We start from the raw sequence: 54,113 nt of genomic DNA on the forward strand, positions 1-54,113 counted from the left end.
TTTGTCCGCGCGGTTCGCACGCGGTCTGCGCGCCGTGTTCGAGCCTTTGCTGCGCCAGGAAGTGCGCTGCTGGGCCGAGCCTCTCGTGGTCCAGCGCTTCACCGACTACCGCGCCGAACGCAGCGATGCGCTGACCGCGTGGCTGCCGCTGATCATGACGCCGGGGATGGCGCAGGCGCTGTGCATCATGGACGGCAAGTTCGTGCTCGAGATGCTCGACATGTTCTTCGGCGGCACCGGCGCCGCGCCGCACACGCTGCCGACCGAGTTCTCGCCCGCCGCCGAGGCAATGGTCGCGCGGATCGGCCAGATGATCGCCGCGCCGCTGAAGACCGCGTGGGAGCCGATGGCGCGGTTCGACTTCCTGCCGACGCGCGTCGAGGTGAACCCGGCGATGATCGCCGATCTCGACGGCGAGGACGCGATGATCGTCACGCGCTTCGGCATCGCCGCGGGCACCGCGAAGCCGGTGTTCCTCGATCTCGTCTATCCCGTGTCCGCGCTCAAACCGCATGCGCCGTCGCTGACCGCCAAGGTCGTCGGCAAGTCGGCCGAGCCCGATCCGGCCTGGCGCACCGAACTGACGCGTGCCGCGATGAACGTGCGCTTCCCGATCCGCTCGGTGCTCGCCGAGCCGGTCGTCAAGCTGACGATGCTGATGGACCTGAAACCCGGCGACGTGATCCCGATCACCATCTCGGGCGACGTGCCGGTGATGGTCGGCAACAACCGGCTCGGCTGCGGCACGGTCGGCACATCGAACGGCTTCGCCGCCATCCAGCTAACCTCGATTACCAGTTTCGACGAAGGATTTGCAGCATGAACGACATGACCGGAGGCTTCCCAGTCGACGCCGCCGTGGCCGCCAATTTCCGGCTGCTCCAGGATGTCGACGTCAAGCTGACCGTCGAGATTGGCTCGACCAGCCTGACGCTGCGCGAACTGCTCGCGCTCGGCGAATCCAGCGTGATCGAGCTCGATCGCCAGGCTAACGAACTGCTCGACGTATTCGTCAACGGCACGCTGATCGGACGCGGCGAAGTGGTGACGGTCGGCGAACGCTTTGGCGTGCGGATGACCGAGCTCGTCAGCCCCGACAAGCGCGGCTGATTCCGATGCTCTGGACCTATATCCTCAAGCTCGTGATCCTGCTGCCACTCGTGTGCGGCCTGATGTTCGGGTGCCTGTATCTGTGGCGCAAGTTCGAGAGTCGGATCCCGGGCAAGCCCTCGACGCGGCTGATCGGCGTCAAGGAAACGATGATGATCTCGCCAGGCCTGCGTCTCGCGGTGATCGATTTCGAGGGCCGCCGGCTGCTCGTCTCGGTCGGCCGCGGCGGCGTGCACCTGATCGACAAGGTCGACGCATGAGCGCGGTCGCTCGTCCGACGGTGACGCGGAAAGGCTCGGGCCCTGCCCTGTTCGCCGCATCCTCCGCCCAGCCGTTTTCCCGCGTACGCGGGAATCCAGGAGCCACGAACGGTGCGCTGCTTGGTCCTGGATCCCCGCGTTCGCGGGGAAACGGGTGGGTTTGGGTCCTGCTCGCGGTAGTGCTCGCGCTGTTCCTCGCGATGCCGGCGTTCGCGCAAGGTGTCCCCGCCCCGACCAACCCCGCCGTCGGCGACGCCGTCGATCGTGCGCTCGGCCAGCTCGGCGGACAGGCCGCAGGCAACACCGGCCAGAGCGGGTCGCTATCGCTGTCGCTGCAAGTCCTCATCATCATGGGGCTGCTCACGATCCTGCCGGGCATCCTGCTGATGATGACCAGCTTCACGCGGATCATCATCGTGCTCGCGATCCTGCGCCAGGCGCTCGGGCTGCAACAGACGCCGCCGAACCAGGTGCTGCTCGGACTGTCGCTGTTCCTCAGCTTCTTCATCATGGCGCCGACGATCAGCCAGATCAACACGACCGCGATCCAGCCCTATGCCGCCGGGCAACTCGCCGGCACGCAGATGATCACGACCGCCGGCGTCCCCCTGCACGCGTTCATGGTCAAGCAGACGCGGATCAAGGACGTCACGATGTTCGCGCAGATCGCGAAATCCGGGCCGTACGCGACGCCGACCGACATCCCGTTCTCGGTACTGCTCCCCGCGTTCGTCACGTCGGAACTGAAGACCGCGTTCCAGATCGGCTTCCTGATCTTCCTGCCGTTCATCGTGATCGATCTCGTCGTCGCCACCGTCTTGATGTCCCTCGGCATGGCGATGCTCAGCCCGACGATCATCTCGATGCCATTCAAGCTGCTGCTGTTCGTGCTGGTCGACGGCTGGGCGCTGACGATGGGCAGCCTCGCCAACTCGTTCGCGACCTGAGACCATGGACGCGCAATATTTCCTGACGGTCGCCAATCAGACGATGTGGGTGCTAGCGCTCGCCAGTGCGCCGATCCTGATCCCGGCGCTGCTGGCTGGGCTGATCCTCGGGATGATCCAGGCGGCGACCTCGATCAACGAGCAGACGCTGTCGTTCGTGCCGAAACTGGTGGTGGTGGCGGTGTCGATCCTGATCTTCGGGAGCCTGATTTTAGGGCTGCTCAGCGATTTCACGATCGGGATTTTCGAGCGCATTCCGGATCTGGTAAAATGAGCGCACTTTCTGCTCCCCTTCCGCTAGCGGGAGGGGTCGGGGGAGGGGCGTGCCCCACCGACCGGACGCCAGTACGTACGTCGCGCCCTCCCCTGACCCCTCCCGCAGGCGGGAGGGGGATTTAGTCGTGTTGGGCTTCGGCCTCTCGATCGAGCCGCAGCTGTGGGCGCTCGTGTTCGTGATGATCCGCATTGGTGCGACGTTCATCGCCGCGCCGGTGTTCGGGTCCGTGTCGGTGCCGCTGACCGTGCGCGTCACCTTGTCGGGCGCGATAGGGTTCCTCGTCCTCGCGGCGCACCCGATCGTCCCGCCGCAGAACATCTTCGCGGTCACCACGATCCTTTCCGCGGCCGCCGAAGCGCTCGTCGGCCTCGCGCTCGGCTTCGTCCTCCAGATCGCGTTCGCCGCGCCGATGATCGCGGCCGAAGTGATCGGCGGCGCGATGGGGCTCGGTTTCGCATCCTCGATCGACCCTCAGAACGGCAAGTCCAGCCCTGCGCTCGGCCAGTTCTTCTCGATCATGCTGATGCTGCTGTTCCTGTCGGTCGACGGCCACCTGATCCTGATCGACCTGCTGGTGAAGAGCTATGACGTGCTCCCCCCCGGTGCCGCCTGGATCGGCGTCGAGCGGTTAAAGGCGATCGCGTTCTTCGGCGGCTATGCGTTCCTCGCCGGGCTGCTGCTCGCGTTGCCGGTCGGGTTCCTGCTGCTCTGCCTCAACATCGTCGTCGGCATGCTGAGTCGCGCTGCGCCCTCGCTCAACCTGTTCGCGGTCGGCCTCCCCGCCAGCCTCGCGGTCGGCGTCGTCACGCTCGCGATCGCGTTCCCCACGATGGGCGACTACATGCTCGTGATCGTCCGCGAAGGCCTCGCCGCCACCGAAAACCTGGTGCTCGGCTGATGTCCGAGGATGCCCATGTCTGAGGATTCGGGCGAAAAGACCGAAGCACCAACCGCAAAGCGCAAGAAGGATGCGGTCGAAAAAGGCGACATCCTCAAATCGCGCGATTTCGCCACCGCGCTGAGCATGCTCGCCGGTGTCGCGTGGCTTATCTACGCGGGGCCGACGTTGATCACCGCGTGCAAGGCGATCATGAGCTCGAGCTTCCAGTTCACGCATGCGGACGTCGAGGACTTCTCTCCGTGGCGGCCGCTGATGGAAGCCGGCGGCAAGCTCGCGCCCTCGCTCATCACGCTGTTCATCGTCAGCATCGGCGCCGCGATCCTGAGCCAGGCGGGGCTCGGTTCGCTCGGCTTCAACGGCGGTCTGCTCGCGCCGAAATACAGCCGCGTCGATCCGGCCGCCGGCCTCAAGCGCATCTTCGGTGCGAACGGCTGGATCGAGCTTGGCAAGTCGCTGCTGAAGGTCATCCTGCTCGGCACGATCGGCGGCTGGATGCTGTGGAACGCGGCGCATTCGACGATGGGCCTCGCCTCGTCTGCGGATCTCAACCAGGCGCTGTCGACGCTCGGCGGGATCTTCAAGGGGATCCTGATCGCGATGGCCTTCGGGCTGTGCGCGATCGCCGGGATCGACCTGCCGATCCAGATCATCCGCCGGCTGGGCAAGATGCGGATGTCGAAACAGGAGATCAAGGACGAGCACAAGTCGACCGAGGGCAATGGCGAGGCGAAGGGCCAGATGCGGGCGAAGATGCGCGCGATGGCGAGCGGGGGCCTGCGCAAATCGGTCGCGGAGGCGCATGTCGTGCTGACCAACCCGACGCATTTCGCCGTCGCGCTGCGCTACGATCGCGGCAAGGATCAGGTGCCGGTGGTGGTCGCCAAGGGGCGCGGCGCCACCGCGCTCGCGATCCGCGAACTTGCCGCAGAAGGCCGGGTACCCGTCCTCGAATATCCGATGCTGGCGCGTGCGATCTATTACACCAGCAAGGAGAACCAGGAGGTCCGCGACGACCTGTACATGGCGATCGCGACGGTGCTCGCTTTCGTATTCGGGCTGAACGCGGCGGCGGGCGGTACGGCCGGCGGGGTCCAGCCGTTCGTCACCGTACCGAAGGACGCCCGCTTCGACGAAAACGGCATGAAACAGACCTAAACATCGCCGCCAAACGGTCGTTCTTACAGACGAGCGCGCACGTGCAGGAATTTCGCCATGGTAACATCGACCACCAGCACGACGGGGACACCCACCCCAACGTCCACCGCGTCCGCGGCACAGACCGCGATCAACACCGCGACGCAAGCGCTCCTGACGGGGCTCAGCGCAGGGTCGGGCGTCGACACCGGGACGCTGGTCACATCGCTGGTCGAAGCGCAGTTTGCCGCCCGCTCGGCAACGCTGAAATCCAAATCCGACACGCTCACCGCGCAGATTTCGGGCGTCGCGTCGCTCAAGAGCACGATGACCGGCTTCTCCACCGCACTCGCCAATCTGGTGAAGGGCGGCAGCTTGCAGACCCAACCGACGAGCTCGAACGCCGCAATCCTGTCCGCCACCGCACAGTCGGGCGCGAAACTGTCGGGACTGTCGGCCAGCGTCACCGTCACGCGCCTCGCCACCGGCCAGGTCGCGCGGACGACGAACCCCGTCGCCGCCGCCAATCGCACCGCATCGCTCGGCACCGGCGCGCTGACGCTCAACGTCGGCGGGGGCGCAAACGTCGCGATCAATATCGGCGACGGCAGCATCGACGCGATCGCGGCGGGGATCAACGCGTCGAAGAGCGGCGTCACCGCCTCGGTCGTCACCGATGCGCAGGGCGGCGCGTATCTGTCGGTCAAGGGCGCAACCGGCAGCGCCAACGCGTTCACGCTGAAGGGCGCCACCGGCAATGCGCTCGACATCGGTGGCGGCACCGCGACCAAGACCAGCCTCGTGTCGACTGCACAGAACGCCAAGCTCACCGTCGACGGGATCGACGTCGAACGGCCGAGCAACACCGTCAGCGATCTGGTTTCCGGCGTAACGTTGCAGTTGAGCGGCGTGTCGACCGTCCCCGTCTCGCTGACCAGCACGGCGCCGACCGATGCGCTGACGCAGGCGGTCAACGACGTCGTCACGACCTATAACGAGGTCCTGAAGACGATCACCGAACAGACCGATCCGATCACCGGCAATCTCCGCGCCGACCCTGCCGCCAAGTCGTTGTTGAGCTCGCTGAAGGCGTTGACCTCGAAGCCACTGGTCGGCGGCGCGACCGCCGGTCTTCCGCGGACGTTGGCGGAACTCGGCGTCGCGACCAACACGGACGGTACGCTGCGCGTCGACTCGACGCTGCTCGCGAAGCAGCTCGCGGCCTATCCCGACACCATCGAATCTATGTTCGCGCCATCGGGTACCAACGCGCTCGGCCTCTCGGCGACGCTGACCGCGCTGACGACCAGCGCCACCAGCACGCTGACCGGGCTCGGCGCCTCGACCGTGCGCTATACGGCGGCGCAGTCCGATGTGACCAAACAGCAGGACAAGGTGACCGACCAGTCGGCGCAGCTGACGACCCGGCTGACGCAGCAATATGCCAGCATGAACTCGCGCGTGTCGGCATATAAGTCGACGCAGACGTTTCTTACCGGCCAGATCGCCCAGTGGAACAAGAGCTCGTGACCTACGCCTCCACCCTCACGCGCGACCCGTTCGCGACCTATCGCCAGATCGACGCGGTCGGCCACACTGCGACGGCGGACGGCCCGGCGCTGGTGCAGCTGCTGTACAAGGAGCTCGTCGCAGCACTCCGCGCCGCCGCCTGGGCCTGCGAAAAGCGCAAGTTCGCGGTCAAGAGCGAGCGCATCACGCGTGCCACCGCGATTCTGTTCGCGCTGGAGGCCGGCCTCGATTTCGAAAAAGGCGGCCAGATTTCTGAGACGCTGGCGCGGCTGTATGGCGGCGCGCGGAAGACCGTCATCAACGCCTCGCTCGGCCATGACCCCAAGCCGTTCCGCGATTCTGCGGACATGCTCGACGAGATCGCCCAAGCCTGGCGGACTGCCAGCGCCGCCTGAGCTTCCAATGCTCCCCCGCCAGGGGGAGGTGGCTGGCGCTTGCCAGTCGGAGGGGGCGGACACGGAACAGCAGTTGTCGCCCCCTCCCCCTCCGTCGCCGTTGGCGCCACCTCCCCCTGGCGGGGGAGGATCGAGGTTAGAAGTCCTACCTCTTGAACCAGTGGCGGGCGGAGAAATACCCGATGACGCCCACCGCGATCACGAGGCAGGCCGCGGCGATCGCATCGAACGCCCATGGCTCTTCGGCATAGGGCAGCCCCTTCACGTTCATGCCGTACAGGCCTGTGAGGAACGTCAGCGGCAGGAACACCATCGCCGCGATAGAAATGATCAACGAGCGGTTGTCGATCTGCTCCGCGCGCAGATCGGTCAGCGTCTCGTGGACCAGTGCGGCACGCTCACGGATCGATTCAAGCTCCTCTGCCATCCGCGCCGCGCGGTCCGCCGCCGCCGCGAGATGCAGACGGTCGTCGTCGGCGAGCCAGTCGCCAGGCAACGCCGCCAGTTTCTCCAGCGCCGCACGCTGCGGGCTGAGGAAGCGTTTATAGCCGATCGCCGCCACGCGGACCTTGCTGACGGTGCGGCGCAGTTCGAACACGCGGTTGGCGTCGAGCTGTTCCTCGCAATCGTCGAGCTCGTCGCCGAGCGTCGCGACGTCGGGATCGAGGTCGGCGGTGATCGCGGTCGCAAACGCGGCGATCAGATCGCCCGGATCACGGATTTCGCCGCGCTCGACCATCTTTTCGACCTCGCCGACCGCGATCAGCGGTTTGCGCGTGACCGAGAAGACTCGGCCCTTCACCGCCCAGATCCGCACCGAGGCGAGCATGTCGGAGGTATCGAGTTCCTCGTGCGACCGCCCGCGCAAATTGAGGAACGCGCCCTCGCCGACCGCTTCGCACCGCGGCCGCGTCTCGGTCGCAGTCAGTGCGTCGACGACGTAATCGAGCAGCTTGGCCTCGTCGCGTAGCCATGTCTGGGCATGCTCGGCGGTGGTCGACAGATGGACCCATACGAGGTCGGCGGTACAGTCGAGCGCCTCCTTCACGCCAACGCGCGTCGCTTCGCCGTTGGTGATGCGGAAGCCGAAACCGCTCATCGCGCCATCTCGATCGTGACGGTGAGGCCCGTGCCCGGATCCACCGGCATCGCCGCGCAATACCGCGCGGCGTCGGCACGTGCACGGTCGAGGATCGCCGCGGGCACGTCGGGGCCGTGATAGACCCGGTCGGCGCTGGCGAGCGCCCGCGCCTGGCGCAACGTCAAATCCTCGGGATCGTCAGACAGCAGGACGAGGGTAATCGCCACGTCACGCACCGCAGCGGGCGCGTCCGTCGGCACCAGCCATGCAGCGACGTCGTGCGTCGGTGACAACGGATCGAGCATCCCGCCCGCCGCCATCGCGGTCGCTAATGCCCGGCGGCGCTCGCCCATATCAGGCCAGCGCTTCCGCAACGCGCCACGCGCCGCCTGCAACGCGAGCGCAAGTTTGCCGAGATCGGCGGGCACGATCGCCTCCAACCGCTGACGCAACGCCGCCGCCAGCCCGGCCGACACACCGCTGGTGCCGATCGCGATCAGCACCGGTGCGCGGTCGACGATCGCCGGCAACGTGAAATCGCACAGCGCCGACCGGTCGACCGCATTGACCAGGATCCCGCGCGCCTTCAGCCGCGCGACTGCCGCCAGCGCCTCGTCCTCGTCGTCGATCGCGACGATCGCTAGAGACGCCGCCGCATCCTCGTCGACCACATCGGCCCCAGCCCTATCGAGCAACCGCCGCTTCGCATCCGCCGCCTCGCCCTCGCCCAGCAGGATCACCGGGCGCCCCGCTAGCCTCACGAACAGCGGCAGGCTCTGTAGCGGAGCGGGCGATGTCACCGCTTGAGCCATTCCGGCACGCGCTCGGCGGCCAGGATCGTTTCCGGATGAATGCGATCCGCGACCACTGCGAACCGGTCGCCGTCGACCAGCACCTCGGGCACCAGCGCGCGGCTGTTATAGGTCGACGCCATCGTCGCGCCGTATGCGCCCGCGGTCCGGAAAATCCCGAGATCGCCCGACTTCACCGCGTCGATATCGCGCCCCATCGCGAAGGTGTCGCCGGTCTCGCATACCGGCCCGGCGATGTTCGCCATCATCCGCTCGCCGCTCGGCTCGACCGCGACGAAATCGTGATACGCGTCATACATCGCGACGCGCGCGAGGTCGTTCATCGCCGCGTCGACGATCACGTACGGATTGACCACGCCGGGCTTCACCCAGATCACTTCGGTCAGCAGCACGCCGGCATTGCCCGCAATCACGCGCCCTGGCTCGAACATCAGTTCGACGTCCCATTCGGCGGTCGCGCGAGCAACCATCGCGCCGTAGTCGGCCGGGCTCGGCAGCACGTCATCGGGCTTGTAGGGCACGCCGAGACCGCCGCCGAGATCGACGCGGCTGATCGTATGCCCCGCGGCGCGCAGTTCCGCGACCAGCTCGCCGATGCGCGCATAGGCGGCCTCCAACGGTGCGAGATCGGCGAGTTGGCTGCCGATGTGGATCGCCACGCCGCGCAGATCGAGCCCGTCATGCTTCGACAGCCGATCGAACATCGCCACCGCCTGATCGATCGCGACGCCGAACTTGTTCTCCTTGCGCCCGGTCGAGATTTTCGCGTGCGTGCCGGCATCGACGTCGGGGTTCACCCGCAACACCGCCGGCGCGCGTTCGCCGCGAGCATGCGCCAGCGCGGCGAGGACTTCGCCCTCCTCTTCCAGCTCGAGATTGAACTGGCCAATGCCCGCATCCAGCGCCTGCGCCAGTTCGCGGCGCGTCTTGCCAACGCCCGAGAACACGATGTCCGACGCCGGGATCCCCGCCGCCAGCGCGCGCTGCATCTCGCCCGCGGAAACGACATCGGCACCATAACCCTCGTCGGCCAGCACCCGGAGCACCGCGACGTTGGGGTTCGCCTTGATCGCATAGGCCAGATGCACGCGCCCCGCAGGCTTCAGCGCATCGCGAAATACCTGCGCATGGCGGCGAAAGGTGGCGGTCGAATAGACGTAGACGGGCGTGCCGACGGCCTCGGCGATCGCCGGCAGGGCGACGTCTTCGGCGTGCATGACACCGTCACGATAAGCGAAATGGTCCATGGATCAGGTCTTCAATTTGGTGGCGGCAGGTCGAACTCGTCGCTGCGGCGCTCGTCGGATTGGGTAAGCAGCTCGTCGCTGCGCTGCGGACGTTGCTGCGTGGTCGGCGCGAGCAGCTGCGCGGCGGTCGGCGGGGTCTTCGCACCGTAAGGCGCGACCGGAAGCGTCTTGCCCTCCGCCGGCACCAGGCCGTCCGCCGCACCGCAGCCCGTAAGGGCCAGCACCAGTCCCGCCAATCCCAGAAGCCGTTTCATGCAATATCTCCCCGCGCAGCCCGGATCGCCGCGCGCACATTGTCCGGCGCGGTGCCCCCGAAGCTGGTCCGGCTGGCGACCGACGCATCGACCGAGAGCACGCCGTACACGCGTTCGTCGATCCGCGCATCGATTGCCTTCAGGTCGTCGATCGGCAGCGCATCGAGCGCCACCCTGCGCTCCTCCGCCAGCTTCACCGCGCGCCCCGTCACATGATGCGCCTCGCGGAACGGGAGCCCCGCCTCGCGCACCAGCCAGTCGGCGAGATCGGTTGCGGTCGCAAAGCCGCTCTCGGCCAGCCCGCGCATCCGGTCGGTGCGGAACGTCGCGCTCTCGACCATGCCCGTCATCGCCGCGATCGACAGCGCGAGCAGGTCGTGCGCCTCGAACACCGGTGGCTTGTCGTCCTGCATGTCCTTCGAATAGGCGAGCGGCAGGCCCTTCATCGTCACCATCAGCGCGGTCATGCAACCGAGGATGCGCCCGGCATGCCCGCGCACCAGTTCGGCCGCATCAGGGTTGCGCTTCTGCGGCATGATCGAACTGCCCGTCGACCATTGATCGCTCAGCGCGACGAACCCGAACGGCTGCGACGCCCACAACACGAACTCCTCGGCGAGCCGCGACAGATGCAGCGAGGTCTGCGTCGCCGCGGTCAGATACTCGATCGCGAAATCGCGGTCGCTGACGCCGTCGAGCGAGTTGGTCATCGGCCCGTCGAAGCCAAGCGCCTCGGCGGTCATCGCGCGGTCGATCGGAAACCCCGTGCCCGCCAGCGCAGCCGAGCCCAGCGGCGAGCGGTTCATTCTTGCGCGGGCATCGGCGAACCGCCCGACGTCACGCGAGATCATCGCATGATATGCCATCAGGTGATGCCCGAGCGTCACCGGCTGCGCGGACTGCAGATGCGTGAAGCCCGGCATAACGCTCGCCGCATGCTCTTCCGCGCGGGTCAGCAACGCGGCCTGAAATCCGGCCAGCGCCGCCAGCGCCTGGTCGATCGCGTCGCGCACCCAGAGGCGGAAGTCGGTCGCGACCTGATCGTTGCGCGAGCGCGCGGTATGGAGGCGACCCGCAACCGGCCCGATCGCATCGGCTAGCCGCGCCTCGGTCTGCATATGAATGTCTTCGAGGACCAGATCCTCCTCGACGCCGTGTTCGGCATAGTGCGCCGCCACCGTGTCGAGCCCCGCCGAGATCGTCGCCGCGTCCTGCGCCGAGACGATACCCTGCTTGCCGAGCATCGCGACATGCGCCTTGGAGCCGGCAATATCCTGCTGCCAGAGCCGCTTGTCGAAGGGAATGGAGGCGTTTATCTCGCGCATGATCGCGGCTGGCCCCTCGGCGAACCGCCCACCCCACATCGAATTGGAACCGTCCATGGTCTTGCGTCCTGTGTTCACTTCGCGCCCAATCGTCTGTCTGGTGGGAATGGGCCTGCTGGTCGCCGGCTGCGATAGGAAATCGCCCGCGCCGGAGCAAGCGAACGTCGTCGCCGCGAACACCGTCTCCGCTGACGAGGTTACGTCCGCCCCCGCGCCCGACGAAGCCACCGGTCCTGCCACCAGCACCGAAAAGCTCGACCGCAGCCACAAGGGCGAGACCGGACCGACGGTTGCCTTCACTGCCCCCGACGGCAAATCGGTCACGCTTGCCGCGTTCAAGGGCAAGCCGCTGCTCCTCAACATGTGGGCGACCTGGTGCGCGCCGTGCGTCGCCGAGATGCCGACGCTCGATGCCGCCGCCAAGTCGCTCGCGGGCAAGGTCCAGGTGATCGCGGTCAGCCAGGACTTGCAGGGCGCGGAGAAGGTGACGCCGTTCTTCGCCGCGAAGAAGTTTTCGACGCTGAAGCCCTATCTCGACCCGAAGCTCGGTCTCAGCCTCGCCTATCAGGCGAACCTGCCGACCACGATCCTCTACGATTCGGCGGGCAAGGAAGTGTGGCGGATGACCGGCGGCTATGAATGGAACACGCCCGAGGCAGCCAAGCTGATCGCCGAGGCGTCGTAGTACCTGAAAGAGTTGGGATTTGTGCCGACCCGCCTTGGTGACGAGCCAAAGGTTGATGGCGAGCCGGCACGTGCATCCTAACGCATGATTGAGCGAAAAACGTGCAAGTCGGATAGAGAATGGTTCAAATGCGATGAGCCGAGCCTTGTCGCGGGTGTCCTTTCGAAGTGCCGCCATCGGTCGCGAATGCGCAGGTGGTTGCTTGCCCGACCGTTAACCCTTTAGGGGCATGCTCGGTCTGTTATGCCGCCAGCCCGGTGAAGGGGGGATGAGATGGAAGAACCCCGCATCGATCGTCTGTCGAACCGGCACCGCGACGTGCTGCGCGGCGTGGCTGCGTTGCGCAAGACCAAGCAGATCGCCGCGGAACTCGGTATCGCGCCAGGCACCGTCGACGGCTACATCGCCGACGCGGTCCGGATTCTCGGCGCGACCGATCGCGGCGATGCGGCCCGCATGCTGGCACGGCACGAACGTATCGACCCGCTGTCGGACCCAAGGCCGCCAGCCCCCGGACAATCCGGGGGGCAATCTTCATGGGTGGCAGCTCCCGCGGCATCGATGCCACAGATCGCTCAGCCGGTCGTCGAACCGGAAGCATTCCACGATGCCGGTGCGGACCGGGTGAGCAAAGATTCCGGTACGCACCGGGTGGCCCCCGATACCGGTGCACCCCAAAGGCCATCGTTCGCGGGACTGCTTCCGATCAGGCGTACAGGACAACGCAGCAACGACCTTCCGGTCGCGACCCGCTTGCTCTGGATACCGGCTATCGCAGTGATCCTCGCGGTGGGCTTCGGTATGCTCGCGAGCGGTCTCAACGTGCTCGCCGAGCTGATCGAACGGCTAGGGCACGTGTCCGGCTAACCGATCGAGAAGGCCGCCATCGGCGGATACTTGCATGGACACTCAGCTGACGCAGACCGCCACCGATATCGGCACCCTGCTGAACCGGCTCGAAGCCCAGTTGACCGAGGCCTTTGCGATCTGCTCGCACCTCGCGGTTGCCACGACGACGTTCGGCGGCAGCGCCGGCGTCACGCCGCGGATCGCCCAACCCGTCGTCCAGGAACTTGGCGGCGCCATGGCGGCGATCGCTCAGGCACAGGGTCATGTGATCGCCGCGCATCGCAGCGCCGAACGGATCGGCAAGTTCGTCGGTTTCGGCGATGGCCTGCCCAAACCGGATCAGGCATTCTTCACCGGTGCGGACATCAGCCATCTCTCGATCGTCGCCGCGGCGGCCTGACCTCGAACTCGGTCGCGCCCCGTGATCCACGTCCTGGTCTATTACGCGATTGCGCTGGCGACATGCTGGTTCGCGTTTCGCCATGGTGGGTTCCCCGAACGGATCGTTGCGGCGGCGTTCCTGCTCGCCGCGATCCTGTCGAGTCTGCTGGCGTTCACCGCGCGGCCCGCATTCCGGTCGGTCGATACCGCATTGTTGTCGATCGACCTGGCGCTGCTGGCCGGATTGGTCGCGGTGGCGCTGTTCGCGAACCGGTTCTGGCCGATCTGGGTCAGCGCGCTGCACCTGCTCGCGATCGCGGTGCACGGCGTCCGCGCGTACGACCCGGACCTTGTGCCCTGGATGTACGCCGCGGCGATCAGCAAGATCGCCTATCCGATGTTGGCTCTGTTGGTGGTCGGCACCGAACGCCACCGCCGGCGACGAGGGTCGCACGGCTGCGATCCGGACTGGTCCAGCGGGTCAAGATCGCCCTGACTGCCGAATCTACACCGACACCGACTTCAAAATATGGATCGACGCCGATGAGCGACCCCCTTCGTTTGCGTTACCCAGCGCACCACCCCTTGCCCGACACCTCACTGCAGGAGGGTACGCCACCGCGGATGCCGCTTGGTGCCGCTCCCCCTGGTGATGGGGCCGGATCGGGTATCGAGCCGCCATCGCCGACCGAACTCGACCGCGCCCGCGCCCTGCTTCATCAGCAACGCGCCCGATCGGCAGCATTCGCGTCGGCTCGGGCGCTGTTCCAGGATCCCGCATGGGATATATTGCTTGGGCTGTTCGTCGCGTACGAAGAGGGCACACCGCTGACGATCGACGCGGTGCAGGCCGCCACCGGGCTGTCCGAAGTGACGATCCGACGCTGGCTGCTGACACTCGAGCATCGCGGGTTGATCACGTGCTGGCCGCACACCGCCGCATGGCCGCAACGTTCGCTCGGCCTGACCGACGAAGCCCTGACGATGATGTTGCAATTCCTGCAGGAAATTTAGGAAGCGCTGGATGCCCCGTGAGGATTCGAACCTCAATAGGCGGTATCAGAAACCGCAGTCTTACCATTAGACGACGGGGCATCAGCGAGGGCGCGATCTAGGCGGGCAGTTTCGCGCTGTCAACGCCAAGATGATGCCGATCCGCCAGTTCGCTTGCGTAATCGCGCCGCCGCGCTACATTCGTTGCCAAGCACCGGGCGGGTATTTTCCCGCAGCGGCAGATATAGATAGCGAGTTTTGCGGCGATGGGGGATGTTTCCACCCGAATGCCGTTCCGGCAGGGCTCTCCTGCCCGTCCGGCGGCGACCCGGCCCGGTCGAGGGCGGTGGGCCGATGCGCAGGCGTTTGCCGCGCTGGATCTCGGCACCAACAATTGCAGACTATTGATCGCGCGACCGCAGGCTGGCGGCTTCGCGGTAATCGATGCGTTCTCGCGAATCGTCCGGCTCGGCGAGGGCCTGGCGTCGACCGGCAAGCTGAGCGATGCAGCGATCGAGCGGACTATCGCCGCCTTGCGCGTGTGTTCGGAGAAGCTTCAGCGCCGCAACGTCACGCTCGCGCGGTCGGTGGCGACGGAGGCGTGTCGGCAGGCGTCGAACGGCCCCGCGTTTATCGCACGCGCACTGGCCGAGACGGGCATCCACCTCGACATCATTTCCGCCGAGGAAGAGGCGCGGCTGGCGGTGCTCGGCTGCCACGCGCTGATCGAGCCGGGGGAAGACCCCGCGCTCGTGTTCGATATCGGCGGCGGATCGACCGAGCTCGTGCTGGTGGACACTTCGACGCCGATCCCGACCGTGCTCGACTGGCATTCGGCGCCATGGGGCGTGGTGTCGCTGACCGAACATGCCGGCGGTGGCGAGGGCGAGGACGGTCGCCGCGCTGCTTATGCGCGGATGCGTCAGGTGGTCGCCGACAGCTTCGCGGGGTTTGCCAGCCGCCTGCCCCGGCATATCGAACGGCCGCGGCTGCTTGGCACCAGCGGCACGGTGACGACGCTCGGCAGCGTGCATCTCGGGCTCAGCCATTACGACCGCTCGGTGGTCGACGGGCTGATCGTGCCGGCCTCCGCGATGCGGAAAATCAGCGCCGACCTTTCCCATATGTCGATCACGGAGCGCGCCAAGCTGCCGTGTATCGGCAACGAGCGCGCCGACCTGGTGGTCGCGGGCTGTGCCATTCTGGAGACGATCATGGATTTGTGGCCCGCCGAACGGCTCGGCATCGCCGACCGCGGCATTCGCGAGGGTATTTTGCGCGGACTGATGGGTTCGCCCAAACCCGGCAAAGCAACGGGCGTCGCGGCATGAGCCGGGGCGGTTCCGGCGGGCACGTCCGCGTCCTGACCGCGCGGAAACGGACCGCGCAGTCGACGCGCTGGCTCGAGCGGCAGCTGAACGATCCGTATGTGAAGCGCGCCAAGGCCGACGGGTATCGCAGCCGTGCCGCGTACAAGCTGATCGAGCTGGACGAGCGGTTCGAGCTGATCCGCGGATCGAAGCGCGTGGTCGATCTCGGCCTCGCGCCGGGCGGCTGGGCGCAGGTGATCCGACGGCGGATCCCCAAGGCGACGGTCGTGGGCATCGATTTGCTCCCGGTCGATCCGATCGAAGGCGTGACGATCTTCGAGATGGATTTCCTCGACGACGCAGCCCCCGGCAAGCTGATCGAGGCGCTGGGTGGTGCACCGGATCTGGTCCTGTCGGATATGGCCGCGAACACGGTCGGGCATCCGCAGACCGATGCGTTGCGGACGATGGCGCTGGTGGAGACGGCGCTGCACTTTGCGTGCGAAGTGCTCGAGCCGGGTGGCACGTTCGTGTCGAAGGTGTTCGCGGGCGGCGCCGATTCGGAGCTGGTCGCGGAGATGAAGCGCAACTTCAAGACGGTGAAGCATGCCAAGCCGCCGGCGAGCCGCAAGGGGTCGGTCGAGTGGTTCGTGGTGGCGCAGGGGTTTAAGGGCCGAGACCCGAAATAGCGCAGCTATTTTCGGACAAGTCGAAAGCCCGGCCAGCGTTGCGCAGCAACGACTGACGACGCGGCTTTGCCGTGGCGCTCTACCTTAGGGTGATACCGAACGCGACGTTAGTAAGCATGTTTCCCCGCGAAGGCGGGGATCCAGACTGGGCTCCCGCCTTCGCGGGAGACCAAGGAGGCAGGCGCCCGGACTGATCGCCCTTGTGCCCTGACCACTCCCAAGGTGAAGCCGCAGCCCCCTCCCCTCTCTTCTTCAGATAGGGGGCCTTAACCAAACACAGAAAAAGCCCGCGGACTTGGGTCCACGGGCTCTCTCTTTTTCGCGCGCCGCGGCAAAGCCGCGTCGTCGGTCGGGCGATGCCCGCCGGCCGGGGATTCGGCCTAGACGGAGATTAGCAAGTGCTAATCCCCTGCCTCATCCCTCGTAATCCGCACCCAGGTTCTGGTTCCGCGGCGGCGCAGCGGCGGTAAGCCGCAGAGCCTCGGCCGAAGCGGCCAGGCTGCCGACGGCATCGACCTCGTCGTCATCATCGACGCGAACCTTCTGCAGGCCCTGGATGACCTGTTCCTTGAGATGCGCCGGCTTGACGTTCTCGTCGGCGATCTCGCGCAGCGCGACGACCGGGTTCTTGTCGCGGTCGCGGTCGAGCGTCAGTTCGGCGCCGCCCGAGATCTGGCGCGCACGCTGGGCCGCGAACAACACCAGGTCGAACCGGTTGGGGATCTTGTCGACACAATCCTCGACGGTAACGCGCGCCATGCGGCTTCCTTCGTAACAACGATAGAATGAGAATGCGTCGCCTACGGGGGGTAGCCCGCAAAGTCAAGAATTGCGCGGATCAGCGTCCCTGGGTTGCCACCCGAGCCCCCCATGTCCATCACGCACGCCATGGACGATCCCACCGAACAGCCGACATTCGCCGTCGACGGCAACCAGATGACGCTGCTCGATACGGGTCCTCGCCGTCTCGACGCGGTGCTTGCGCTGATCGACGGCGCCGAGCGGACCTTGCGGGTCCTGTATTATATCTACGCCGACGACGAGTCCGGCAAACGCGTCAACGCTGCGCTCATTGCCGCCGCCAAGCGCGGTGTGGACGTCGCGCTGATCGTCGACGGCTTCGGCAGCGACGATGCGCCGCATGCCTTCTTCGAACCGCTCGAAGCCGCCAACATCTCCGTATGCCGCTTCTCCGCAAGGTTCGGTCGCCGCTATCTCCTGCGCAACCATCAGAAGCTCGCGCTCGCCGACGAAGCGCGGATCATCATCGGCGGCTTCAATATCGAGGACGATTATTTCGGCACCGCCGCCGAGCAGGCCTGGCGCGATCTCGGCCTGTTGGTGGAGGGACCGGCAGCGGGGCGGCTGGCCGGCTATTTCGACGCGCTGAAGGACTGGATCCACGAGCCCAAGAACAAGCTGCGGCGCCTGAACGCCGCACTGTCGCACTGGAGCGAAATCAAGGGCGCGACCCGGTGGCTGATCGGCGGCCCGACGCGGAAGCTCTCGCCTTGGGCACGTGCGGTGCGCGACGACATGCGCCGCGGGCGGCGGATCGACATCATCGCCGGCTATTTCACGCCTAGCCCCGCGCTCCTTCGTCGGCTCGACAAGGCGGGACGGCGGCAGGCGGACGTGCGGATCGTCACGGCGAGTAAATCGGACAACAACGCGACGATCGCCGCCGCGCGGTTCACCTATGCGGGGTTGTTGCGGAAGGGCGTGCGGTTGTTCGAATACCAGCCGACCAAGCTGCACACGAAGCTCTACGTGATCGACGACGCGGTCCATATCGGTTCGGCGAACTTCGACATGCGCAGCCTGTTCATCAATCTCGAGCTGATGCTGCGGATCGAGGATGCGGCGTTCGCGGCGCATGTTCGCGGCTATATCGACGGCGAGGTCGCGAAGTCGACCGAGGTGACCAAGGCGCTGTACCAGGCGAACACCGGCTGGTTGCAGCGGATCAAGCAGCTCGGCGCGTATTTCGTGGTCGCGGTGGTGGATCCGAGTTTGTCGCGCGGGCTGAACTTCGGCATCGACGAATAGGGCGCCTGATCGACCTGCTCAAACGCCGACGGCCTGATCCATCGTCACGCCCGCCCACAACCCGTCACCCCAGCGAAAGCTGGGGAATCCCCGTTGAAGCGGGCATGGGCTCGAACCGAGAGACCCCAGCTTTCGCTGGGGTGACGAAGCCTGGGGGGTGAGGTGTCGGGGTCGGAGTTAGCAGTGGACCCTGGGTGCGTTCGCGACGTACTCGGCGCCGACGGCAAAGCCGCCGTCGGACGGGTTCGGCTAATTCCAGCCGACCCGCCGGCCGGGCCTGACGCTGCGCTCCGCTATCGCTTTGCGCACCGGCGCGGACGTCGCCGCGCCTGCGTCAGTCCTTCCACGCCCAATACAGCTGCGCCGGGGGCACATTCCACCACTCCATATCGTGGTCGATCGACGTAAAATGCGGGGTCAGGAAGTCCTTCACCTTGGGCGAGAACTGATAGACCAGGAATGCGCCGCCGGTGCGCAGAACCGAGTGCGTCGCGGTCGCGATCGCCGGGCCGACACCGGGGGGCAGCGTCGAGAACGGCAGCCCGGACAGCACGTAATCCGCCTTCTCGAAGCCGTGATCCGCGACGATCGTCTCGACCTCGTCCGCCGACCCTAGCACTGCGAAGAAGCGCGGGTCGGTGATCGTGTGGCGCAGATACTGGATGAACTCGGGGTTCGTATCGATCACCACTAGCTTGGCATCCGGCGCCATCCGGTCGAGGATCGGGCGGCAGAAAGTACCGACCCCGGGGCCATATTCGACGAACAGCTTGCAGTTCGCCCAATCGACCGGACCGAGCATTTTCCGAATCAGCTTGTCCGACGACGGCACGATCGATCCGACCATGACCGGATGTTTCAGGAAACCGGAAAAGAACATCTGCCACGGGGACGGCACGCCGGCAGGGCGGCTGCGTGCACGCCGGGTGGCGGTGGTCGAACTGGGCATCGTGTTCCTTACGATCAGGGGTCCCGCACGGTGGCGGAGCTTTGCCCCTCCCGTCGCACGAATTCCGAACGCGTTTCAAGGGCCGCGGGTTGCATGCGGCGACGAACCGAAGTGGAAGTCGTGCGGCGACAAGTGGTTCCGGCGATCGGCCAACGCCGTTGCCAAGCCCGCGGCATCGCTTAAGCACGGGCTATGCACGATGATCGAACAGGAGAGGTGGCGGTCATTTTCGTGTCGTTTCGTAACGGCGCGGACATGAACGGTTATGCCACGGCCGCCGTGGCGATGGATGCGCTTGCCGCCGCACAACCCGGCTATCGCGGGGTCGATAGCGCGCGCGAGACGGACGGCATGGGAATCACCGTCAGCTACTGGGCGGACGACGCCGCCGCGATCGCGTGGCGCGACCATCCCGAGCATGCGGCGATTCGCGATCATGGTCGGGCGCTCTGGTACGACCGCTATTCGGTGACGGTTGCGCGGGTAGAGCGCGCGTATCAGTGGGCGCGACCAGGATGGGCCCGATGAATAGCCCAGTGATCAGCGGGGCGCCCGAAGGCCCGAAGATCGACCGCCGCTTCGCGCTGATGTTTCTCGTGATGCTGACGATCGCGGCGGGCAACACCGCGCTGCAATCGGTACTGCCAGCGCTGGGGCGATCACTCGGGGTCGCCGACAGCGCCGTGGCGGCGGCGTTCTCGGTCTCGGCGCTGCTGTGGGTGATCGCCGCGCCGTTCTGGGCGAATCGGTCGGACAAGCACGGCCGGCGCGCGATGATCCTGCTCGGCGTCGGCGGGTTCAGCGTCTCGCTGACCTTGTGCGGCGTGTTCCTGCTGGCCGGAATCAACGCCTGGATCGGCGGCACGACCCCGTTCCTGTGCTTCATCGGCGGACGGCTGATCTACGGGACGTTCGGTGCGGCTGCCCCGCCGGCGGTACAGGCGCTCGTCGCCGGCGAGACAACGCGCGAGGAACGGACCAAGGCGCTGACATTGCTCGCCTCCGCGTTCGGGCTCGGTACGATATTGGGGCCGGCGATCGCACCATATCTGATCCTCGGCTCGATCGGCGGAGTCGAGATCGGGCTGGCCGGTCCTGCCTTCCTGTTCGCGGTGTTCGGCGTCGCGGTGTGGATCACGGTGCGACGGATGCTGCCCGACGACAAGATCGTCGCGCCACACGAGACGCACGGCGCGAGTTCGGCCTATCCCTCGATCGGCGGCGCCCCGACCGGCGCGTCGGTCGCCGCCGCCACCGGATCGCATGTCGAGCATGTCGGCTACACCGACCCCCGCATCCGCGCGTGGATGATAGCCGGACTGGTGATGGGGCACGCGCAGGCGATGACGGGGCAGGCGATCGGTTTCCTCGTAATCGACCGCCTCCACCTCGCCCCTGCCCTCGCGCTGGAGCCGACCGGCATCGTCCTGATGATGGGCGCCGGCGCCGCACTGCTCGCACAATGGGGCATCATCCCGCGTCTCAACATGACCCCGCGGCAACTCGTGCTGACCGGGCTCGTGCTGGCGGCGGCGGGCACCGCGCTGACCGGTATCGCGACATCGCTCTACACGATCGCCACCGCCTATGCGCTGGCGAGCCTCGGCTTCGGCTTCACGCGCCCCGGCTTCACCGCAGGCTCGTCGCTCGCCGTCGGCGCCAACGCGCAAGGCTCGGTCGCGGGCAAGGTGACGTCGATTAACGGCGCCAGCTTCGTGCTGGGCCCGTCGATCGGCGTCGGATTATACGAGGCGCAACATTCGCTGCCCTATCTGGTCGCGGGCGCGGCATGCGTCGTGATGATCGCCTATGCCTGGGTGTCGCTGAAGGATGCCAGGGACAGTTAGAACGGATCGGCCCGAAACGTATTTGGGCGCACGCGTCATCGTTATGCGTGCGCCCTCCACTCGCTCAGGCAGCGCTCGTGTCCCGGTCTGCCGCCTCGCAACAGGCCGCTATTTCGCGAAAACCATGATGCAGTACAAAAGCACCGGCACGCCGATCAGCAGGATCATCAACAACAAGTTCATTTGGATAAGTCGGTTCAGCCATTTCGGCCGCTGCACGGAATGCTCGTCCGCATCTGCTTCCGAATAGTCTTCGACGATATCCATGTCGAACTTGTTGGAAAAGAAATGCCTTGGCCGCATTCGCAAGAAGGGGCGCGGCGAAGGAGCGTGATCGTCTACATCCTGGCGCACCGACGGATGGTCGCCGGATTTCGAGGCCGAGTCTGACATTATGTGGTTTCCGTTTTACTCGAGATCATGGGCATGCAGAGCACGGCCCAAAGGTCAGATCGAATAAAGCCCGAACTCGAACGGCCTATAGCCGCGAGCTCGGGCTAACCACGTGCGGCGAGTTGCCCGGAATGATCGCGGAAACGCTTATGTGTCGCAGGAGCGTACATGGAAGTTACATCGGAGCCGTATGACGTAATGTCAACGTATAGCGGCGCAGACACGGATCGCCGATGGGTAGCCCCCCTCCGCCGGGAGGGGGGGCGCTAGTCATTCCGCACGTTTCGCGGGAAAGGCGAAACCGATTGGCTGGATCGCAGTGGCGTCCTGCTTCAGGCGGGCAGCCATCTGTTCGTATTCGCGTTCGGTCTCCGGCGTGACGCTGGCGCGCGATTCCTTCAACGCGCCCTCGAAGTCGGCCATCGTCACGTCGGTCGAGTCGATCGAACGGCGCAACGCCACCAGGCCGGCGCGGCGGACGACGTCCTCCAAATCCGCACCCGAGAAACGGTCGGTACGGTCCGCGAGACGGTCGAGATCGACATCCGACGCCAGCGGCATCTTCTGCGTCTGGATGCCGAGGATGCGGCGACGCCCGGCCTTGTCGGGGACGCCGACATAGACGAGTTCGTCGAACCGGCCGGGACGCAGCAACGCGGGGTCGATCAGGTTGGGGCGGTTAGTCGCGCCGATCACGACGACCGACTGCAACTCTTCCAGCCCGTCCATCTCGGCGAGGATCGTGTTGACGACGCGCTCGGTCACCTGCGGCTCGCCCGCGCCGCTGCCACGTGCCGGCACCAGCGAATCGAGTTCGTCGATGAAGATCACGCAGGGTGCGACCTGACGGGCGCGCTGGAACAGGCGGGCGATCTGCTGTTCGCTTTCGCCGTACCATTTGCTGAGCAGATCGGACGATTTGGTGGCGATGAAGTTCGCCTCCGCCTCGCGCGCGACCGCCTTCGCCAGCAGCGTCTTGCCGGTGCCTGGCGGGCCGTAGAGCAGGAAGCCCTTGGCCGGGCGGATACCGAGACGGCGGAACGCGTCGGGGTTCTTCAACGGGAGTTCGACGCCCTCCTTCAACCGCATCTGCGCGTCGTCGAGACCGCCCACATCCGCCCAGCGCACGGTCGGCGCCTGCACCATCACTTCGCGCATCGCCGACGGCTGGACGCGCTTAAGTGCTCCCAGGAAATCCTCGCGCGTGACCGACAATTCGTCGAGCACTTCGGGCGGGATCGTCCGCTCCTCGAGATTGAGCTTGGGCATGATCCGACGCACCGCCTCGATCGCCGCCTCGCGGGTCAGCGCGGCCAGATCGGCGCCGACGAAGCCGTAAGTGGTGCGCGACAGTTCATCGAGATCGACGCGGTCACCGAGCGGCATGCCGCGCGTGTGAATGCCGAGTATCTCGCGACGGCCGCGCTCGTCGGGCACGCCGACGACGATCTCACGGTCGAACCGGCCCGGGCGACGGAGCGCTTCGTCGATCGCCTCGGGACGATTGGTAGCCGCGATCACGACGAGGTTTGCGCGCGACTCGAGACCGTCCATCAACGTCAGCAACTGCGCGACAAGACGCTTTTCCGCCTCGCCAGACACCTGGCCACGCTTGGGCGCGATCGAATCGATCTCGTCGATGAACACGATCGAGGGGGCTGCCTTGGCTGCTTCCTCGAACACCTCGCGCAACCGCGATTCGGACTCGCCGTACGCCGAGCCCATGATCTCGGGGCCGTTGATCAGGAAGAACTGCGCGTCGGATTCATTGGCGACGGCGCGCGCGAGACGCGTTTTGCCAGTACCGGGAGGGCCGTGCAGCAACACGCCCTTGGGGGGATCGACACCCAGGCGCTGGAACAGCTCAGGGTAGCGCAGAGGCAGCTCGACCATCTCGCGCAACTGGTCGATCGTCTGCGCCATGCCGCCGATGTCGTCATAGGTAACGTCGGCGCGACGTGCGGCCTGCGGCTCCTCATATTCGGAGCGCAGTTCGATCTCGGTATTCTCGTCGATGTGCACCACGCCCTTGGGGCTGGCGGCGATCACGGCGAGACGGATCTCCTGGAGCGCGTACGCCGGCGCGTTCATGAACTGCTGGACGTTGGGCGGCATGTTGCCGACCCGCTGATGCCCTGCGGTCGCGACGATATCGCCTTGGCAGATCGGCCGGCCGAGGAAGGTGCGCTTTAGCGCGTTGGTCGAGCCCTGAAGGCGGAGGTTCTGCTGCGCCGGCGCGAACACGACACGCGTCGCTGGCTTCGACTCGGCCTTGCGCACCTCGACGAAATCGCCCGAGCCGACGCCGGCGTTCGCACGCTGGAGGCCGTCGATACGGAGGATGTCGAGCCCTTCGTCCTCGGGATACGGCCCAACCGCCCGCGCGGGCGTGTTCTGCTTGCCGAGGATCTCGATCACGTCGCCTTCGCCGATGCCGAGCGTCGCCATCAGTGCACGCGGCAGATGCGCGAGGCCGCGGCCACTATCCTCGGGACGCGCATTGGCGACCTGGATTTTCCGCGTTGGGATTTCGCTGTCGGGCATGTCGACTCCATTCGAACTCGTAGCGCCTGAGATAGGGCGCCGGTTCCGATGGTTCGAGGCCTTGAAATCGCCTTCCCGGATGGAAAACGCACAAAAAAAGGGCCGGCCAATAAAGGCCAGCCCATGAAAGTTTTTAGGAGAGGATGCCTGAAAGGCGAGGTCTTTTTGCGGCGAGACGGTTCATGTTGCAAGTGCGAAGGGATCAGCTACGATTGCGCTAACTGCAATCGTATGGCTGAATGCGTCCTGCGGTCTTTGTCACACGCGTCGAGTCGAAAGAGGAATCATGCGCAGGCTGCCGCCACTGGGGGCTATCGAGGCGTTCGTGCAGGTCGCGCGGCTGGGGTCGATCAAGGCCGCGGCCGAGGATCTGGCGCTGTCCGCCCCCGCGCTCAGCCGGCGCGTGCAGAGCCTGGAGCGATTCATCGCCAAGCCGCTGTTCGCGCGCAGGCATCAGGCGATGGTGCTGAATGCGGATGGCGAGCGGTTGCTCGCACAGATCGCGCCGGTGCTCGACTCGTTGTCGGACGCGGTCGAATCGCTGACCAGCACGACCGAGGTGCTGCGACTACGGCTCGGCATCCTGCCGCTCTACGCGTCGCAGAAGCTGTTCCCGCGGCTCGGCGAGTTGCGCACGACGCATCCCGAACTGCATCTCGACATCGATACCGCGGCGCATCTGGTCTCGCGGCTCGGCGACGGGCTCGACGCGGTGATCGCCCTGTCGCGCGAGATCGATCCGGCGTTCTACGCGCGGCGGCTCGATCGTAATTCGGTGTATGTGATCGGCGCGCGCAGCCTGCTCGACCGCGCCGATCCGGTTACGCGCCCCGAACAGCTCGCGACACTGACCGCGCTGGTCCACCGCGACATGCCGGATACGTTCACCGCATGGCGGCATTCGGCGGGGCTCGACGATATCGAGCCGTTGGCGATCGATCATTTCGATTCGGGCGCGCTGATGCTGGAGGCCGCCGCGCAGGGCTTGGGCGTGGCGTTCATGCACGCAAGCCATTTCCAGGATGCGAACGATCCGCGGCTGGTGCGGCTGTTCGATATCGAGGTGGAGAGCCCGTACAGCTACTGGTTCGTCTGCCGCCCGCGGGCCTTGCAGAGCAAGCCGGTGAAGCTGTTCCACGACTGGCTGATCAAGACTGTAGCGGAAGTGTGACCGCTACTCCCCTCCCGCTTGCGGGAGGGGTCGGGGGAGGGGCGTGCCTCACTGACCGGACGCCAGTACGTACGTCACGCTCTTCCCTAGCCCTCCCGCAAGCGGGAGGGGAATTCAGCTCACGTAGCGCGCGCTTGGTGCTCCCAAAATAACCGTCACCCCCAGCGAAAGCTGGGGTATCCCGTTGCAAAGTGCCGAGGCTCGAACCGGGATATCCCAGCTTCCGCTGGGATGACGGGTGGGGTGGGCTTCGGCTGTCTCCGGCGCAGCTCCGCCGCGCCGGTGCAGCCTTCAGTTTGCGCGTGCCTTCACGATCTTGCCAGGCGTCTTCGGCGGCTCGCCCTTCGGCAGCGCGTCGATCAGGTCCATGCCGTCGGTGACTTCACCCCAGACGGTGTACTGCTTGTCGAGGAAGCGTGCGTCGTCGAACACGATGAAGAATTGCGAGTTCGCCGTGTCGGGCTGGTTGGTGCGCGCCATCGAGCACACGCCGCGGACGTGCGGCTCGGCCGAGAATTCCGCCTTGAGGTTGGGCTTGCTCGACCCGCCGGTGCCGTCGCCGCGACCACCGTCACCGCCCTGCGCCATGAAGCCCGGGATCACGCGGTGGAACGGCACGCCGTCGTAAAAGCCTTCGTTCGCCAGCTCGGCGATCCGCTCGACATGCTTGGGTGCGAGATCGGGGCGGAACTTGATCGTGACGTCGCCGCCCTCGAGGGTCAGCGTGAGCGTTTCTGGGGTGTCGGCCATTCATGTTCTCCTGAATTGATGCGCGGCAGATAGGGAGCCGCACTCCGACTGGCAAATGCGCACGCGTCGCGTTAGGGCCCAACCGACCATCTTTTAAGGGAGGCAGCCATGAGCGAACTCGAGCTTCCCGAGCCCGAAACCGATATCGCGCCCGAGACTCAACTCGATCGCGACGACCATTTGCGCCCCGAATTCGTCCGGGCGGTGCTCGATGCGGTAGAGAACGGCAACGATGAGGCGGCGCGCGCCCTGGTCGAGCCGCTGCACCCGGCCGACATCGCCGATCTTTTCGAGCTGACCCCGCAGGAGGATCGCGCGGCGCTAGCGCGGGCGGTGACCGATCTGCTCGGCGGCGACGTGTTCGCCGAGATGAACGATTATGTCCGCGAGGATCTGATCGACGCGCTCGAGCCGCACCAGGTCGCCGATCTCGCGTCCGAACTCGATACCGACGATGCGGTCGCGATCATCGAGGACATGGACGAGGACGAGCAGCGCGCGGTGCTGCGTGCGCTGGATCCGGACGATCGCGCCGCGATCGAGGAGGCGCTGAGCTACGCCGAGGAGTCCGCCGGCCGCCTGATGCAGCGCGAGCTGATCGCCGTCCCCGAGCATTGGACCGTCGGCGACGCGATCGATTATCTGCGCGGCCACGAGGAACTGACGACCGATTTCTGGGAAATTTTCGTCGTCGATCCCGCGCACAAGCCGATCGGCACGTGCCAGCTGTCGTGGATGCTGCGCACCCCGCGCGGGATCGCGATCGCCGACGTGATGAAGCGCGAGCAGACGCTGATCCCGGTCGACATGGATCAGGAGGAGGTCGCGCTGCGCTTCCAGAAATACGCGCTGATCTCGGCGGCGGTGGTCGATCATGGCGGCCGGCTGGTCGGGATGATCACGGTCGACGACATCGTCCACATCATCTCCGAAGAGGCGGGCGAGGATACGCTGCGGCTCGCCGGTGCAGGCGATGGCGACATCAACGAGCCGATCCGGCTGACCGTGCGGACGCGGTTCACGTGGTTGGTGGTCAATCTCGGCACCGCGATGGTCGCATCGTCCGTCGTCGGGCTGTTCCAGGGGACGATCGCGAGCTTTGCACTGCTCGCGGTGCTGATGCCGATCGTCTCGGGGATGGGTGGCAACGCGGGCACGCAGACGCTGGCGGTGGTCGTCCGCGCGCTGGCGACCAACCAGCTGACGAGCTCGAACACCGCGCGGATGATCGGGCGCGAGTTCCGGATCGCGGCGGCGAACGGCGTGATGCTGGGGGCGCTGATCGGCTGCGGGACGTATGTGATCTTCCACAACGTCAATCTGTCGATCGTGATCGCCGCGGCGATGCTGACCAACAATCTGACCGCGGGCTTAAGCGGCGTGCTCGTGCCGGTGACGCTCGACAAGTTCCGGATCGATCCGGCGGTGTCGTCGGCGGTGTTCGTGACAACGATGACCGACACGATGGGGTTCTTCTCGTTCCTCGGGCTCGCGTCATTATGGGGCCTGCACGGTTGATCGGCCGGTTTTAAGGCCCATTTCCAACGCCATGCCGCTCCACCTCACCAAAGTCGCGTTCGGCGCGGAAAGCGTCGACCATCTCGCCGAGCGGCTCCGCCTGCGCGGCGAGGAAGAGCCGGTGTTTTTGACCACGCGGTATCTGCCGAAACGCCACGAGGAGGTGGCAGGGCAAGGTTCGATGTTCTGGATCCTCAAACACCAGCTGATCGCTCGCTCGCCGATCCTCGGCTTTGGTGAGGCGGAAGGCGGCCGCGTCGCGATCCACATCGATCCCAAACTGGTGCTGGTCCAGGCCCGCCCCAAGCGCGCGCACCAGGGGTGGCGGTATCTGGAGGACGCGGATGCGCCGCTCGATCTCGGCGGCGACGCGACCGGACTCGACGTGATGCCGCCGGCGTTGATGACGAAGCTGGCGGAGTTGGCGCTGATCTGAGGGTCAGCGGTCGCCCCCCGTCATCCCAGCGAAAGCTGGGATCTCCCCGTTCGGCGAGCGTTGCGCGCCCCGTGAAATACCCCAGCTTTCGCTGGAGCGACGGACGTCAGGCAGAGTACGGGTTCATCCTCTTATCCGATTTGGAGAGCATAGCCCCCTTTACGGAGCAGACATCCCAGCCTTCCCACACACGACCGGCCCGCCAGCCGCGGCATCCACCCGGCATTTCGCGTTCCCGGTGACCGTAACCGTCCCCAGCCCGCTGTTCGTCACCTGCGCCGTAAAGCGCGCCGCCGCCTTCGTCTCGCCGACGCCGTCGAGGTGGACGGTCAGGTCGTTGACCACCAGCGCCGACGCGTCGATCGCGCCCGGTCCGCTCGTCACCAGTCTCGCCCGGGCGGCCCTGCCCGCGAGCGTCATTTGGCCGGTGCCGATCACCGTCGCGTTCAACTGGTCGGTATCCGCCGCCGCCAGCGCCAGGCTCCCGTTCCCGCTGACCGTTACGTCGACGCGCATCCCCCGCATCTTCGCGATCGTCAGCCGCCCGCCGGCCTCGACGCTGGCCGAGGTCAGCCCGGGCGTCGAGAGCGTGATCACGATCGGACCCGAGCCCCCCTTGCGCGGCTGTTCGCCCCAGCCGCCGGTGCCTTTGCGTACCGACAACGTGGTGCCATCGACGCGGACCGCCACGCTTTCGGTCGTGCGGGAATCGCCCGTGATCGTCGCGCGCGGCGAGCCGATCGTGACGCGCACCTCGAACGGCCCCTCGACACGGACCCGATCGAAGCTGCCGACCGAGACCGTCCGGCTCGCCCCGGATTCTTGGGCGGATCCTTGCGCGAACGCCGGCGAGGACAGGAGCAGCAACGGCGCGAGCAGGTATCTCATGGGCCTACCGTCGCCGCTTCACCGCCCCCGCGCAAGTCGGACGACGCGACTCAGCGCCCGCAGCGCACGCTCCCCGAGCCCATCTTCGAAATCGTGCAGCGCGATTTCGGCCCGAGATCGACGTCGCCCGAGCCCATCATGTCGACCTTGGCCGGACCGTCGACGACCGCGCGGACGCTGCCCGATCCGGCGATCTCGACCTTGGCCGACTTCGCCTGGAGCCTCGATGCTTCGACATTGCCCGAACCCGCGATCTCGACGCTCAGATCGCGTGCGGATCCGCTCGCGCGTGCGGTGCCCGAGCCCGCGATCGAGAATTTCGCCGATTCCACCTGCACCGCGGCGATCGTCAGATTGCCCGACCCTGCGATGCCGCCCTCGAAGCCGCTACCCTCGACGCGGTCCACCGCCATGTTGCCGGAGCCCGAGACGTTCGCCTCGGTCAGCCGCGGCAGCGTGACGTACACCTTGACGTTCGCCCCCTTGCTCCAGCCGAAGCCCGTCCCGTTCTTGCGGCCGATGTCGAGCGTCGCGCCGTCGCGTTCGATCCGGAGCCGGTCGAGCTGCTCGCTCGGCCCCTCGGCGCGGACCGAGAAGCCGGTACCGACGCGGACGTCGACATCGTCCGAACCGCGCAGGTCGATCTGGTCGAAACCGGTGACCTGGAACGTGCGGGTCGTGCCCGCCCCCGACGCGGCGACCCCGGATCCCTCGCTGTCGCCGTTCCAGCTGAACGAGCAGGCGGCGAGAGGTATGATCAGCCCGAGCGCAAGAAAGTTCATCGCATCCTCCTGTGTATTGTTCAAGCAATACACCTGATCGCAGAGGCTGCAAAGCGAAATTACACGGGCGGCGGATGTGGGCCCCCTAGAATCCTCCCCCGCCAGGGGGAGGTGTCGCCGAAGGTGACGGAGGGGGAGGACACGGAACCGAGGATTTCCTTACCTCCCCCTCCGTCTGGCAAGGGCCAGCCACCTCCCCCTGGCGGGGGAGGATTCGAGCCCTCAGCGGCGCTTGCACGGATAGGCGTCGCGCAGCGCATCGCGGACGACGAAGGACGGCGCGCCGGTGCCCGTCTTCTTGGCTCGTGCGCGCAGATACTTCCGCACCGTCGCCGCGACCTCGATGTTCGAGGCGCGCGCCGGCAGCGGGCAGATGTCGCCCGATGCCGACAGCGCGTCGAATTCGCCGAGGATATAGCCGGTACAAAAATTGGCGGTCGGATCGCCGTCCTTGCCCTGGCAATATTCCAGCAGCTGTTGGGTCGTGAGCGAACTCACCACCACCGGCCGACTGGCAGGTCGATCGGCAGGGCGATCGGCGGCGGCGAGTGCAAGCATCAGCAAAATCATGGCGGTCCCTTGGCGCCGGGCATTCTAGCTAGCGGCGGCAGCGCTGACATAGGGCAGCAGGCGCACGCGGGGGAAGACGTCGTCGAGCGATTTGGTGTCGGGCAGGATATAGACGACCCCGCCCTTCTTCTGGAACAGCGGCGTGAGCTTGCCGGTATAGAATTTGGTGCCGACGTTGATGCAGCCGAAACTGATCCGGTTGTCGTCGGGCGTCGGCGATTGCAGCCGCTCGACTCGGTGCTCGCTCTTGTGCGTGGTGATCACCGCATGCAGCGCGACCGAATTGGCATAATCGACCCAGATCACGCGCTGATGCCCGAAGGCTCGCCCGAATTTGCTGACAAAGCGGCCGGCCGGCGTGGTCCGCTCGGCAGGACCGATGTCGGCAAGATTCTTCGCACCGACCCCGGGAGACGAATCGTCACCGATCCCGACGCCGAGCAATACCGGCGTCTGGCCAAGAAATTCACCCTTCGCGCTGAACAGGAGCAGCGACGCGGCCGGCTTGTCGATCACGACATAGGGCAGGCCCTTATTATCGTGCTCGGCCGCGATCCACGCGAGCATGCGACTCGCCGGTTCGGACTGCGGGGGGAGCAGCAATGGCGGCGCCACCACGGCCACGGCCTTGGCCTTGCTCTTGCTCTTGGTCCGCGAACGCGCCGGGTCCTTGGCCTTGCGCGCCTTGGCCGCACCCGGCGCAGCCTTCGTCGGAGCGGCCGACACTGGTGCAACCAGCGCCAGCGTCAGCCCAGCGACCGCGGCCGTACGGCAAACGCGACGGAACAGCCCCGTGGACCAGATGCCCGGGATCAAAATGGGCGTGTCCAACAGGGCCGTCCGTCGATGCAAGCGCGTGCGAAGATAGACTTAGCCGCGCGGCTTGCGCTGGCGCTGCTTGGCCTGCATCTGGACCTGCTGGTCGATGCCGTCGACACGACCGGTCAGCTGGTCGATGCGCTGGCCGTTCTGCTGCGACTGGCCGGCAGCCGCCTGAGCCTGGGCAAGTGCCTGGCCGGAAGTGCCCTCGACCGTGCGCAACTGCCCATCCAGGCCGTCGATGCGCGTGTTGACCACGGCGATCTGCTCGCGGACGAAGCCCTTCGTGGCGCAACCGCTAAGGCCGATACCGGCGATGAGGATCAGGGCGACCGTCGGGTATTTCGGGAGATTCGTACGCATAGACTTAACCTTTCCAAACATGGATGGCGTCAGTCAGCGGAGAGTCGATGGAATAACAATCGATATCCGGCGAGACGTTCGCTCCGTGCGGCGAGAGTTAGCCAGCGATGGAGCCTGCGACTGGATTTGAGGCGTAACGAGACTGCAGGTCGCTTTCTTGATCTGTAGCAAGGTTACGTTCAGATTAGCGGAACGAGCGGCGCATATCGCAATGGATACTTGCAATACTTGCACCACCCCCACTTGCACCACCCCGGCGAAGGCCGCGGCCAATTGGGAGACGTCGCCAACTTAAGGCCGCGCTCCATCACTCCAACCTTTCCAATTGGGCCCCGGCCTTCGCCAGGGTGGCGGAAAAGGGCGTAGCGCAATCCTCCCCCGCCAGGGGGAGGTGGCTGGCGCTTGCCAGACGGAGGGGGAGGTAAGGGCAACCTAGGTTCCGTGCCCTCCCCCTCCGTCACCTGCGGTGCCACCTCCCCCTGGCGGGGGAGGATCGTTGAGTTCGGTGCAAACGAAAAAGGGCGGCCCCGCAGGACCGCCCTTTCATACTCGGATACGATGCGAGGGCAGTTACGCCGGCACCTTGTCCTTGTTGTAGATCGCCGCGGCCGCGCGGAGGATGTCGAGGATCTTCTCCTGCGCCTTGGGCTCGTCGAGCTCTTCCATCGCGGCCAGTTCGCGCGCGAGCCGGCTGGTCGCGCCTTCGAAGATCTGGCGCTCGGAATAGCTCTGCTCGGGCTGGTCGTCGGCACGGAACAGGTCGCGGACCACTTCGGCGATCGACACGAGGTCGCCCGAGTTGATCTTGGCTTCATATTCCTGCGCACGGCGCGACCACATGGTGCGCTTGACCTTGGGCTTGCCCTTGAGCGTGTCCATCGCCTCGCGCATCGTCTTGTCCGACGACAGCTTGCGCATGCCGACGCTTTCGGCCTTGTTGGTCGGCACGCGGAGCGTCATGCGCTCCTTCTCGAACCGGAGGACGTAGAGTTCCAGTGTCATGCCGGCGATTTCCGAGCGCTGGAGCTCGATCACACGGCCGACCCCGTGCTTGGGATAAACGACGAAATCACCGACATCGAAGGACAGTGCCTTGGCAGCCATTTGGGGCCTTTCCGGATCAGGCCTCCACGCGACGCCTCGACGAAGGACTCGTCGCTGCTGCATCGGGGGAGGGATAGGTCTGTACGTCAAGCGGATGACGTAGATCATCGCGCCCGTCGCGGACCCATCTAGCAGCTTTGCAACAAAATTACCAGCCGAACGTGGCAGGCGGCTTGCCCTTTTCGGGATTCGCCGCCTCTTATCAGTCGCCTGCGCCGGGCTCGGGCGAGAAATACTTGTCGAACTTGCCCTCGACACCCTTCATCGCGTCGGCATCCGGCGGCGTCTGATTGTCGTTACGCGTGACGTTGGGCCATTGCGCCGAGAACGTCGTGTTCAGCTCAAGCCACTGCTCGAGGCCACTTTCCGTATCGGGCAGGATCGCCTCGGCGGGGCATTCGGGCTCGCACACGCCGCAGTCGATGCACTCGCTGGGGTTGATCACCAGCATGTTCTCGCCTTCGTAGAAGCAGTCGACCGGGCACACTTCCACGCAGTCCATGTACTTGCAGCGGATGCAGGCATCGGTGACGACGTAGGTCATTGCAGAACTCCTGGGCCGGATTCCTTTCCGGCGACGAACGCGCCAGCGACTATGCGCGCACGCCCGTCGCGTCAATCATAGCAAGCCTTCTGCGAGACGTTATCAGGCTTTGTCGTTCCGATCACGCCCTGCCCAACACCCCTCCGTCATCCTGACGAAAGTCAGGACCCAGGATACCAAGGGCAGCGTCTCGTGGCTCTGGGTCCTGACTTTCGTCAGGATGACGGAGGTCGCTGTGACGGCGTCGTTCGATTTAACGATCGCGGCTGTCGATACGGCTAGTTCACTCGGAAGCCGGATCGCGCACCGCACCGGCAGGCGTCTTCCCAGCAATCAAATCCTGATAGCACCCTTGCGCCTCAAGCGCCGGCCCCCGCCGCGCCGGCAAAACCTCGACCCGGATCACCCGAACCCGCTCCTCCACCGCAAACGTCAGCACATTCCCAACCCGCACCGGGCAATGCGCACGATCGATCGGCCTTCCATCGATGCGAAGATGCCCTTTCTCAGCAATCGTCTGCGCGGCACTCCGCGTTTTCGCCAGCCGCACGAACCACAGGAACCGATCGATCCGCATCGCGCCTTCAACCATGGCGGACCAGTGCGGCCAGCCCGGCAAACGCGTTCTGCCGCGACGGGTCGATCGGGGCAGGGACGACCGCACGAGCCGGCGGCCGCCCCCGCCAGACCCAGCGCGGCGTGTCCCCCGCCAGCGCCTTGAACCCGAGTTCGGCCATCAACCGCTCCAGCGACGCGGCATCGACGCCGATCGAGGTAGCCAGCGCAGGATCGGGCGCGAACGGCGTGCGACCCTGCCGCGAGTCGTGCGCAGCCCGCGCGATGCGCTCGATCAGGTCGATCCGGACCGCTTGAAGTCCGAGCGGGCGGAACCCTGCCTCGAGAACCGCCCCTTCGCTGCCACGCGCCAGCACCGTAGCGCCCTCGCGCGGGGCGGTGATTGTCACACCGCGGGCTGCTGCGAGGATGCGCCGCCAGCGCGCCGACTCGGGCTTGAGCAATCGTGCATCGAACAGATCAAGCGCACCGACCGTGATGCCAACCTTGCGCAAGCGCTTGCGCTCGTCGGGATCGATCGCGTCGAGCGCCAGCCGCATCGGCAGCCGCGGCAGGATCCCGCCGGCCGCCTCGATCGCACTGGCGACCGCGCGCAACGCCGGCGTCGCGTTGGGATCGCGGCTCACCTCAGCGAGATGGACCAGCACCGCGATCCGCCGTTTGAGCATCGCGCCGAGCCAGAGCGCCAGCCGCGCCTCGATCCGCTCCCGCGCTGCCTTGTCGAGACAGTCGAGCGACCGATCGAGGATCAGCTTCGGCCGAGCGAACGACGGCCCCGCCGCCAGCCGAGCCACCGCGTGCCCCGCCCAGATCACCTGCGCCGCATCATCGAGCGCGATATCGGCGTCCGGCGCATCGACCAGCGACTGCCCACGCCGCGAACGTTCCCCGGTAAGCCGCTTCTCCGCCGCCGCGAGCAACAGCCGCTTGTCGCTCGCCCGCGCATCCGCCGCCACCGTGAACCGGAACCCGTCGAGGCGACCGATCGGATGATCCTCGACCATCACCTCGCCTTCGGGACCGATCACCATCGGCAACGCGCCCGCATCCGCGCCGATCTGGCGCATCAACGCAGTCGTACGCTTGTCGACGAACCGCTGCGTCAGGCTGGCGTGCAGCGCATCCGACAACCGCTCCTCCAGCGCCGCCGTCCGCGCGGCCCAAAGCGTCGGCTCGGCCAGCCAGTCCGCCCGCTGTGCGATATACGCCCATATCCGCGTCGCCGCGATCCGCCCCGCGATCACCGGCACGTCGCCCGCCACCGTATCTAGCCGCGCGATCTCGTCCGCGAACCACTGGTGCGGGATATGCCCGCGCCCCTCACTCAGATGCCCGAACACCCGCGACACGAACCGCGCATGTGGATCGAGCCCGACTTTCCGAAAATCGGGCAAGCCACACGCCGCCCACAACCGCGCAACCATCGCCGGATGCCGCGCCCGCTCGCGTACCCAGCCCTCCTCGGCCAGCCGCTTCAACACCCCCAGGTCGAGCGCCTGAGGCGCGGCGCGCAAAACACCCGCGGGAGGCCTCGCCTCCAGGCTCGCCACCAGCGCGTCGATGCTGGAGAAATCAGGCTCACCCTGCCGCCAATACAGGTTCTCGAGCCGCGGAAACCGGTGCTCCTCGATCGCCAGCACTTCCTCGGGCAGGAACGCGCCGGGACCATCGTCGGACAGCGCGCCAAACGTGCCATCGCGCTGATGCCGCCCCGCACGACCCGCGATCTGCGCCATCTCCGCCACCGTCAGGCGACGCTGCCGCTTGCCATCGAACTTGTTGAGGCTCGCGAACGCGACATGCGCGACGTCCATGTTGAGCCCCATCCCGATCGCGTCGGTCGCGACCAGATAGTCGACCTCGCCCGCCTGGAACATCGCGACCTGCGCGTTGCGGGTCCGAGGGCTGAGCGCCCCCATCACGACGGCCGCACCGCCGCGCAGACGCCGCAGCATCTCGGCCACCGCGTAGACCTCTTCCGCCGAGAACGCGACGATCGCCGAGCGCTTGGGCAACCGGCTGATCTTCTTCGCGCCCGCATAGGTCAGCGTCGAGAAGCGCGGCCGGTTGACGATTTCTGCACCGGGCACGAGCTTCTTGATCATCGGCCGCAGCGACTCGGAGCCGAGGATCATCGTCTCCTCGCGCCCACGCGCGCGCATCAGGCGATCGGTAAAGACGTGACCGCGCTCGGGATCGGCGCCCAGTTGCGCCTCGTCCAGCCCGACGAATGCGACGTCGCGATCGGGCATCGACTCGGCGGTACACAGGAACCAGCGCGCATCGGGCGGCACGATCTTCTCTTCGCCGGTGACCAGCGCCACGCGGTTCGCGCCCTTGATCGCGACCACCCGGTCATAGACCTCGCGCGCCAGCAGTCGCAGCGGAAAGCCGATCATGCCGCTGGAATGCGCACACATCCGCTCGATCGCGAGGTGCGTCTTGCCCGTGTTGGTCGGGCCGAGGACCGCGGTCACGCCAGCGGAGACATCGTCGCTCATGGCCGACAACATCGGGGGTAAAGCGGGCGTGCGCAATGACCTGCGCGCAATTGCGTCACCGGACGCCCCGCAGAGTCAGTCGGGTCGAGGCTGGCGCGCGTTGACCATCCCAGCCGACCCGCTACGCCGGGACCATGGCAAAACCCGACCGCCTCGCCCGCCTCGACGCCCAGCGCGAGGATCTCGAAACCGACTATCGCGCGACCTTGATCGCGGCACTGGAAAAGACCGCCGCCGGCGCGCTCGGGTTGTTCAATCGCACGCCGGACCGCCGCGTCCGCGCCGCGATCGCGCCGACGATCGACGCGCTGACCGAGATGGGCGACGACATCGCCGCGATGCGCCAGCGGCTGATGCTCGAACCCTTCGCGCTCCACGCCGACTTCTTCGCCGCCCGCGGCCCTGTCAACGCCAGCGCGGTCGGCGAGCAGAAGGAAGCGCGGTTGTGGCTCGACCGCCTGACCGCCCCGTCACCCTGAAGCCCCACCCCGTCATCCTGAGCCACCAACCCCGTCATCCTGACACAAGTCAGGACCTAGGGTAACAATCTCTGCCGGTCGTGACTCTGGGTCCTGACGTTCGTCAGGATGACGGTTGGGGGACGAAGCTACCGCACCAACGAAGCGCCTACCCTTCGAACCGCCACCCGACATTGGTCCCCGCCAGGAACGGCACCACCGCCGTTTCCCCCGATCCGATCGACGCCGGCACCTCGGCATCGCCGCGCACCAACGTCACGGTCCCCTCGTTCAGCGGCAACCCATAGAACCGCGCGCCATGCTCGGACGCGAACCCCTCGAACTTGTCGAGCGCGCCCTCCTCGTCGAACACACGCGCGTAGGCCTCCAGCGCGAACGGCGCGTTGAAGATCCCCGCGCACCCGCACCCGGACTCCTTCGCGCCGACGACGTGCGGCGCGCTGTCGGTCCCGAGGAAGAACCGAGGCGACCCCGACACCGCCGCCGCGCGCACCGCGAGCCGATGCGTCTCGCGCTTCAGCACCGGCAGGCAGTAAGCGTGCGGCCTGAGCCCGCCGTCGAACAGCGCATTGCGGTTGATCAGCAGATGCTGCGGCGTGATCGTCGCGGCGATCGGATGATCCGCCTCGGCCACGAACGCCGCCGCCTCCGCGGTCGTGATATGCTCCAGCACGATCTTCAGCCCCGGATACTCACGCACCAGCGGCGCCAGCGTGCGCTCGACGAACACCGCCTCGCGGTCGAAGATATCGATCGACTTGTCGGTCACCTCGCCGTGGATCAGCAGCGGCATGCCGATCCGCTGCAACGTCTCGAGCACGCCCGTCAGCGCGCGGATATCGGTCACGCCGTGCGCCGAATTGGTGGTCGCGTGCGCAGGATACAGCTTGCACGCGGCGAACACGCCCTCGGCATAGCCGCGTTCGAGCTCGGCGGGATCGGTGCCATCGGTGAGATAGCACGTCATCAGCGGCGTGAAGTTCGCCCCCCCTCCTTCGCTACCATCCAACGCGGCCATGATCCGCTCGCGATAGGCCTTTGCGGCGTCGATCGAGGTCACCGGCGGCGTCAGGTTGGGCATGATGATCGCGCGCGCGAACTGCCGCGCGGTATGCCCCGCCACCGCCTCCAGCATCGCGCCATCGCGCAGATGAACATGCCAGTCGTCGGGGCGGCGGATCGTGAGGCGCTCGGTCATGACGCCCTCCTATCGGCGCACGCGCGGAGATGCCAGCCGCCCCCCGCGTCAAATCCAGCCGCGCTTGGAAATTGCCCTACGCGCACTAGGTGGTAAGGATGGACCAGCCCACCCCCACAACGATGTCCCCCACGATGCTGGCAGACCGCAGCGTGATCCGCGTCGCCGGCGAAGACGTTCGCGGCTTCCTGCAAGGGCTGGTCACCGCCGACACCGCGCTGCTCACGCCCGACACACCCGCCTGGGCCGCACTCCTGTCGCCGCAGGGGAAAGTGTTGTTCGACTTCATTCTCTGGGCCGACGGCGACGACGTGCTGATCGACGCGGAGGCCGCGCAAGCCGAGGCGCTGACCAAGCGCCTGACGCTCTACCGCCTGCGTCGCGCGATCACGCTCCAGCCCGACGACGCCAAGGTCCACTGGTCCCCGACCAGAAACCAGGGCGTCCCCGACCCGCGCCTCGCGGCACTCGGCCACCGCTGGCTCGCCCCCGCCGGCGACCCGGCAACCGGCTGGCACGAGCATCGTCTGTCACTCGGCGTCACCGAGGGCATCGCCGAACTCGGCAGCGGCGAGACGCTCTGGCTAGAATGCAACGCACGCGAGCTGAACGGCGTCAGCTTCACCAAGGGGTGTTACGTAGGCCAGGAGAACACCGCGCGGATGCACCACCGCTCCAAGGTCAACCGCCGCCTCGTCGTCGCGCCCTTCACCGAACCGAGCGCCCGCACACGGGTCACCTACCCCGACCTCGCCCTGATGGTCGAACACCGCCGCGTCGAGTCGCTCGGCGACGCGCTGACGCCACCCTGGCTAGCCGCAGCACTGGTAGAAACGCCCTAACAAGCCCCCCACGATCCTCCCCCGCCAGGGGGAGGTGGCACCGAAGGTGACGGAGGGGGAGGACACGAAACATGCGTGGCGCCAGCCTCCCCTCCGTCTGGCAAGGGCCAGCCACCTCCCCCTTGCGGGGGAGGATTACTGGCTCCGGCACTCAAGAGTTAGCGCGCGCCCAGGCGCCCGCATCCGCCACCTGCGCCGCATCGGGCGTCACCCCGGTATACAGCACGAACTGCTGCACCGCCTGCAACGTCGCGACATCCGCGCCGGTAATGCACCGCTTCCCCGCCGCCGCCGCCGCGCGCAGAAACGGCGTCTCGATCGGATACTGCACAACGTCGAACGCCACCTCGCAGGCCGCAATCATTGCCGCCGGAAACGCCAGCGCCTCGGCATCCGCTCCGGTCATCCCCAGCGGCGTGACGTTGATCAGCAACGCCACCTCCCCCTCGGCAACCGCCGCCCAGCGATACCCATAGAGATCCGCCAGCGCGCGCCCCGCCCGCTCGTTCCGCGCGACGATCGTCCCGTCGCGAAACCCGCTGTCGCTGAGCGCCGCCGCGACCGCCTTCGCCATCCCGCCCGAGCCCTGGACGACGAACGGCATCGCCCGATCCAGGTCCGCGACCAGATCCACCACCGCGCCATAATCGGTATTGTGTCCGGTCAGCACGCCATCGTCGTTGACGATCGTATTGACGCTATCGATCGCGCTCGCGGTCTGCGCCAGCCCATCGAGCAGCGGAATCACCGCCTCCTTGAACGGCATCGAGATCGCACACCCACGGATCCTCAGCGCCCGGATCCCGCCGATCGCCGCCTCGAGATCGGTGGTCGAGAACGACTTGTAGACGAAATCCAACCCGGTCAGCTCGTACAGCCGGTTATGAAACCGTGTCCCAAAGTTCCCCGGTCGCGCCGACAGCGACATGCACAGCCGCGTATCCCGGCCAATCAGCGGCTTCATCTGCATCTCCTCGGTAGGCTGGCTCCACTACAGCTACGAACCGCCACGGTGAAGCGTCGATAGAGGTGTTCACGCGAAGGCGCGAAGGCGCGGAGAGTAAGAAGCAGGTTTTGGGCAGCGTTTCCCGTCATCGCCCCGCCTCGGCGGAGCCGATCATCGAAAGCCGCATTCGCGGGTGCGCTCACCCGGAAAGAGCCATCTCCACTCTTATTCTCCGCGCCTCCGCGCCTCCGCGCGAACAAAATCGACGCCGACCCAAGCCGCCGTCCCCGCGACCGGTCCACACTCAAAACGCGACGCACAAAAGAAAAGGGAGGCCAGCTTGCGCTGACCTCCCCGATCTTCATTCCGCAACCGACCCGAGAGCCGGTTGGCGAAAGTCTTACTGGCCCGAACCCGGACCGTAGGTGACTTCCACGCGACGGTTCTGCACTTCGCGAACGCCATCGGCGGTCTCGACGCGCGGACGGCTCTCGCCGAATGCTTCCGTCGAGATGACGCTGTCCGGGATGGCATGCGAAGACAGATATGCCTTCACGCCATCTGCTCGACGCTGCGACAGACCGACGTTGTACGAAGCCGAACCCGACTTGTCCGCGTGACCCGCGAGCATGACCTGTGCGTTGCCGCACGACTGGTACTGCGTGATCGCGTTGTCGAGGATCGACGCTGCCTCTGGCGTGATGTCCGACTTGTCCCATTCGAAGAACACGATGAACGGACCAGGCGAGCAGACCACTTCGACCGGCGCCGGCGGCGGCGGAGGAGGCGGGGGAGGCGGCGGCGGCGGCGGCGGCGGCGGCGGCGGAGCAGCAGGCTCGCCGAAGTTGTACGTCACACCACCAAGGATGCTGTGCGAACGATAGCGACCGTCGAACACGCGGTTCGAAACGTCGACCAGCTTGACGTTCTCGGCGTTGAAGAAACGATACTTCAAGGTCGCGTCGATGTGGTCGGTCAGCGGTGCGCGGATACCGGCCAGGCCCTGATACGCGAACACAGTGTCCGAGTCGTTCAGGAAGTCGCCGTTGTTGTTGAGTGCATACTGCGCCTTGACGCGAGCAACACCAACACCACCGCCGATGAAGCCCTGGATGCCATCGTCCGGACCGAAGTCCAGAAGGCCGTTCAGCATGAAGCTGAGAGCCGACGACGAACCACCAGCATAATCATAGCTGTTTGCGCCTGCGTTGCCGCGGACGCCGGTCGGACCGAACACTGGCGTGGTTGTGGTCGACGAGTAGCCGTCCACGGTTGCCTTACGGTAGCCGACTTCGGTTTCGAGGCGGAAACCGCCAAAGTCGTAGCCCATTACGGCGTCGACATCGTAACCATAGTCATGATCGACCGAACCGGCATTGTTCAATGCGCCGATATCATAGTCGATGTCTTCAACGATCATCGCACCGCCTTCGACGCCAACGTACCACGACTTATCGCGGGCGAGGGCGGGAGTGGCGAGTGCGGTGGAGGCGAGTGCCAGAACGACGGCAAGCTTCCGCATACTAATCCCCTTTCATGAGTGTCACACGGACATCGCAAACTCCCTATCCTCGGGCTTGTTTCCACGCAAGTTCACAAAAGTTAGAGGTGTTGCCGGAACGACACAGTTTTTGGGGTGTTTCAGGCCCCAATCAACCCGTGGCCGCGTAAACAGCCCAATATGGCGATAATTGCCGCCCGCGCCTGACTGTCGACGACGGTGCCGCCAGCCGGATCGGGAATCGCCGCCCGACGCGCGCCGACCACGTCGACTCCACCGATCGAGACGCGCGACCCTGTCAGCACCCCGATCGTCCAGGCCCCGCCGCCGAACCGCGCATATTGGCCGTCGGCGATGCTCCACACCGTCATCCCCTCGCGCGCTACGACGAACCGCCACCCGCCGCTCGTCCACCCCGCGATCGCCCGCGCCTGCCCGGCCCAGCCACCGGTCGGCGCGGCACCTACAATCCACGCGCTGCCCGCCACCGGCGCGACCGGCGGCGCATTGGTTCCCACCGCCAGCACGCTCGCCTGCACCGCCAGGTCGAGCAGCGCGAGCGCCTCGTTATGCGTCGTTTCCTTCTGCGCCTGTCCGGGCTGCAACAGCGGCAGTGCCAGCCGCGATGTGATGTCGTCGCTCATCATTCGTTCCCCCGTTCGATTTTCAGGCCCGTTCGGTTTTTCAGGCCCATTCGATTTCAAGGCCCGTTCGATTTTCAGGCCGGTACGATCAGGTCCACCGCCAGCGACTCGCCGAAGATGCCGCGCTGCCGGACGGCCACGCTGGCAGAGGCGGCACGCTCGGCCGCAGTGACCGCCACGAACGGCGCTGGGACGTCGACCTCGCGCGAGGTTCCGCCAGCAGTGACGGTCACCCGGTACGCCTCGACCTCCTCGGACAGCGGCGCATCGACGCCATCGATCCAGCGCCACCCCGCCCTGCTGCGCCGAGTCCACTTCACCGTCGCGCTTCCGTCCGCTTCGGCAAAGCAGCGCAGATGCACCGGCGATGGCGGCACCACCGACGCACCCCGCATCACGCACCGCGTCTCGACCGGGGTGGCGTCGCCCACCCCCGACGCCATCACGCGCACCTCGCGTCCGAGCACCGACAGCGGCAGGTCGAACGTCCGCGCCGCCTCCGCCTGAAGCAGCACGAACCGGTCGCCGACCATCTGCGCGCCGGCCGCCGCCTCGCTCCCCCGCCGCCCGCGCAGCAAGTTATTCAGCCGCCACCGCGCGCCGCCCAGCGGTTCCGCCCGCCCGAACTGGACGAGTTCGTCGCCAATCAGCGCCAGATTGACCCCACGATCGAGCGCCGCCGCATCCGCATCCCCGAGTTCCATGTCCGCATTCGCCAGCACGACCTCGAACGCCCCCCGACGATCCACCAAAGTCGCTGGCGCCCCCGACGCCACCACCGCGATAGTCCCCAGCACCGCAGGCGCAGCCGTCGCTCCGGCCGCCACCCAACTCACCCCATCATCGACGCTGTAGAGCAGAGCCGCCTGCCGCCACGCCGCGCCCGTCCCTGCCGCCACCACGGTCATCCGCGGCGCGGTCAACGGCGTGTCCTCCAATCCAGGGACCTCGAACGCGCGCAGGATCGTCGTTCCGACCACCGCATCGACCGCCCCCGATACCCGCCCGCTCGTCGCGCTAGCCGGCAGCGACGCCGCCACCAACGGCACCAGCCCCAGCGTCGTCACCATTCCCTCGATGCTCACATCGGCCACCCGCCAGACGCCGCCCTCGCCCGCAATCGTCACGCAAGCGCCCGGCGCGATCGCCATCGCCCCGAACCCGGCCGCCACGGTCCTACGCACCCGCCCGGCCTCGGCCCGCGCGAGCATCGCCTCCGCCACCGTCTTCGCTGCCCCCGCCTCGAGCACCGCCGGCACATCGGTCCGCTCATCGCGAACCCCAGCCCCCGGTCGCCGCGCGCGCTGCAGAACCGCGCGCAAAAGCCCCGCCTCCATCCGCAACGCAGCCCGCTCCGCCCCAGCGCCGAGAACACCCTCCAACTCCCCCCGCATTGCCTCCACATCACGCGAGAATCCGGCCGTATCCGCCCGCACCCGCCACCCCTCATCAAGATCAGGCGCCAGAGCCTCCAACCCCTCCTCCGCCGCCGCCAGCAGAGCCCGCACCCGAACCGGCCGCTCCCCCCCATCGAACAGCGTCAGCAAAACGCGCCCCTCCCGCCCAACCCAGGTCTTCGTGCTCCAATCCGACAGCACCGGCTCGTCGACCACCGCATAAGGCAGCCCACCCCGCACCGGCGGCGCATCGAACACGCTGACATCCAGCACCGCGTTCAGCCGAGCGACGACAGCCGCCTGCAAAACCACCCGCCCACTCACGCCAAAGCTCCGGGATGCACCTCAAGGCCAAGCCGCATCCGCCGATAAGGCCGCCACAAAGCCGCCACCGCCGCCGGCGGCGCCACATCGCTCTCCCGGTGATCGAACAGGTGCGCGACCAGCATCGCCACCCCCTGCGCGATCGGGGCGGGCACCGCCTCGAAACTCAGCGCGAGCCCAGCCGAATACGCGACCGCAACCCGTCCGGCAGACCCCGCGGCCAGGACACGCACCCACCCCACCCCATCCGCATCGATATCGACCGCATACGCCCCGACCGCCAACACGAACGGCGCGCCGTCAGCGGGCAACCCGGTAAACCCGGCAATCGCGCTCACCGGCGCAACCACCAGTCGCCGCCACCCCGCCGCACTGGTCACCACATCCTCGAACGGCCGCCCGATTACCGCCGCCCCCAGGAAAGCCTCCGCCAGCAGCAAAGCCGTCTGCGCCAACCGCGCCAGCACAACGTCCTCCCCGCTCTCCACCCGCAACAAAGCCCTAGCCGCGACGACCACCTCAGCGATCACCCCGGCAGAAATCGCCGACCCCGTCATAAGATGTCTCCAAAACTTCCCTCGCCCCTCCGGGGAGAGGGAGGGGCCCGCATGCCCTTGCACGTGGGAGGGAGAGGGGTTTGGGACGAGCACCCCTCGTCCCAAACCCCTCCCGCCGAAACTCAAGCCACCGAGAACTTCATCAGCTTGATCGCCTCGGAATTCGTCACGCACCCACCGACCCGCTTGGTCGCGTAGAAGTTCACGAACGGCTTGTTCGAATACGGATCGCGCAGGATCCCGGTCTCGGTCCGCTCCGCGATGATATACCCCGCGCGGAAATTCCCGAACGCGATCGCCAGCGTATTCACCGCGATATCGGGCATGTCCTCGGCCTCGACCACCGGATAGCCGAGCAACGTCGCCGGCACCCCCGCCGCCAGCGACGGTGCCCAGACGAACGCCCCATCGCTCGTCTTGAACTTCCGGATCCGCGCCAACGTGGCGGCATTCATGACGAAGCTCGCCCCCTGCCGATACGGCCCGCGCAGAGACTGAACCAGATCGATCAACCGCTCCTGCGGACTCGCCGAAAAGTCCCCAGCCGTACCGCTAGCCAGATACTGCAAAGTCCCGAAGGCTCGGGCTTCGGCGGAGGAGGGTTTGCCGCGTGGTTGAAGTGATCCCTCGATACGCCGTCTCGACAGGCTCGACAGCTACTCGGGACGAACGGGGAGGGGGCGAGGTGGCGTTCGTTGGGTACGCGGCGGTGTTCGATGTGGTGGATCGGGCTGGGGATGTGATGCGGCGGGGGGCTTTTGCCGGGGCTGGGGTGGTGCCTTTGTTGTTGCAGCATCGGGGTGTGGCGGTTGGGTCCTTGTCCGTGGTTGCGGAGGATGCGCGGGGGTTGCGCGTCGAGGGGGTGGTTACGGACCCGGAGCTGGCTCGGCTGGTGCGGGCCGGGGCAGTGGCTGGGTTGTCGGTTGGGTATCGGGCGACGTCCGTGCGGCAGGGGGTGCGGCGGGAGTTGATGTCGGTCGACTTGGTCGAGGTTAGTCTGGTGGCGGTCCCTATGCAGGCTTTGGCTCGGGTTGAGGTGGTGGACATCGTGGCGTGAGCGTTTTCCTGCGGACGCAGGAATCCAGGGTCGAGTGGTGAGACGCGTGTGACCCCTGGGCTCCTGCGTTCGCAGGAGAACGGTGATTGGCGCGGGTGTTCCGAGCCTCACTCCCCTCTCCCTCCCACGCGCAAGGGCGCGCGGGCCCCTCCCTCTCCCCGGAGGGGCGAGGGTTTTCAGAGAGTTTCATTGGGCGTCCTGCGGGGCGCCTTTTTTCGTTTCATGCGAGGAGATGGATATGAGTGTTGTTGACCGGCCGGTTTTGGAGGGGGCGGCGCCTCTTGGGGTGAGTGCGGCGTTTGCGGGGTTCGTGCGGACCGGCGCGACGCTGGAGATGAAGGCGTTTACCGGGGTGACGGGGGACTCTGGCGGGTTTGCGGTGCCGCGCGAGATCGATGCGCAGATCGATACGTTGCTGAAGGCGGTGTCGCCGATCCGGTCGATCGCCAATGTCGTCAAGGTGGGGTCCGCCGGGTACCGGAAGCTGGTGACGACCGGCGGTACGCCGTCCGGGTGGGCGGCGGAGAATGCCGCGAGACCCGAGACGGCTTCGCCGGTGTTCGTCGAGATCGCGCCGCCTACCGGGGAGCTGTATGCCAATCCTTCGGCTAGCCAGGCGATGCTCGACGATGCGGCTTTCGATGTCGAGGAGTGGCTCGCGGGCGAGATCGCGATGGAGTTCGCGAAGGCCGAGGGGGCGGCGTTCGTGTCCGGGTCGGGGGTTTCGCGGCCGAAGGGGTTTCTGACGTCTGCTACCGCGGCGACTGCCGATGGCGTGCGAGCTTTGCGCCCTCGCCCGCCAGCGGTCCCAGCAACCCGGTCCGCATTCCGCGCCAGCAACCGCAGCGCCAGATCGACGCTCGTTATTGCCGGCTTGATCCCCGGCGTACCGCCCAGCGATCCCACGATCACTCCATCGCCAACACCCGCATGTGCTGCCCCCCCGGCTCCGCGCCCGGCACCGGGAACAACCGCATTCCCGCCACCGTCCGCCGCCAGAGCCGCCGCGTCCGCCCGCCGCCGCTCCGCGCCGAAGCCCTCGGTCTTCGCCTCGCCGCACGTCGCCGCGCGCACCTGTTCGATCCCCGCCTCGATCGCGGGCGCCGGGTCGATCCCCTCCAGCGCCAGTGCCATCAGCGCCTGTTCAAGCCGACCATAACCCTCCGCCAGCGCCTCCCGCCACTGCGCCGCAAACACCGGGTCGCGCCGCCGCAGATAATAGGCGCCACAATCGGTCATCCCCATCGCCGCCGCCGAAGCCCGCACGTTGCACGTCGCGCTCAGCATCGCGAAAAACCCCTCGCGCCGCGCCTTGGTCCACCCATCCTTGCGCACCGCGGCGCACTGCACGATCCGATTATCCGCCGCCACCAACCGCACCATCCCCGCTCTCCCAGCAATAGGACCCACCAGAACGCGAAAAGGCCGGCGACACCCGAGGCTCCCACCCCGCCCGTCCCGGCCTCTCTCCACCGAGCCACCAGCCCGACCCGCAATTCTTCAGCGTTCCTGTTATGTACCAAACGAGCGTGACGATGTCAAGCTATTTAACCGATCTGGTTCGCTCTAGCGCAGCCTACACCAAGCAGCGAGGATGTTTCCCCGCGAAGGCGGGGACCCAGCCTAGGCTCCCGCCTTCGCGGGAGAACAAGGAGGTGAAGTTCAACGCTCGTTTCAGTCAGCCCAGGTCCTACGTCGCGCAGATACCTGCGGGCCCTGCTGCCGAAATCGCAACTATACCCTGCCGATAGCGCCTTCAGGCGGCAACCGACGCCCGTGGTTTTACTTCCAGTTGGAGGCCGAGCGCGTCGAGTACCCTCACAACGGTATCGAGTGTCGGGTTCCCCTCCTCGCTCAGCGCCTTGTGAAGCGCCTGTCGGCTTAGCCCGGTATCGGCAGCGATCGCGGTCATGCCGCGCGCGCGCGCCACAATACCCAGCGCGGCGGCGATATACCCGACATCGCCGCTTGCCAGTGCATCGGTGATGACATCGGCTTGCGATGCATCATCGGGGAAGTACTTTGCTGCATCGAGCGGCTTGGTCTTTATGGCCATGATCGCTGTCCTCCTGGACTGGTCCGTATTAGCTTGCCGGCGTCATTCCAGATCGCCGGCCATCTCCTTTGCTCGAGCGATGTCCCGCCTCTGGCTGGACTTGTCGCCTCCGGTCAGCAGCACGATGATCGTCCGTCCGCGGGTCACGAAATAGATTCGGTAGCCGGCGCCGACATCGACCTTCAATTCGCTGACCCCGCTCCCGACCGCCTCGACATTGCCGAACAAACCACCCGACAGCTTCACGATGTTCCGACGGATTGCAGTTACCGCAAGGCTGTCGCGCAACCCGTCGAACCAGTCGTCGAAATCATCGGTCGTAGCGATTTCGTACTGCATGCGTCGCTCATAAGCGACATCGGTTGCGCGTCAACTAAAAGCGACAATGCAAACGCACGCCGATCCGCAAATCAACCAGAGCATCGACGGTCTCGTTTCAAGCACCGCCCTGTTCTCCGACGACATCAGCGACACATCCAACGACCCGACGCCGATCGCGACGTCACCCTCCTGTTTCCCCGCGAAGGCGGGACCCGGCCTGGGCTCCCGCCTTCGCGGGAGAACAAGGAAATGCAGACTATAATCTCACTCGAATCTCACTCGCGGACCTGGTCCGGCAAATTTCCGGTCGGTCACAACGCGCGAAATTGCTCGCCTCGCTGCTGGAGCTCGAACACCCCCGGCCGTACGTCGCGTGCCAAACCGACCATCCGGTCCCAAACGCTCAAGATACGCGCGGCCTTCTTCGGCAACGGCAACTCCATCACTGCCGCACGTGGAAAGAAGCCGACCAGACGGGAGCGGAAGAACAACTCCCGCTGGGGACGCTGTCGCGCAATATTGAGGTCGCCGGACAGCACGACCCAATCTCCCTCGACACCGAGATCGGGTATCCATTCTTGGTCGAGGAGGTGCGTATCGCCGTATTTATCCCGGTGACAGATGACCTCGTGATCACCCTCGAACAACGCCGCCAATCCCCGCGCGAGCCGCGGTGGAAGATTGTTGTCGATGAAAAGCTTCAAGCCGCCTTACGCAACTGAAGATCGCTCTCGAACTTCAGCGCGTCGCGGATCGCGCGAACGGGTAGATCGTACAGCTTGGCAACCCGCTCCACCGATCCCTCGGCCTTCAACTCCTGCACAACGCGAGCCGTCAGCAGCCCGGATGCCGCCACGATCGGCTGCCCGAAGGAACGCTCGGGATCGGCGACGATCGTGCGCTTCCCCGGAACCAACCACCACCTCTCGGCAGCATCGGAACCGAAATCCAGTCCCGATAATGACGGCATGACGACGTCGCGGAACACACGCTGCCTTGCCTTGAGGTCGTACATTGCGGGATCTTGAACCCCGTCCGTAATATCGAGAAACAGCCTGCGCCCATCGGTCTTGAACGCCAGCGTCGAGAAGGGCCGTTCGTCGCCGAGCAGATCGCGCGCTGCGATGATGCAGGCGCGAATGGTCGGCAAACCAAAATGGGCCTTGGTCAGTGCGGCAACGATCCGCGCTTCGACCAGGTCGCGAAAACCGAGCAGCTGGCCATCCGCCTCGACGTCGTACTGTGGCTGCCAGAGTGCCGGTTGCATGCCCCCTCCGCCGTCATGGCCGCCATCATAGTCATAGCCGTACAGCCAGCGCCGGAGCCGCGACGCTGTCATTCCGATCAGGCGTGCAGCTTCGGGGATCGTGTACGCCCCGATTCCATAGTGTGCCGCTGTCATTTCAATTCGCCCGTCGATCGCCGCGCATTCGTCCCCGTGACATGCAAATGCTCATACATCGCGGAGGTCCGCAATGGATTATCGCAAGACAGTCCCCGGCGCAGGGGATTCCCTCCAGAAGACGAAAACACGCGACGATGGCGGTGTGAGGAGCCCCCTCACCGAGTAGGCACAGGCTCCGCGCCCGAATAATCATAAAACCCGCGCTTCGTCTTCCGCCCGAACCACCCAGCCTCGACATACTTCACCAGCACCGGCGCCGGCCGGAACTTCGGATCGCCCGTCCCCTCGAACAGCACGCGCGTGATCTCCAGGCACGTGTCCAGCCCGATGAAATCCGCCAGCGTCAGCGGCCCCATCGGATGGTTCAGCCCGAGCTCGCACGCGAGATCGATGTCGCGCACGCTCGCCACGCCCTCGCCCAGCGCGAAGCACGCCTCGTTGATCATCGGCATCAGCACGCGGTTGACGATGAAGCCCGGCGCGTCGTTGGCATGCACCACCTGCTTGCCGAGTTTCTCCGCAAACGCCTCCACCGCCGCCACCGTCGCGTCCGAGGTCGCGAGGCCGCGGATCAGCTCGATCGGCCGCATCACCGGCACCGGGTTGAAGAAATGCACGCCCATGAACCGCGCCGCATCGGGCGCCGCCTGAGCGAGGCGCGTGATCGGGATCGACGACGTGTTCGACGCCAGGATCGCGTCCGGCCCCAGCACCTTGCCGACCTCGGCGAAGATCTGACGCTTCACCGCCTCACGCTCGGTCGCCGCCTCGACCACGATCGCACAGTCGCCCATGTCCGCGACACTCGCGACCGGCTCGATCAGCGCGAGCGCCGCATCACGCGCCTCGCCCGCGATCTTCTCCTTCTCGACCAGCCGGCCGAGCGCCTTCGCGATCCCCGCCTTGCCCTTGGTCGCCGCCTCCAGCGACACGTCGGCCAGCAGCACGCGGTACCCCGCCTGCGCCGAAACCTGCGCGATCCCCGCGCCCATCTGCCCTGCACCAATCACACCGATCGTCTGCACATCACTCTCCTGATTTGTTGCCCCCTCCCTAGCCGCTTTTCCCCGCGCTGCCAGCGCGCTAGGCTGCAAGTATGCTGTGCAAACCGATCTTTTCCGCCCTCACGCCCCTCCTGGCCCCCCTCGTCATGCTGCCGCTGATGACGGCCTGTTCGCCGAGCCAGCCCACGCCGCAGCCCAAGGCCGACTCCGCGCCCGAGGCCAAGACCAAGCCCGCTCCCGCAGCCCCGACGGCACCACAGCCGACCGACACGCACGCGCCGCCCAAGCCCGGCGCCACGAAGACCTTCACCGACTGGACCGTAGGCTGCGACAACGCCCTGCGTTGCACGCTCGGCTCGCTCCTCCCCGACGCGAGCATCGGCCAGGACAATCTCACGCTCAACCTCACCCGAGAGCCCGGCCCGGTCGCGAACGGCGGCGGCAAGATGTCGCTGGCGATCGAAACCCGCAACGACCAGGCCGCCACCAAGCGCCCGCCCGCCAGCTTCGTGGTCGACGGCAAGCCCATAGCCCTGCGCGACGCCGCCGCGCTCGCCGCCGCGATCGCCAACGCCCAGTCGCTGAAAATCCTCGACGCCAACGGCGCCACGCTCGCCACGCTCTCGCTGAAAGGCGCCGCCGCCGCGCTCCGCTACATCGACGCGCAACAAGGCCGGGCGGGCACCGTCGACGCCATCGTCGCCAGAGGCCCCGCCGCCTCGCGCGCGCCGACGCCAGCCCTCCCCGTCATCGCCGCGAACGCGCCCTCGGGCGCCGCCGCCAAGCTCACCGCCGCGCAGATCGCAACGATGCGCAAACGCGGGTCGTGCGATATCGGCAACTTCCCCGATGGCGCCGACCCGACCCAGTTCGCCCCCGAAGTTCACGCGTTAGGCGGCGGCAAGTCGCTCGCAATCCTCCCCTGCTCGACCGGCGCGTACAATCTGATCGGCGCGCTTTTCATCATCGACGGCACCACGATCGCGCCAGCCCAGACCGACGCCCCCTCCGGCTTCGAGGAAACCGGCGCCGACTCCGCGACGCCGGTAAAGAGCGTCGTCAACGGCAGTTTCGAGAACGGCGTCCTGACCAGCTACGCCAAGGGCCGCGGCCTGGGCGACTGCGGCGTCCACCAGAGCTTCGTCTGGGACGGCACCCGCTTCCGCCTGTCCGAGCAATCCGAAATGGGCGAATGCCGCGGCAACATCGACTACATCACGACCTGGCGCGCGACGGTGGTGCGCTAACCCTCTCCTTCTCCACTCAGGGTGCCGGCCGCTCCACCTGAGCCTCGGCCAGATACACCCCGAACAGCCCCTCGGGATCGGTCCAAGCCGCCACCGGCGTCCAGCCGCCCGACCGCAACAAAATCCGCGCATCCCGCGCGCCGTATTTGTGGCTGTTCTCGGTGTGGATCGTCTCCCCCGCACCCATCTCGAATGACCGCCCATCGACAGTAAACGCAACGTCGCGCACCGCCTCCAGATGCATCTCGATCCGCGCGCGATCGTCGTTCCACACCGCCTTGTGGCGGAACGCCTCGACCGGAATATCGCCGTCCAGCTCACGGTTGATCCGCTCGAGCAGATTGAGGTTGAACGCCGCGGTCACGCCCTGCGCGTCGTCATACGCCGGGACGAGCACGTCCTCGCTTTTGATCCGGTCCATCCCGATCAACAGCATCGCGCCCACGCCAAGCGAGGTCCGCATCGCGCGCAGTAGGTCGACCGCCATCAGCGGGATCATGTTACCGATCGTCGACCCCGGAAAGAACCCGAGCTTCGGCGTGTCGGCGATCGTCTTCGGCAGGCTCAGCGGCCGCATGAAATCGGCCTCGAACGGCAGCACCAGCAGGTCCGGGAACTGCTCGCCCAGCACCTTCGACGATTCGCGCAGGAAGTCGCCCGAGATATCGATCGGCACGTAGACCGACGGCGCGACCGCATCGAGCAGGATCGGCGTCTTAGTCGAAGATCCCGACCCGAACTCAACGACCGCACGACCTTCGCCGGCCAGCGTCGCCACCTCCGGACACGCGGTCTCCAGGATCGCCCGCTCGGTCCGCGTCGGATAATATTCGGGCAAGTCGGTGATCTTCTCGAACAGCTCCGAGCCGCGCCGATCGTAGAACCACCGCGCCGGAATTGCCCGCGGCCGCCGAGCGAGCCCGTCCAGCACGTCCGCACGGAACTGCGGATCGGCCAACGTCTGCTGGCCGTCCTCGATCTCAGGCTTCAACATCAGATATCTTTCGCGAGGCGCACGCCGGTGAACTGCCACCGTTGATGCGGATAGAAGAAATTGCGGTAGCTCACCCGCGCATGGCCGCGCGGCGTCGCACAGCTCCCGCCGCGCAGGATGAACTGCGAACTCATGAACTTTCCATTGTATTCGCCGACCGCGCCCGCCGCCGTCACGAACCCGGGATAAGGCCGATACGCGCTGCCGGTCCATTCCCAGACGTCGCCGAAGAACGCCAGTCCGCCCGCGGAGGGCCGAGGCTCAACCGGTCCGGCGACATCCATCTGGTTGCCCCCGTTCGCGTCGTGCGAGGCCGCCGCCGCCTCCCATTCGAACTCGGTCGGCAGTCGTGCACCGGCCCAGCTCGCATACGCATCCGCCTCGAAGAAGCTCACATGCGTCACCGGTGCCGCCGGATCGATCGCGCGCCGGCCGTCGAGCCCGAACCGTGTCCAGCCCGCTTCGCCCTGCTCCCAATAGAGCGGCGCGACGATGCCCTCGGCCTTCACCCACGCCCAACCATCCGCCAGCCAATGCCGCGCTTCGGTGTAGCCGCCATCGGCAATGAACGCCGCCCATTCGCCGTTCGTCACGGTCCGGTCCGCGATCGCATGCGGCACCAGCAGGGCGGCGTGACGCGGCCCCTCGCAATCAAACGCAAACCCTTCGCCGTCATGCCCGACCTCGACGATCCCGCCCTCATGCGCGATCCAGCCGATCGGCCCTGGCATTGCGACCGGGACCTTCCGCGCCGCCGGCCACATCGCCGGCTCAAGCGGGTTCTCCGAAAACATGTGAAGGATGTCGGTTACCAACAATTCCTGGTGCTGCTCTTCATGATGGCACCCGAGCGCCACCAAGTCTCGCGCCTCCTCCGGCAAATCCGGCAGTGCCTCCAGCAACGCAGCATCGACATGCGCGCGATACGCCCGCACCTCGTCGATCGACGGCCGCGTCACCATCCCGCGACGATCGCGCGCGTGACGCCGCCCCTCGGCCTCGTAATAGCTATTGAACAAAAACGGGAAGCGCTTGTCGTGCAGCACATAGCCGGCGACATGATCGCGCAACACGAACGTCTCGAAGAACCACGTCGTATGCGCCATGTGCCACTTGGTCGGCGACGCATCGGGCATCGACTGCACCGTCGCATCCGCGTCCGACAGCGGCGCCGCGAGCGCAAGCGTCAGATCGCGGACGGCGGCAAACTGCTCGGCCAACGGGGACGTTTCCGGCAGGCCTTCACGGTCGGGACGAACGGGATTGGGCATCGATCTCTCCTCAGTTCTACGTCGAGCGAAGCGACGTTGGAACGCGAGCGACGATACGCGCCTAGTCGCGCGTGGCCCCCGGTCGCCAAAGAACGTCTCCGGCGCCGTTTTGGTTCACCGCCCGCGATGCCACGAACAGGAAATCCGAAAGCCGGTTAACATACGCTAATGCGGCCGGATTGAGCGGCTGCGTCTCGCTCGCACTGACGGCGGATCGCTCCGCGCGACGGCTGATCGCGCGCGCCAGGTGCAGTGCGGCGGCTTCGGCCGATCCCCCCGGCAGGATAAAACTGCGCAACGGTGCAAGATGCGCGTTCAGCGCGTCGATCTCGCGCTCGAGCCGCTCGACCTGCGACGGCACGATCCGCAACACCATCTCGGACGGCGCGAACGGATCACCGCCAGCCTCGTCCATGCCGGCCGGAGTCGCCAGATCCGCGCCGAGATCGAACAGGTCGTTCTGGAGCCGGGTCAGCGCCGCCGCCATCGGCTGGTCGCCCAGCGCAATCACCGCCAAGCCGATCGCCGAGTTCGCCTCGTCGACATCGCCGATCGCCTGCATCAGCGCACTCGATTTCGACACCCGCGATCCATCGACGAGCCCCGTCGTGCCGTCATCTCCCGTCCGCGTGTAGATCTTGTTCAGCTTGACCATGAATCTTCCAGATTGAAACGCAGTGAGGCCCCATCACCCAACGCTAACGTCGCCACCCGACGACGAAGTCGGGACCCAACGAAGAAATCCCGTACCACCACAGCCCCCGAATCCCGTGCCCCATAGCCCCCCGTCGCCCCAGCGAAAGCTGGGGTATCCCTCGTGGTTCGCGACGCCCACCAAACGGTGAAATTCCAGCGTCCGCTGGGATGACGGATCCGGGTTGGCCCC

General features: G+C 66.4%; 59 protein-coding genes, 1 tRNA gene and 2 pseudogenes (1 of these 62 running past the window's edge). 27 read left to right on the forward strand and 35 right to left on the reverse strand.

The genetic code is table 11. The annotated features are described in order from the left end of the window. The 9 genes from U1763_RS15105 to U1763_RS15145 all read left to right on the forward strand — a co-directional run. Nucleotides 1-823, forward strand: partial view of a flagellar motor switch protein FliM gene (locus U1763_RS15105; protein WP_332755858.1) — the 3' portion only. The gene continues 140 nt to the left of window position 1, outside the view; the window shows 823 of its 963 coding nt (coding positions 141-963); its start codon lies off the left edge, out of view; the stop codon is at nucleotides 821-823. Then, nucleotides 820-1,110: a flagellar motor switch protein FliN gene (gene fliN / locus U1763_RS15110; RefSeq protein ID WP_056054132.1), complete on the forward strand. Its 291-nt coding sequence runs from the start codon at nucleotides 820-822 to the stop codon at nucleotides 1,108-1,110. Before U1763_RS15105 ends, fliN begins: the two co-directional genes overlap by 4 nt. 5 nt (nucleotides 1,111-1,115) lie before the next feature. Continuing rightward, a complete protein-coding gene (locus U1763_RS15115; protein ID WP_056054129.1) occupies nucleotides 1,116-1,370 on the forward strand; it encodes a flagellar biosynthetic protein FliO in 255 nt (84 codons plus the stop codon). Beyond that, on the forward strand, nucleotides 1,367-2,317 hold the full coding sequence (gene fliP / locus U1763_RS15120; protein WP_332755859.1) for a flagellar type III secretion system pore protein FliP: 951 nt from the start codon (nucleotides 1,367-1,369) through the stop codon (nucleotides 2,315-2,317). Before U1763_RS15115 ends, fliP begins: the two co-directional genes overlap by 4 nt. Before the next feature lie 4 nt (nucleotides 2,318-2,321). Then, nucleotides 2,322-2,591 (forward strand): flagellar biosynthesis protein FliQ, encoded by a 270-nt coding sequence (fliQ, locus tag U1763_RS15125; RefSeq protein ID WP_055874447.1) that lies wholly within the window; start codon nucleotides 2,322-2,324, stop codon nucleotides 2,589-2,591. A 127-nt stretch (nucleotides 2,592-2,718) separates the two neighbouring features. After that, on the forward strand, nucleotides 2,719-3,492 hold the full coding sequence (gene fliR, locus U1763_RS15130; RefSeq protein ID WP_332755860.1) for a flagellar biosynthetic protein FliR: 774 nt from the start codon (nucleotides 2,719-2,721) through the stop codon (nucleotides 3,490-3,492). Nucleotides 3,493-3,507: 15 nt separating this feature from the next. Continuing rightward, nucleotides 3,508-4,650 carry a flagellar type III secretion system protein FlhB gene (gene flhB, locus U1763_RS15135; RefSeq protein WP_332755861.1) on the forward strand — a complete coding sequence of 381 codons (1,143 nt, stop codon included), beginning with the start codon at nucleotides 3,508-3,510 and terminating at the stop codon, nucleotides 4,648-4,650. A gap of 57 nt (nucleotides 4,651-4,707) precedes the next feature. Continuing rightward, nucleotides 4,708-6,159: a flagellar filament capping protein FliD gene (gene fliD / locus U1763_RS15140; protein ID WP_132742488.1), complete on the forward strand. Its 1,452-nt coding sequence runs from the start codon at nucleotides 4,708-4,710 to the stop codon at nucleotides 6,157-6,159. Next, on the forward strand, nucleotides 6,156-6,554 hold the full coding sequence (locus tag U1763_RS15145) for a flagellar export chaperone FliS (RefSeq protein ID WP_132742489.1): 399 nt from the start codon (nucleotides 6,156-6,158) through the stop codon (nucleotides 6,552-6,554). The genes fliD and U1763_RS15145 overlap by 4 nt, the downstream gene beginning before the upstream one ends. Nucleotides 6,555-6,699: 145 nt before the next feature. On the opposite strand, the gene U1763_RS15150 is transcribed toward U1763_RS15145, so the two are convergent. From U1763_RS15150 to argH, 5 genes are read right to left on the reverse strand one after another with little or no spacing between them, the layout of a single operon-like run. Continuing rightward, the gene (locus U1763_RS15150) at nucleotides 6,700-7,653 is read right to left on the reverse strand and encodes a CorA family divalent cation transporter (RefSeq protein ID WP_132742490.1); all 954 of its coding nucleotides are present in this window, start codon (nucleotides 7,651-7,653) and stop codon (nucleotides 6,700-6,702) included. After that, complete coding sequence (locus U1763_RS15155; protein ID WP_332755862.1) at nucleotides 7,650-8,447, reverse strand: precorrin-2 dehydrogenase/sirohydrochlorin ferrochelatase family protein; 798 nt, start codon at nucleotides 8,445-8,447, stop codon at nucleotides 7,650-7,652. Before U1763_RS15155 ends, U1763_RS15150 begins: the two co-directional genes overlap by 4 nt. After that, nucleotides 8,432-9,694, reverse strand: coding sequence for a diaminopimelate decarboxylase (gene lysA / locus U1763_RS15160; protein ID WP_332755863.1), 1,263 nt, complete (start codon nucleotides 9,692-9,694; stop codon nucleotides 8,432-8,434). Before lysA ends, U1763_RS15155 begins: the two co-directional genes overlap by 16 nt. An 11-nt stretch (nucleotides 9,695-9,705) precedes the next feature. Beyond that, nucleotides 9,706-9,948: a hypothetical protein gene (locus U1763_RS15165; RefSeq protein ID WP_132897479.1), complete on the reverse strand. Its 243-nt coding sequence runs from the start codon at nucleotides 9,946-9,948 to the stop codon at nucleotides 9,706-9,708. Then, nucleotides 9,945-11,312 (reverse strand): argininosuccinate lyase, encoded by a 1,368-nt coding sequence (gene argH, locus U1763_RS15170; RefSeq protein ID WP_443026935.1) that lies wholly within the window; start codon nucleotides 11,310-11,312, stop codon nucleotides 9,945-9,947. Before argH ends, U1763_RS15165 begins: the two co-directional genes overlap by 4 nt. Before the next feature lie 67 nt (nucleotides 11,313-11,379). On the opposite strand from argH, the gene U1763_RS15175 reads away from it, so the two are divergent. From U1763_RS15175 to U1763_RS15195, 5 genes are all read left to right on the forward strand, one after another. After that, nucleotides 11,380-11,958 (forward strand): TlpA family protein disulfide reductase, encoded by a 579-nt coding sequence (locus U1763_RS15175; protein ID WP_332755865.1) that lies wholly within the window; start codon nucleotides 11,380-11,382, stop codon nucleotides 11,956-11,958. Between the two features lie 273 nt (nucleotides 11,959-12,231). Further along, nucleotides 12,232-12,825 (forward strand): helix-turn-helix domain-containing protein, encoded by a 594-nt coding sequence (locus U1763_RS15180; protein ID WP_332755866.1) that lies wholly within the window; start codon nucleotides 12,232-12,234, stop codon nucleotides 12,823-12,825. 34 nt (nucleotides 12,826-12,859) lie between these two features. After that, a complete protein-coding gene (locus U1763_RS15185) occupies nucleotides 12,860-13,207 on the forward strand; it encodes a hypothetical protein (protein WP_132897476.1) in 348 nt (115 codons plus the stop codon). A 21-nt stretch (nucleotides 13,208-13,228) separates the two neighbouring features. Further along, a complete protein-coding gene (locus tag U1763_RS15190) occupies nucleotides 13,229-13,684 on the forward strand; it encodes a hypothetical protein (RefSeq protein ID WP_332755867.1) in 456 nt (151 codons plus the stop codon). 47 nt (nucleotides 13,685-13,731) lie between these two features. Next, complete coding sequence (locus tag U1763_RS15195) at nucleotides 13,732-14,202, forward strand: hypothetical protein (protein WP_332755868.1); 471 nt, start codon at nucleotides 13,732-13,734, stop codon at nucleotides 14,200-14,202. A 7-nt stretch (nucleotides 14,203-14,209) separates the two neighbouring features. Here the strand turns inward: U1763_RS15195 and U1763_RS15200 are convergent. Then, nucleotides 14,210-14,283, reverse strand: a tRNA-Gln gene (locus U1763_RS15200). 164 nt (nucleotides 14,284-14,447) lie between these two features. Here U1763_RS15200 and U1763_RS15205 point away from each other — a divergent pair. Together U1763_RS15205 and U1763_RS15210 are read left to right on the forward strand one after the other, a co-directional pair. After that, nucleotides 14,448-15,512 (forward strand): Ppx/GppA phosphatase family protein, encoded by a 1,065-nt coding sequence (locus U1763_RS15205; RefSeq protein ID WP_332755869.1) that lies wholly within the window; start codon nucleotides 14,448-14,450, stop codon nucleotides 15,510-15,512. Continuing rightward, the gene (locus tag U1763_RS15210) at nucleotides 15,509-16,180 is read left to right on the forward strand and encodes an RlmE family RNA methyltransferase (protein WP_093398175.1); all 672 of its coding nucleotides are present in this window, start codon (nucleotides 15,509-15,511) and stop codon (nucleotides 16,178-16,180) included. The genes U1763_RS15205 and U1763_RS15210 overlap by 4 nt, the downstream gene beginning before the upstream one ends. Nucleotides 16,181-16,594: 414 nt before the next feature. On the opposite strand, the gene rpoZ is transcribed toward U1763_RS15210, so the two are convergent. Beyond that, nucleotides 16,595-16,939 (reverse strand): DNA-directed RNA polymerase subunit omega, encoded by a 345-nt coding sequence (rpoZ, locus tag U1763_RS15215; protein ID WP_055882033.1) that lies wholly within the window; start codon nucleotides 16,937-16,939, stop codon nucleotides 16,595-16,597. A 129-nt stretch (nucleotides 16,940-17,068) separates the two neighbouring features. Here rpoZ and U1763_RS15220 point away from each other — a divergent pair, with 129 nt between their 5' ends. Further along, nucleotides 17,069-18,229 (forward strand): phospholipase D-like domain-containing protein, encoded by a 1,161-nt coding sequence (locus U1763_RS15220; RefSeq protein ID WP_332755870.1) that lies wholly within the window; start codon nucleotides 17,069-17,071, stop codon nucleotides 18,227-18,229. Nucleotides 18,230-18,563: 334 nt separating this feature from the next. On the opposite strand, the gene U1763_RS15225 is transcribed toward U1763_RS15220, so the two are convergent. Continuing rightward, a complete protein-coding gene (locus U1763_RS15225) occupies nucleotides 18,564-19,178 on the reverse strand; it encodes a class I SAM-dependent methyltransferase (protein ID WP_332755871.1) in 615 nt (204 codons plus the stop codon). 192 nt (nucleotides 19,179-19,370) lie between these two features. Here U1763_RS15225 and U1763_RS15230 point away from each other — a divergent pair, with 192 nt between their 5' ends. Together U1763_RS15230 and U1763_RS15235 are read left to right on the forward strand one after the other, a co-directional pair. After that, the gene (locus tag U1763_RS15230; protein ID WP_277983655.1) at nucleotides 19,371-19,706 is read left to right on the forward strand and encodes an antibiotic biosynthesis monooxygenase; all 336 of its coding nucleotides are present in this window, start codon (nucleotides 19,371-19,373) and stop codon (nucleotides 19,704-19,706) included. Continuing rightward, nucleotides 19,703-21,025 (forward strand): MFS transporter, encoded by a 1,323-nt coding sequence (locus tag U1763_RS15235; protein WP_332755872.1) that lies wholly within the window; start codon nucleotides 19,703-19,705, stop codon nucleotides 21,023-21,025. The genes U1763_RS15230 and U1763_RS15235 overlap by 4 nt, the downstream gene beginning before the upstream one ends. A gap of 108 nt (nucleotides 21,026-21,133) precedes the next feature. Here the strand turns inward: U1763_RS15235 and U1763_RS15240 are convergent, their stop codons facing one another. Both U1763_RS15240 and U1763_RS15245 read right to left on the reverse strand, forming a co-directional pair. Next, on the reverse strand, nucleotides 21,134-21,418 hold the full coding sequence (locus U1763_RS15240; RefSeq protein ID WP_332755873.1) for a hypothetical protein: 285 nt from the start codon (nucleotides 21,416-21,418) through the stop codon (nucleotides 21,134-21,136). Between the two features lie 270 nt (nucleotides 21,419-21,688). Then, nucleotides 21,689-23,962 carry a CDC48 family AAA ATPase gene (locus U1763_RS15245; RefSeq protein ID WP_132735180.1) on the reverse strand — a complete coding sequence of 758 codons (2,274 nt, stop codon included), beginning with the start codon at nucleotides 23,960-23,962 and terminating at the stop codon, nucleotides 21,689-21,691. A gap of 286 nt (nucleotides 23,963-24,248) precedes the next feature. On the opposite strand from U1763_RS15245, the gene U1763_RS15250 reads away from it, so the two are divergent. Then, nucleotides 24,249-25,133 carry a LysR substrate-binding domain-containing protein gene (locus U1763_RS15250; RefSeq protein WP_277983652.1) on the forward strand — a complete coding sequence of 295 codons (885 nt, stop codon included), beginning with the start codon at nucleotides 24,249-24,251 and terminating at the stop codon, nucleotides 25,131-25,133. A 291-nt stretch (nucleotides 25,134-25,424) separates the two neighbouring features. Here U1763_RS15250 and U1763_RS15255 read toward each other — a convergent pair whose 3' ends face one another. Beyond that, nucleotides 25,425-25,883, reverse strand: a complete 459-nt coding sequence (locus tag U1763_RS15255) for a peptidylprolyl isomerase (protein ID WP_132735176.1) — start codon at nucleotides 25,881-25,883, stop codon at nucleotides 25,425-25,427. 108 nt (nucleotides 25,884-25,991) lie between these two features. Between U1763_RS15255 and mgtE the strand changes: the two genes are divergently transcribed. Both mgtE and U1763_RS15265 read left to right on the forward strand, forming a co-directional pair. After that, entirely contained in the window at nucleotides 25,992-27,401 is a 1,410-nt protein-coding gene (mgtE, locus tag U1763_RS15260) for a magnesium transporter (protein WP_332755874.1), read from the forward strand. 31 nt (nucleotides 27,402-27,432) lie between these two features. After that, complete coding sequence (locus U1763_RS15265) at nucleotides 27,433-27,837, forward strand: DUF1489 family protein (protein ID WP_332755875.1); 405 nt, start codon at nucleotides 27,433-27,435, stop codon at nucleotides 27,835-27,837. Nucleotides 27,838-27,996: 159 nt separating this feature from the next. On the opposite strand, the gene U1763_RS15270 is transcribed toward U1763_RS15265, so the two are convergent. From U1763_RS15270 to U1763_RS15310, 9 genes are all read right to left on the reverse strand, one after another. Continuing rightward, complete coding sequence (locus U1763_RS15270) at nucleotides 27,997-28,725, reverse strand: GIN domain-containing protein (protein ID WP_332755876.1); 729 nt, start codon at nucleotides 28,723-28,725, stop codon at nucleotides 27,997-27,999. Nucleotides 28,726-28,775: 50 nt separating this feature from the next. Further along, complete coding sequence (locus tag U1763_RS15275) at nucleotides 28,776-29,531, reverse strand: head GIN domain-containing protein (protein WP_332755877.1); 756 nt, start codon at nucleotides 29,529-29,531, stop codon at nucleotides 28,776-28,778. Between the two features lie 198 nt (nucleotides 29,532-29,729). Beyond that, the gene (locus U1763_RS15280; protein ID WP_332755878.1) at nucleotides 29,730-30,077 is read right to left on the reverse strand and encodes a Rap1a/Tai family immunity protein; all 348 of its coding nucleotides are present in this window, start codon (nucleotides 30,075-30,077) and stop codon (nucleotides 29,730-29,732) included. A gap of 24 nt (nucleotides 30,078-30,101) precedes the next feature. Continuing rightward, nucleotides 30,102-30,908: a hypothetical protein gene (locus tag U1763_RS15285; protein ID WP_332755879.1), complete on the reverse strand. Its 807-nt coding sequence runs from the start codon at nucleotides 30,906-30,908 to the stop codon at nucleotides 30,102-30,104. Between the two features lie 39 nt (nucleotides 30,909-30,947). Then, complete coding sequence (locus U1763_RS15290) at nucleotides 30,948-31,259, reverse strand: hypothetical protein (protein WP_132735164.1); 312 nt, start codon at nucleotides 31,257-31,259, stop codon at nucleotides 30,948-30,950. Nucleotides 31,260-31,829: 570 nt separating this feature from the next. Beyond that, nucleotides 31,830-32,363 (reverse strand): CarD family transcriptional regulator, encoded by a 534-nt coding sequence (locus U1763_RS15295; RefSeq protein WP_056053923.1) that lies wholly within the window; start codon nucleotides 32,361-32,363, stop codon nucleotides 31,830-31,832. A 202-nt stretch (nucleotides 32,364-32,565) separates the two neighbouring features. After that, entirely contained in the window at nucleotides 32,566-32,907 is a 342-nt protein-coding gene (fdxA, locus tag U1763_RS15300) for a ferredoxin FdxA (protein WP_031393648.1), read from the reverse strand. Nucleotides 32,908-33,190: 283 nt separating this feature from the next. Further along, nucleotides 33,191-33,484 carry an RNA-binding S4 domain-containing protein gene (locus U1763_RS15305; protein ID WP_332755880.1) on the reverse strand — a complete coding sequence of 98 codons (294 nt, stop codon included), beginning with the start codon at nucleotides 33,482-33,484 and terminating at the stop codon, nucleotides 33,191-33,193. 7 nt (nucleotides 33,485-33,491) lie between these two features. Then, nucleotides 33,492-35,984 carry a helicase-related protein gene (locus tag U1763_RS15310; protein ID WP_332755881.1) on the reverse strand — a complete coding sequence of 831 codons (2,493 nt, stop codon included), beginning with the start codon at nucleotides 35,982-35,984 and terminating at the stop codon, nucleotides 33,492-33,494. Nucleotides 35,985-36,118: 134 nt separating this feature from the next. Between U1763_RS15310 and U1763_RS15315 the strand changes: the two genes are divergently transcribed. After that, entirely contained in the window at nucleotides 36,119-36,463 is a 345-nt protein-coding gene (locus U1763_RS15315) for a hypothetical protein (RefSeq protein ID WP_332755882.1), read from the forward strand. Nucleotides 36,464-36,611: 148 nt separating this feature from the next. On the opposite strand, the gene pyrC is transcribed toward U1763_RS15315, so the two are convergent. Continuing rightward, the gene (gene pyrC / locus U1763_RS15320) at nucleotides 36,612-37,661 is read right to left on the reverse strand and encodes a dihydroorotase (RefSeq protein ID WP_332755883.1); all 1,050 of its coding nucleotides are present in this window, start codon (nucleotides 37,659-37,661) and stop codon (nucleotides 36,612-36,614) included. A gap of 134 nt (nucleotides 37,662-37,795) precedes the next feature. On the opposite strand from pyrC, the gene ygfZ reads away from it, so the two are divergent. Next, nucleotides 37,796-38,503 carry a CAF17-like 4Fe-4S cluster assembly/insertion protein YgfZ gene (gene ygfZ, locus U1763_RS15325; protein WP_332755884.1) on the forward strand — a complete coding sequence of 236 codons (708 nt, stop codon included), beginning with the start codon at nucleotides 37,796-37,798 and terminating at the stop codon, nucleotides 38,501-38,503. 151 nt (nucleotides 38,504-38,654) lie between these two features. Here the strand turns inward: ygfZ and U1763_RS15330 are convergent, their stop codons facing one another. The 6 genes and pseudogenes from U1763_RS15330 to U1763_RS15355 all read right to left on the reverse strand — a co-directional run. Continuing rightward, nucleotides 38,655-39,473 carry a shikimate 5-dehydrogenase gene (locus U1763_RS15330; RefSeq protein WP_332755885.1) on the reverse strand — a complete coding sequence of 273 codons (819 nt, stop codon included), beginning with the start codon at nucleotides 39,471-39,473 and terminating at the stop codon, nucleotides 38,655-38,657. Nucleotides 39,474-39,849: 376 nt separating this feature from the next. Then, nucleotides 39,850-40,971 carry an OmpA family protein gene (locus U1763_RS15335; protein WP_132735150.1) on the reverse strand — a complete coding sequence of 374 codons (1,122 nt, stop codon included), beginning with the start codon at nucleotides 40,969-40,971 and terminating at the stop codon, nucleotides 39,850-39,852. 119 nt (nucleotides 40,972-41,090) lie between these two features. Beyond that, complete coding sequence (locus U1763_RS15340; RefSeq protein WP_332755886.1) at nucleotides 41,091-41,594, reverse strand: DUF2793 domain-containing protein; 504 nt, start codon at nucleotides 41,592-41,594, stop codon at nucleotides 41,091-41,093. A 74-nt stretch (nucleotides 41,595-41,668) separates the two neighbouring features. Next, on the reverse strand, nucleotides 41,669-43,315 hold the full coding sequence (gp17, locus tag U1763_RS15345) for a tail completion protein gp17 (RefSeq protein WP_332755887.1): 1,647 nt from the start codon (nucleotides 43,313-43,315) through the stop codon (nucleotides 41,669-41,671). Beyond that, complete coding sequence (locus tag U1763_RS15350) at nucleotides 43,312-43,872, reverse strand: head-tail connector protein (protein ID WP_332755888.1); 561 nt, start codon at nucleotides 43,870-43,872, stop codon at nucleotides 43,312-43,314. Before U1763_RS15350 ends, gp17 begins: the two co-directional genes overlap by 4 nt. Before the next feature lie 122 nt (nucleotides 43,873-43,994). Further along, nucleotides 43,995-44,498, reverse strand: a pseudogene (locus U1763_RS15355) (phage major capsid protein); the annotation flags it as partial. Between U1763_RS15355 and U1763_RS15360 the strand changes: the two are divergent. Next, nucleotides 44,492-44,929 (forward strand): HK97 family phage prohead protease, encoded by a 438-nt coding sequence (locus U1763_RS15360; protein ID WP_443026936.1) that lies wholly within the window; start codon nucleotides 44,492-44,494, stop codon nucleotides 44,927-44,929. The pseudogene U1763_RS15355 and the gene U1763_RS15360 sit on opposite strands and share 7 nt — an antisense overlap. A gap of 238 nt (nucleotides 44,930-45,167) precedes the next feature. Continuing rightward, nucleotides 45,168-45,713, forward strand: a pseudogene (locus tag U1763_RS15365) (phage major capsid protein); the annotation flags it as partial. A 972-nt stretch (nucleotides 45,714-46,685) separates the two neighbouring features. On the opposite strand, the gene U1763_RS15370 reads toward U1763_RS15365, so the two are convergent. From U1763_RS15370 to U1763_RS15390, 5 genes are all read right to left on the reverse strand, one after another. Beyond that, nucleotides 46,686-46,985 carry an addiction module antidote protein gene (locus tag U1763_RS15370; protein ID WP_332755889.1) on the reverse strand — a complete coding sequence of 100 codons (300 nt, stop codon included), beginning with the start codon at nucleotides 46,983-46,985 and terminating at the stop codon, nucleotides 46,686-46,688. Between the two features lie 42 nt (nucleotides 46,986-47,027). Next, complete coding sequence (locus tag U1763_RS15375; RefSeq protein ID WP_332755890.1) at nucleotides 47,028-47,324, reverse strand: type II toxin-antitoxin system RelE/ParE family toxin; 297 nt, start codon at nucleotides 47,322-47,324, stop codon at nucleotides 47,028-47,030. 293 nt (nucleotides 47,325-47,617) lie between these two features. Beyond that, nucleotides 47,618-48,010 carry a PIN-like domain-containing protein gene (locus U1763_RS15380; protein WP_332755891.1) on the reverse strand — a complete coding sequence of 131 codons (393 nt, stop codon included), beginning with the start codon at nucleotides 48,008-48,010 and terminating at the stop codon, nucleotides 47,618-47,620. Further along, a complete protein-coding gene (locus U1763_RS15385) occupies nucleotides 48,007-48,708 on the reverse strand; it encodes a DUF433 domain-containing protein (RefSeq protein ID WP_332755892.1) in 702 nt (233 codons plus the stop codon). Before U1763_RS15385 ends, U1763_RS15380 begins: the two co-directional genes overlap by 4 nt. 158 nt (nucleotides 48,709-48,866) lie before the next feature. After that, nucleotides 48,867-49,736 carry a 3-hydroxyacyl-CoA dehydrogenase NAD-binding domain-containing protein gene (locus U1763_RS15390; protein WP_332755893.1) on the reverse strand — a complete coding sequence of 290 codons (870 nt, stop codon included), beginning with the start codon at nucleotides 49,734-49,736 and terminating at the stop codon, nucleotides 48,867-48,869. A 125-nt stretch (nucleotides 49,737-49,861) separates the two neighbouring features. Between U1763_RS15390 and U1763_RS15395 the strand changes: the two genes are divergently transcribed. After that, nucleotides 49,862-50,962 carry a DUF1176 domain-containing protein gene (locus tag U1763_RS15395; protein ID WP_332755894.1) on the forward strand — a complete coding sequence of 367 codons (1,101 nt, stop codon included), beginning with the start codon at nucleotides 49,862-49,864 and terminating at the stop codon, nucleotides 50,960-50,962. 16 nt (nucleotides 50,963-50,978) lie between these two features. Here the strand turns inward: U1763_RS15395 and egtD are convergent, their stop codons facing one another. The 3 genes from egtD to U1763_RS15410 all read right to left on the reverse strand — a co-directional run bounded on the left by egtD (nucleotide 50,979) and on the right by U1763_RS15410 (nucleotide 53,882). Further along, nucleotides 50,979-51,956 carry an L-histidine N(alpha)-methyltransferase gene (gene egtD / locus U1763_RS15400; RefSeq protein ID WP_332755895.1) on the reverse strand — a complete coding sequence of 326 codons (978 nt, stop codon included), beginning with the start codon at nucleotides 51,954-51,956 and terminating at the stop codon, nucleotides 50,979-50,981. Next, nucleotides 51,956-53,227: an ergothioneine biosynthesis protein EgtB gene (gene egtB / locus U1763_RS15405; RefSeq protein WP_332755896.1), complete on the reverse strand. Its 1,272-nt coding sequence runs from the start codon at nucleotides 53,225-53,227 to the stop codon at nucleotides 51,956-51,958. Before egtB ends, egtD begins: the two co-directional genes overlap by 1 nt. 61 nt (nucleotides 53,228-53,288) lie before the next feature. After that, nucleotides 53,289-53,882, reverse strand: coding sequence for a cob(I)yrinic acid a,c-diamide adenosyltransferase (locus U1763_RS15410; protein ID WP_332755897.1), 594 nt, complete (start codon nucleotides 53,880-53,882; stop codon nucleotides 53,289-53,291). Nucleotides 53,883-54,113 lie beyond the last annotated feature (231 nt).

Source organism: Sphingomonas sorbitolis (assembly GCF_036663875.1).
In the GTDB taxonomy this organism is placed as follows: Bacteria; Pseudomonadota; Alphaproteobacteria; order Sphingomonadales; family Sphingomonadaceae; genus Sphingomonas.

What these genes read in the sequence shown, in the direction of transcription:
- U1763_RS15395 (WP_332755894.1), top strand. Translation starts at nt 49,862, where the DNA reads ATGCTGCCGCTGATGACGGCCTGTTCGCCGAGCCAGCCCACGCCGCAG.
- U1763_RS15220 (WP_332755870.1), top strand. Translation starts at nt 17,069, where the DNA reads ATGGACGATCCCACCGAACAGCCGACATTCGCCGTCGACGGCAACCAG.
- U1763_RS15205 (WP_332755869.1), top strand. Translation starts at nt 14,448, where the DNA reads ATGGGGGATGTTTCCACCCGAATGCCGTTCCGGCAGGGCTCTCCTGCC.
- U1763_RS15225 (WP_332755871.1), bottom strand. Translation starts at nt 19,178, where the DNA reads ATGCCCAGTTCGACCACCGCCACCCGGCGTGCACGCAGCCGCCCTGCC.
- U1763_RS15270 (WP_332755876.1), bottom strand. Translation starts at nt 28,725, where the DNA reads ATGAGATACCTGCTCGCGCCGTTGCTGCTCCTGTCCTCGCCGGCGTTC.
- rpoZ (WP_055882033.1), bottom strand. Translation starts at nt 16,939, where the DNA reads ATGGCGCGCGTTACCGTCGAGGATTGTGTCGACAAGATCCCCAACCGG.
- egtB (WP_332755896.1), bottom strand. Translation starts at nt 53,227, where the DNA reads ATGCCCAATCCCGTTCGTCCCGACCGTGAAGGCCTGCCGGAAACGTCC.
- U1763_RS15305 (WP_332755880.1), bottom strand. Translation starts at nt 33,484, where the DNA reads ATGCGGATCGATCGGTTCCTGTGGTTCGTGCGGCTGGCGAAAACGCGG.
- fliN (WP_056054132.1), top strand. Translation starts at nt 820, where the DNA reads ATGAACGACATGACCGGAGGCTTCCCAGTCGACGCCGCCGTGGCCGCC.
- pyrC (WP_332755883.1), bottom strand. Translation starts at nt 37,661, where the DNA reads ATGACCGAGCGCCTCACGATCCGCCGCCCCGACGACTGGCATGTTCAT.
- mgtE (WP_332755874.1), top strand. Translation starts at nt 25,992, where the DNA reads ATGAGCGAACTCGAGCTTCCCGAGCCCGAAACCGATATCGCGCCCGAG.
- fliP (WP_332755859.1), top strand. Translation starts at nt 1,367, where the DNA reads ATGAGCGCGGTCGCTCGTCCGACGGTGACGCGGAAAGGCTCGGGCCCT.
- U1763_RS15295 (WP_056053923.1), bottom strand. Translation starts at nt 32,363, where the DNA reads ATGGCTGCCAAGGCACTGTCCTTCGATGTCGGTGATTTCGTCGTTTAT.
- lysA (WP_332755863.1), bottom strand. Translation starts at nt 9,694, where the DNA reads ATGGACCATTTCGCTTATCGTGACGGTGTCATGCACGCCGAAGACGTC.
- U1763_RS15410 (WP_332755897.1), bottom strand. Translation starts at nt 53,882, where the DNA reads ATGGTCAAGCTGAACAAGATCTACACGCGGACGGGAGATGACGGCACG.
- U1763_RS15155 (WP_332755862.1), bottom strand. Translation starts at nt 8,447, where the DNA reads ATGGCTCAAGCGGTGACATCGCCCGCTCCGCTACAGAGCCTGCCGCTG.
- U1763_RS15330 (WP_332755885.1), bottom strand. Translation starts at nt 39,473, where the DNA reads ATGCAGATGAAGCCGCTGATTGGCCGGGATACGCGGCTGTGCATGTCG.
- fdxA (WP_031393648.1), bottom strand. Translation starts at nt 32,907, where the DNA reads ATGACCTACGTCGTCACCGATGCCTGCATCCGCTGCAAGTACATGGAC.
- U1763_RS15385 (WP_332755892.1), bottom strand. Translation starts at nt 48,708, where the DNA reads ATGACAGCGGCACACTATGGAATCGGGGCGTACACGATCCCCGAAGCT.
- fliD (WP_132742488.1), top strand. Translation starts at nt 4,708, where the DNA reads ATGGTAACATCGACCACCAGCACGACGGGGACACCCACCCCAACGTCC.
- U1763_RS15240 (WP_332755873.1), bottom strand. Translation starts at nt 21,418, where the DNA reads ATGTCAGACTCGGCCTCGAAATCCGGCGACCATCCGTCGGTGCGCCAG.
- U1763_RS15280 (WP_332755878.1), bottom strand. Translation starts at nt 30,077, where the DNA reads ATGATTTTGCTGATGCTTGCACTCGCCGCCGCCGATCGCCCTGCCGAT.
- U1763_RS15115 (WP_056054129.1), top strand. Translation starts at nt 1,116, where the DNA reads ATGCTCTGGACCTATATCCTCAAGCTCGTGATCCTGCTGCCACTCGTG.
- U1763_RS15175 (WP_332755865.1), top strand. Translation starts at nt 11,380, where the DNA reads ATGGGCCTGCTGGTCGCCGGCTGCGATAGGAAATCGCCCGCGCCGGAG.
- U1763_RS15375 (WP_332755890.1), bottom strand. Translation starts at nt 47,324, where the DNA reads ATGCAGTACGAAATCGCTACGACCGATGATTTCGACGACTGGTTCGAC.
- U1763_RS15250 (WP_277983652.1), top strand. Translation starts at nt 24,249, where the DNA reads ATGCGCAGGCTGCCGCCACTGGGGGCTATCGAGGCGTTCGTGCAGGTC.
- U1763_RS15165 (WP_132897479.1), bottom strand. Translation starts at nt 9,948, where the DNA reads ATGAAACGGCTTCTGGGATTGGCGGGACTGGTGCTGGCCCTTACGGGC.
- flhB (WP_332755861.1), top strand. Translation starts at nt 3,508, where the DNA reads ATGTCTGAGGATTCGGGCGAAAAGACCGAAGCACCAACCGCAAAGCGC.
- U1763_RS15335 (WP_132735150.1), bottom strand. Translation starts at nt 40,971, where the DNA reads ATGCGGAAGCTTGCCGTCGTTCTGGCACTCGCCTCCACCGCACTCGCC.
- U1763_RS15255 (WP_132735176.1), bottom strand. Translation starts at nt 25,883, where the DNA reads ATGGCCGACACCCCAGAAACGCTCACGCTGACCCTCGAGGGCGGCGAC.
- U1763_RS15265 (WP_332755875.1), top strand. Translation starts at nt 27,433, where the DNA reads ATGCCGCTCCACCTCACCAAAGTCGCGTTCGGCGCGGAAAGCGTCGAC.
- U1763_RS15350 (WP_332755888.1), bottom strand. Translation starts at nt 43,872, where the DNA reads ATGACGGGGTCGGCGATTTCTGCCGGGGTGATCGCTGAGGTGGTCGTC.
- U1763_RS15340 (WP_332755886.1), bottom strand. Translation starts at nt 41,594, where the DNA reads ATGAGCGACGACATCACATCGCGGCTGGCACTGCCGCTGTTGCAGCCC.
- U1763_RS15245 (WP_132735180.1), bottom strand. Translation starts at nt 23,962, where the DNA reads ATGCCCGACAGCGAAATCCCAACGCGGAAAATCCAGGTCGCCAATGCG.
- U1763_RS15315 (WP_332755882.1), top strand. Translation starts at nt 36,119, where the DNA reads ATGGCAAAACCCGACCGCCTCGCCCGCCTCGACGCCCAGCGCGAGGAT.
- U1763_RS15310 (WP_332755881.1), bottom strand. Translation starts at nt 35,984, where the DNA reads ATGAGCGACGATGTCTCCGCTGGCGTGACCGCGGTCCTCGGCCCGACC.
- U1763_RS15290 (WP_132735164.1), bottom strand. Translation starts at nt 31,259, where the DNA reads ATGCGTACGAATCTCCCGAAATACCCGACGGTCGCCCTGATCCTCATC.
- U1763_RS15195 (WP_332755868.1), top strand. Translation starts at nt 13,732, where the DNA reads ATGAGCGACCCCCTTCGTTTGCGTTACCCAGCGCACCACCCCTTGCCC.
- U1763_RS15230 (WP_277983655.1), top strand. Translation starts at nt 19,371, where the DNA reads ATGCACGATGATCGAACAGGAGAGGTGGCGGTCATTTTCGTGTCGTTT.
- U1763_RS15150 (WP_132742490.1), bottom strand. Translation starts at nt 7,653, where the DNA reads ATGAGCGGTTTCGGCTTCCGCATCACCAACGGCGAAGCGACGCGCGTT.
- U1763_RS15185 (WP_132897476.1), top strand. Translation starts at nt 12,860, where the DNA reads ATGGACACTCAGCTGACGCAGACCGCCACCGATATCGGCACCCTGCTG.
- U1763_RS15210 (WP_093398175.1), top strand. Translation starts at nt 15,509, where the DNA reads ATGAGCCGGGGCGGTTCCGGCGGGCACGTCCGCGTCCTGACCGCGCGG.
- ygfZ (WP_332755884.1), top strand. Translation starts at nt 37,796, where the DNA reads ATGCTGGCAGACCGCAGCGTGATCCGCGTCGCCGGCGAAGACGTTCGC.
- U1763_RS15235 (WP_332755872.1), top strand. Translation starts at nt 19,703, where the DNA reads ATGAATAGCCCAGTGATCAGCGGGGCGCCCGAAGGCCCGAAGATCGAC.
- egtD (WP_332755895.1), bottom strand. Translation starts at nt 51,956, where the DNA reads ATGTTGAAGCCTGAGATCGAGGACGGCCAGCAGACGTTGGCCGATCCG.
- U1763_RS15370 (WP_332755889.1), bottom strand. Translation starts at nt 46,985, where the DNA reads ATGGCCATAAAGACCAAGCCGCTCGATGCAGCAAAGTACTTCCCCGAT.
- argH (WP_443026935.1), bottom strand. Translation starts at nt 11,312, where the DNA reads ATGTGGGGTGGGCGGTTCGCCGAGGGGCCAGCCGCGATCATGCGCGAG.
- fliQ (WP_055874447.1), top strand. Translation starts at nt 2,322, where the DNA reads ATGGACGCGCAATATTTCCTGACGGTCGCCAATCAGACGATGTGGGTG.
- U1763_RS15180 (WP_332755866.1), top strand. Translation starts at nt 12,232, where the DNA reads ATGGAAGAACCCCGCATCGATCGTCTGTCGAACCGGCACCGCGACGTG.